Source organism: Paenibacillus pseudetheri, assembly GCF_924513355.1.
Classification (GTDB): Bacteria; Bacillota; Bacilli; order Paenibacillales; family Paenibacillaceae; genus Paenibacillus_AQ; species Paenibacillus_AQ pseudetheri.
Window position 1 is genome coordinate 1 of record NZ_CAKMAB010000045.1, and the last position, 50,945, is coordinate 50,945.

General features: G+C 44.3%; 44 protein-coding genes, 16 tRNA genes, 1 rRNA gene and 2 pseudogenes. 14 read left to right on the top strand and 49 right to left on the bottom strand.

Going from position 1 to position 50,945, the window contains the following annotated elements; all coding sequences use genetic code 11:
* The 5 genes from L1028_RS26485 to L1028_RS26505 form a co-directional block, all read right to left on the bottom strand.
* The coding region (locus L1028_RS26485) for a transposase (protein WP_480248029.1) at positions 1-196 on the bottom strand (196 nt) is incomplete at its 3' end.
* Between the two features lie 142 nt (positions 197-338).
* Positions 339-2,411 (bottom strand): peptidoglycan D,D-transpeptidase FtsI family protein, encoded by a 2,073-nt coding sequence (locus L1028_RS26490; RefSeq protein WP_423803095.1) that lies wholly within the window; start codon positions 2,409-2,411, stop codon positions 339-341.
* A 540-nt stretch (positions 2,412-2,951) separates the two neighbouring features.
* A complete protein-coding gene (locus L1028_RS26495; protein WP_234540965.1) occupies positions 2,952-5,021 on the bottom strand; it encodes an iron ABC transporter permease in 2,070 nt (689 codons plus the stop codon).
* Positions 5,018-6,040 (bottom strand): ABC transporter substrate-binding protein, encoded by a 1,023-nt coding sequence (locus L1028_RS26500; protein WP_234540966.1) that lies wholly within the window; start codon positions 6,038-6,040, stop codon positions 5,018-5,020. Before L1028_RS26500 ends, L1028_RS26495 begins: the two co-directional genes overlap by 4 nt.
* 316 nt (positions 6,041-6,356) lie before the next feature.
* Entirely contained in the window at positions 6,357-7,769 is a 1,413-nt protein-coding gene (locus L1028_RS26505; protein WP_234540967.1) for a glycoside hydrolase family 1 protein, read from the bottom strand.
* A gap of 113 nt (positions 7,770-7,882) precedes the next feature.
* Between L1028_RS26505 and L1028_RS26510 the strand changes: the two are divergent.
* From L1028_RS26510 to L1028_RS26520, 3 genes and pseudogenes are all read left to right on the top strand, one after another.
* A pseudogene (locus L1028_RS26510) lies at positions 7,883-8,607 on the top strand (substrate-binding domain-containing protein).
* Between the two features lie 187 nt (positions 8,608-8,794).
* A pseudogene (locus L1028_RS26515) lies at positions 8,795-9,465 on the top strand (response regulator transcription factor).
* Positions 9,462-10,649 carry a HAMP domain-containing sensor histidine kinase gene (locus tag L1028_RS26520; RefSeq protein ID WP_234540968.1) on the top strand — a complete coding sequence of 396 codons (1,188 nt, stop codon included), beginning with the start codon at positions 9,462-9,464 and terminating at the stop codon, positions 10,647-10,649. The pseudogene L1028_RS26515 and the gene L1028_RS26520 overlap by 4 nt, the downstream one beginning before the upstream one ends.
* A gap of 143 nt (positions 10,650-10,792) precedes the next feature.
* Here L1028_RS26520 and L1028_RS26525 read toward each other — a convergent pair whose 3' ends face one another.
* Entirely contained in the window at positions 10,793-11,830 is a 1,038-nt protein-coding gene (locus tag L1028_RS26525; RefSeq protein WP_234540969.1) for a LacI family DNA-binding transcriptional regulator, read from the bottom strand.
* A gap of 109 nt (positions 11,831-11,939) precedes the next feature.
* On the opposite strand from L1028_RS26525, the gene L1028_RS26530 reads away from it, so the two are divergent.
* Entirely contained in the window at positions 11,940-12,857 is a 918-nt protein-coding gene (locus L1028_RS26530) for an ROK family protein (RefSeq protein WP_234540971.1), read from the top strand.
* Positions 12,858-12,874: 17 nt separating this feature from the next.
* The gene (gene manA / locus L1028_RS26535) at positions 12,875-13,819 is read left to right on the top strand and encodes a mannose-6-phosphate isomerase, class I (RefSeq protein ID WP_234540973.1); all 945 of its coding nucleotides are present in this window, start codon (positions 12,875-12,877) and stop codon (positions 13,817-13,819) included.
* A 273-nt stretch (positions 13,820-14,092) separates the two neighbouring features.
* On the opposite strand, the gene L1028_RS26540 is transcribed toward manA, so the two are convergent.
* The 6 genes from L1028_RS26540 to L1028_RS26565 form a co-directional block, all read right to left on the bottom strand.
* Positions 14,093-14,266, bottom strand: a complete 174-nt coding sequence (locus tag L1028_RS26540) for a hypothetical protein (protein ID WP_234540974.1) — start codon at positions 14,264-14,266, stop codon at positions 14,093-14,095.
* A complete protein-coding gene (locus L1028_RS26545) occupies positions 14,250-14,465 on the bottom strand; it encodes a helix-turn-helix domain-containing protein (protein ID WP_234540975.1) in 216 nt (71 codons plus the stop codon). The genes L1028_RS26540 and L1028_RS26545 overlap by 17 nt, the downstream gene beginning before the upstream one ends.
* A gap of 10 nt (positions 14,466-14,475) precedes the next feature.
* Positions 14,476-14,958, bottom strand: coding sequence for a DUF2975 domain-containing protein (locus L1028_RS26550; RefSeq protein WP_234540976.1), 483 nt, complete (start codon positions 14,956-14,958; stop codon positions 14,476-14,478).
* Between the two features lie 250 nt (positions 14,959-15,208).
* Positions 15,209-15,970 (bottom strand): SagB/ThcOx family dehydrogenase, encoded by a 762-nt coding sequence (locus L1028_RS26555; RefSeq protein WP_234540977.1) that lies wholly within the window; start codon positions 15,968-15,970, stop codon positions 15,209-15,211.
* A 501-nt stretch (positions 15,971-16,471) separates the two neighbouring features.
* The gene (locus L1028_RS26560; protein WP_234540978.1) at positions 16,472-17,257 is read right to left on the bottom strand and encodes a TrmH family RNA methyltransferase; all 786 of its coding nucleotides are present in this window, start codon (positions 17,255-17,257) and stop codon (positions 16,472-16,474) included.
* Between the two features lie 128 nt (positions 17,258-17,385).
* Positions 17,386-18,045 carry a potassium channel family protein gene (locus tag L1028_RS26565; protein WP_234540979.1) on the bottom strand — a complete coding sequence of 220 codons (660 nt, stop codon included), beginning with the start codon at positions 18,043-18,045 and terminating at the stop codon, positions 17,386-17,388.
* A gap of 234 nt (positions 18,046-18,279) precedes the next feature.
* Between L1028_RS26565 and L1028_RS26570 the strand changes: the two genes are divergently transcribed.
* A complete protein-coding gene (locus L1028_RS26570) occupies positions 18,280-18,516 on the top strand; it encodes a small acid-soluble spore protein SspI (protein WP_042130985.1) in 237 nt (78 codons plus the stop codon).
* A 98-nt stretch (positions 18,517-18,614) separates the two neighbouring features.
* On the opposite strand, the gene L1028_RS26575 is transcribed toward L1028_RS26570, so the two are convergent.
* Both L1028_RS26575 and zwf read right to left on the bottom strand, forming a co-directional pair.
* Positions 18,615-20,213 (bottom strand): peptide chain release factor 3, encoded by a 1,599-nt coding sequence (locus tag L1028_RS26575; protein WP_234540980.1) that lies wholly within the window; start codon positions 20,211-20,213, stop codon positions 18,615-18,617.
* A 1,205-nt stretch (positions 20,214-21,418) separates the two neighbouring features.
* Positions 21,419-22,969 (bottom strand): glucose-6-phosphate dehydrogenase, encoded by a 1,551-nt coding sequence (gene zwf / locus L1028_RS26580; protein WP_234540981.1) that lies wholly within the window; start codon positions 22,967-22,969, stop codon positions 21,419-21,421.
* A 302-nt stretch (positions 22,970-23,271) separates the two neighbouring features.
* Here zwf and L1028_RS26585 point away from each other — a divergent pair, with 302 nt between their 5' ends.
* The 3 genes from L1028_RS26585 to L1028_RS26595 are packed head-to-tail and all read left to right on the top strand — an operon-like array spanning position 23,272 to position 26,947.
* Positions 23,272-24,696 carry a spore germination protein gene (locus tag L1028_RS26585; protein WP_234540983.1) on the top strand — a complete coding sequence of 475 codons (1,425 nt, stop codon included), beginning with the start codon at positions 23,272-23,274 and terminating at the stop codon, positions 24,694-24,696.
* 32 nt (positions 24,697-24,728) lie between these two features.
* On the top strand, positions 24,729-25,823 hold the full coding sequence (locus tag L1028_RS26590; RefSeq protein WP_234540984.1) for a GerAB/ArcD/ProY family transporter: 1,095 nt from the start codon (positions 24,729-24,731) through the stop codon (positions 25,821-25,823).
* On the top strand, positions 25,820-26,947 hold the full coding sequence (locus L1028_RS26595; protein WP_234540985.1) for a Ger(x)C family spore germination protein: 1,128 nt from the start codon (positions 25,820-25,822) through the stop codon (positions 26,945-26,947). Before L1028_RS26590 ends, L1028_RS26595 begins: the two co-directional genes overlap by 4 nt.
* A 51-nt stretch (positions 26,948-26,998) precedes the next feature.
* Here the strand turns inward: L1028_RS26595 and L1028_RS26600 are convergent, their stop codons facing one another.
* From L1028_RS26600 to L1028_RS26635, 9 genes are all read right to left on the bottom strand, one after another.
* On the bottom strand, positions 26,999-27,808 hold the full coding sequence (locus tag L1028_RS26600; protein WP_234540986.1) for a YwmB family TATA-box binding protein: 810 nt from the start codon (positions 27,806-27,808) through the stop codon (positions 26,999-27,001).
* Between the two features lie 162 nt (positions 27,809-27,970).
* A complete protein-coding gene (locus L1028_RS26605) occupies positions 27,971-28,624 on the bottom strand; it encodes a response regulator (RefSeq protein ID WP_036685532.1) in 654 nt (217 codons plus the stop codon).
* An 18-nt stretch (positions 28,625-28,642) separates the two neighbouring features.
* The gene (locus tag L1028_RS26610) at positions 28,643-29,677 is read right to left on the bottom strand and encodes a sensor histidine kinase (RefSeq protein WP_234540987.1); all 1,035 of its coding nucleotides are present in this window, start codon (positions 29,675-29,677) and stop codon (positions 28,643-28,645) included.
* Positions 29,678-29,707: 30 nt separating this feature from the next.
* Positions 29,708-30,355: a cell wall-active antibiotics response protein LiaF gene (gene liaF / locus L1028_RS26615; RefSeq protein WP_234540988.1), complete on the bottom strand. Its 648-nt coding sequence runs from the start codon at positions 30,353-30,355 to the stop codon at positions 29,708-29,710.
* 56 nt (positions 30,356-30,411) lie between these two features.
* Entirely contained in the window at positions 30,412-30,537 is a 126-nt protein-coding gene (locus tag L1028_RS31390; RefSeq protein WP_279306922.1) for a hypothetical protein, read from the bottom strand.
* A gap of 31 nt (positions 30,538-30,568) precedes the next feature.
* The gene (locus L1028_RS26620) at positions 30,569-31,273 is read right to left on the bottom strand and encodes a PspA/IM30 family protein (RefSeq protein ID WP_042191765.1); all 705 of its coding nucleotides are present in this window, start codon (positions 31,271-31,273) and stop codon (positions 30,569-30,571) included.
* Between the two features lie 3 nt (positions 31,274-31,276).
* On the bottom strand, positions 31,277-31,741 hold the full coding sequence (locus tag L1028_RS26625) for a PspC domain-containing protein (RefSeq protein ID WP_234540989.1): 465 nt from the start codon (positions 31,739-31,741) through the stop codon (positions 31,277-31,279).
* Between the two features lie 4 nt (positions 31,742-31,745).
* On the bottom strand, positions 31,746-32,423 hold the full coding sequence (locus tag L1028_RS26630) for a PspA/IM30 family protein (protein WP_234540990.1): 678 nt from the start codon (positions 32,421-32,423) through the stop codon (positions 31,746-31,748).
* Between the two features lie 44 nt (positions 32,424-32,467).
* Positions 32,468-32,770, bottom strand: a complete 303-nt coding sequence (locus L1028_RS26635) for a LiaF transmembrane domain-containing protein (RefSeq protein ID WP_234540992.1) — start codon at positions 32,768-32,770, stop codon at positions 32,468-32,470.
* A 281-nt stretch (positions 32,771-33,051) separates the two neighbouring features.
* Between L1028_RS26635 and L1028_RS26640 the strand changes: the two genes are divergently transcribed.
* The 4 genes from L1028_RS26640 to L1028_RS26655 all read left to right on the top strand — a co-directional run bounded on the left by L1028_RS26640 (position 33,052) and on the right by L1028_RS26655 (position 38,101).
* Positions 33,052-33,735, top strand: coding sequence for a response regulator transcription factor (locus L1028_RS26640; protein ID WP_234540993.1), 684 nt, complete (start codon positions 33,052-33,054; stop codon positions 33,733-33,735).
* Positions 33,732-34,769: a sensor histidine kinase gene (locus L1028_RS26645; RefSeq protein WP_234540994.1), complete on the top strand. Its 1,038-nt coding sequence runs from the start codon at positions 33,732-33,734 to the stop codon at positions 34,767-34,769. Before L1028_RS26640 ends, L1028_RS26645 begins: the two co-directional genes overlap by 4 nt.
* Positions 34,770-34,871: 102 nt before the next feature.
* Positions 34,872-35,570: an ABC transporter ATP-binding protein gene (locus tag L1028_RS26650; protein ID WP_234540995.1), complete on the top strand. Its 699-nt coding sequence runs from the start codon at positions 34,872-34,874 to the stop codon at positions 35,568-35,570.
* Entirely contained in the window at positions 35,567-38,101 is a 2,535-nt protein-coding gene (locus L1028_RS26655) for an ABC transporter permease (protein WP_234540996.1), read from the top strand. Before L1028_RS26650 ends, L1028_RS26655 begins: the two co-directional genes overlap by 4 nt.
* Positions 38,102-38,189: 88 nt before the next feature.
* On the opposite strand, the gene L1028_RS26660 is transcribed toward L1028_RS26655, so the two are convergent.
* The 9 genes from L1028_RS26660 to L1028_RS26700 form a co-directional block, all read right to left on the bottom strand.
* A complete protein-coding gene (locus L1028_RS26660; RefSeq protein WP_234540997.1) occupies positions 38,190-39,017 on the bottom strand; it encodes a MetQ/NlpA family ABC transporter substrate-binding protein in 828 nt (275 codons plus the stop codon).
* A gap of 71 nt (positions 39,018-39,088) precedes the next feature.
* Positions 39,089-39,751 (bottom strand): methionine ABC transporter permease, encoded by a 663-nt coding sequence (locus tag L1028_RS26665; protein WP_234540998.1) that lies wholly within the window; start codon positions 39,749-39,751, stop codon positions 39,089-39,091.
* Positions 39,744-40,505 (bottom strand): methionine ABC transporter ATP-binding protein, encoded by a 762-nt coding sequence (locus L1028_RS26670; protein ID WP_234541005.1) that lies wholly within the window; start codon positions 40,503-40,505, stop codon positions 39,744-39,746. The genes L1028_RS26665 and L1028_RS26670 overlap by 8 nt, the downstream gene beginning before the upstream one ends.
* Before the next feature lie 372 nt (positions 40,506-40,877).
* Positions 40,878-42,275, bottom strand: a complete 1,398-nt coding sequence (locus L1028_RS26675) for an ADP-ribosylglycohydrolase family protein (RefSeq protein WP_234540999.1) — start codon at positions 42,273-42,275, stop codon at positions 40,878-40,880.
* Positions 42,276-42,278: 3 nt separating this feature from the next.
* The gene (locus tag L1028_RS26680) at positions 42,279-43,232 is read right to left on the bottom strand and encodes a nucleoside hydrolase (RefSeq protein ID WP_234541000.1); all 954 of its coding nucleotides are present in this window, start codon (positions 43,230-43,232) and stop codon (positions 42,279-42,281) included.
* A gap of 44 nt (positions 43,233-43,276) precedes the next feature.
* Complete coding sequence (locus L1028_RS26685; RefSeq protein ID WP_234541001.1) at positions 43,277-44,215, bottom strand: ABC transporter permease; 939 nt, start codon at positions 44,213-44,215, stop codon at positions 43,277-43,279.
* Positions 44,212-45,258 carry an ABC transporter permease gene (locus L1028_RS26690; protein ID WP_042131006.1) on the bottom strand — a complete coding sequence of 349 codons (1,047 nt, stop codon included), beginning with the start codon at positions 45,256-45,258 and terminating at the stop codon, positions 44,212-44,214. The genes L1028_RS26685 and L1028_RS26690 overlap by 4 nt, the downstream gene beginning before the upstream one ends.
* Complete coding sequence (locus L1028_RS26695) at positions 45,251-46,813, bottom strand: ABC transporter ATP-binding protein (protein WP_234541002.1); 1,563 nt, start codon at positions 46,811-46,813, stop codon at positions 45,251-45,253. The genes L1028_RS26690 and L1028_RS26695 overlap by 8 nt, the downstream gene beginning before the upstream one ends.
* Before the next feature lie 102 nt (positions 46,814-46,915).
* On the bottom strand, positions 46,916-48,055 hold the full coding sequence (locus tag L1028_RS26700) for a BMP family ABC transporter substrate-binding protein (RefSeq protein WP_234541003.1): 1,140 nt from the start codon (positions 48,053-48,055) through the stop codon (positions 46,916-46,918).
* 326 nt (positions 48,056-48,381) lie between these two features.
* Here L1028_RS26700 and L1028_RS26705 point away from each other — a divergent pair, with 326 nt between their 5' ends.
* Positions 48,382-49,131 carry an AraC family transcriptional regulator gene (locus L1028_RS26705; RefSeq protein WP_234541004.1) on the top strand — a complete coding sequence of 250 codons (750 nt, stop codon included), beginning with the start codon at positions 48,382-48,384 and terminating at the stop codon, positions 49,129-49,131.
* A gap of 133 nt (positions 49,132-49,264) precedes the next feature.
* On the opposite strand, the gene L1028_RS26710 is transcribed toward L1028_RS26705, so the two are convergent.
* The 17 genes from L1028_RS26710 to L1028_RS26790 all read right to left on the bottom strand — a co-directional run.
* Positions 49,265-49,343, bottom strand: a tRNA-Leu gene (locus L1028_RS26710).
* A gap of 14 nt (positions 49,344-49,357) precedes the next feature.
* Positions 49,358-49,431 (bottom strand) — tRNA-Cys (locus L1028_RS26715).
* A gap of 10 nt (positions 49,432-49,441) precedes the next feature.
* Positions 49,442-49,516 (bottom strand) — tRNA-Gly (locus L1028_RS26720).
* A gap of 6 nt (positions 49,517-49,522) precedes the next feature.
* Positions 49,523-49,597, bottom strand: a tRNA-Gln gene (locus tag L1028_RS26725).
* A gap of 19 nt (positions 49,598-49,616) precedes the next feature.
* Positions 49,617-49,692: transfer RNA gene (locus tag L1028_RS26730), tRNA-His, on the bottom strand.
* 40 nt (positions 49,693-49,732) lie between these two features.
* A tRNA-His gene (locus tag L1028_RS26735) sits at positions 49,733-49,808 on the bottom strand.
* Between the two features lie 36 nt (positions 49,809-49,844).
* Positions 49,845-49,918 (bottom strand) — tRNA-Trp (locus tag L1028_RS26740).
* 7 nt (positions 49,919-49,925) lie between these two features.
* Positions 49,926-50,011, bottom strand: a tRNA-Tyr gene (locus L1028_RS26745).
* 5 nt (positions 50,012-50,016) lie between these two features.
* Positions 50,017-50,092 (bottom strand) — tRNA-Thr (locus L1028_RS26750).
* Positions 50,093-50,112: 20 nt separating this feature from the next.
* Positions 50,113-50,188: transfer RNA gene (locus L1028_RS26755), tRNA-Phe, on the bottom strand.
* 7 nt (positions 50,189-50,195) lie between these two features.
* Positions 50,196-50,273: transfer RNA gene (locus tag L1028_RS26760), tRNA-Asp, on the bottom strand.
* Between the two features lie 26 nt (positions 50,274-50,299).
* Positions 50,300-50,376: transfer RNA gene (locus L1028_RS26765), tRNA-Met, on the bottom strand.
* A gap of 17 nt (positions 50,377-50,393) precedes the next feature.
* Positions 50,394-50,469, bottom strand: a tRNA-Val gene (locus tag L1028_RS26770).
* Positions 50,470-50,524: 55 nt separating this feature from the next.
* Positions 50,525-50,599: transfer RNA gene (locus tag L1028_RS26775), tRNA-Glu, on the bottom strand.
* Positions 50,600-50,617: 18 nt separating this feature from the next.
* A tRNA-Ser gene (locus L1028_RS26780) sits at positions 50,618-50,710 on the bottom strand.
* 3 nt (positions 50,711-50,713) lie between these two features.
* Positions 50,714-50,789: transfer RNA gene (locus L1028_RS26785), tRNA-Asn, on the bottom strand.
* 60 nt (positions 50,790-50,849) lie between these two features.
* Positions 50,850-50,945: ribosomal RNA gene (locus L1028_RS26790) — 23S ribosomal RNA — on the bottom strand; the annotation flags it as partial.

The following is a 50,945-nucleotide window of genomic DNA, read 5'->3' on the forward strand; positions in this document are numbered from 1 at the left end:
AAATCATTTTAAATAAAATAACTGGATCTATAGCAGGGCGTCCGTTATCGGCGCAGTAAAGCGGTCGAACGATTTCATCGATAAAAGAAAAATCGATATATTTGTCCACCTTACGAAGCAAATGGTCTTCGGGGACCAAATCTTCTATGGAAACAAATTCGTAGGATTGTTGTCTTTCTCGATTGGAACGTAACATTCAACACACCATCCGTTCTATAAATAGTTACCTACATTATACAACATTAACGCGGTGTCGTCTTAAATAATTAGGACATAAAGAAGGCTGTCGAGACTTTCTCGACAGCCTGAGGAAAGAGCGGTGTGCTCTTTCCTTTCGATTATTCGTTCATATTTTTAACAATATTTTTTTTCGGAGTTCCATCCAAACCATATTCCCAATCATAAGCATCAAAAATTTTCCTGGCTACGGGTGCGGCGCTATTGGATCCGAACCCACCTTCAGGAATGACTACAGCCACAGCAAGTTTTGGATTATCACGTGGTGCAAAGGCTATGAACACTCCGTTATCCCGGTTAATTTTTTTACTATCCGTTTGTTGTGAAGTCCCTGTTTTACGAGCAAAATCATAGGGGAAATCACCGAAGGCACCTTTAACGTCACTGTTCATCCCTTTCTTGATTTCTCGCCAATAGGATGGATCGAAATGGGTCACTTCATCAAGCACTTCCCGTTTGAACGCTTTGATAACCTTCCCATTGGAATCAGTGATTTTGCTTACCAGCTGCGGTTTGATTCGTTGCCCTTCATTGGCCAAAGTAGCCGCATATTGGGCTAACTGAAGAACTGTATAACGCCCCTGCTGTCCAAAAGAAGCATACACAAGCGCAGATTGAACTGATCCAGCCTTTGCTTCAGCCTTATAATTCAAATCGCCTAAGTATTCCCTAGGTAAACCTATACCTGTTGAAACACCAAGACCAAATTCCTTCATATAGGTGTCCCATACATCAATACCCTTAGACTTGTACTTGTCGTACAATTTTTTCCCAATCATATCAACCATATATACGTTTGAGGACTTTTCAATTGCCGTGTAAGGATACAAAGAGTTGTATACATGATTCGATGAATTCCTTACAAAGGTCTCATGTCCCTCTCTACCAAATGAGGTGATTCCTTTATCCTGATAAGTAGAAGATGTATTTATAAAGCCCTCTTTTAATCCGATCAGTACACTTAATGGTTTTATGGTCGAGCCGAGCAGCACCGTGGATTCGAAATTATGCCCGGATCTTCCTGATGAAAAGGGGGTGATCGTTCCGTTTTGGTAATGCTTTTCGATTTGTTCATACTTCTCAGGTAATATCGAACCCGTAGCCCAATCGTTCGTATCATAGTCAGGCATACTCGCCATCGTAATAATATTACCTGTATCGACCTCCATGGCTACAGCGTAACCTGTTAGAGCATCAGGATGTGTTTCCCCCTGTACGGTGTGCGAGTGCAACCACTGAATTTGATCTTTAATGGCCTCTTCGGTCTTCAGCTGAATTTTTTTATTTATCGTAGTCCAGATATTGCTCCCTTTAACCGGAGGTTCAACACTGACGATTTTTTCCGTCATGTTCTGCGGATCTACTGAAACTTCCTTATAACCATTCTGTCCCCGAAGCTCCTTCTGGTATTGCAGCTCCAAGCCATCAAAGCCTACTAGCTCATCCTCTTTATAGTTAAGCCCAGGGTCTTGATTATTTTTCATCGCCTGAAGTACATCCTTATAAAGATCTAAACTAGTAGAGGATTTAAAAAATTTCACATAGCCAACAGCTTGTACAGCCACCGTATCGGTATCATAATGCCTAGAGCTTTCCTCTAACACCTCAAGATTTGGATATTCGTTTTTGTGCTCCAAAAAATAAGCAATTTCTTTCTTGGATAAACCTGATTTAATTCTTCGTGCCATATATCCAGATGATTTTTTAGAATATAAGTCCATAGCCTCAAGGATCTCTTCTGTTGTTATTTTTTTCTCATTAGGATCACCATAGGTTTCGAAGGCAGCTGCTAACTTGCTAGCCAGTGCGTTTGATTTATTATTTGCCTCAGCAGTTAATGTAGTTTTTTTGGTCGTTTTATCTGTTTTTGTGGCAGTATATTCTTTTTGCAAAGTGAGATATAAAGATTGAACAGGTGTAGAATAGGCCAATTTCTCACCTTCAACTGCGAGGATATTTCCTCTCATTGCTGATAATGGAACTATTTTCATATCCCTATTAGCCTCGGCTTCAGTAAACTTAGATCCTTCGACAAATTGTAAGACTGCAAGACGAAGGATAATCACACAAAAAATAATAAAAGTGCTAAAGAAAAAAATATTGATTCTTAATTCACTAGAGTTATTTATAGCTTTGCTGTCGTCTTGTATACCTTTTCTGTCGAAGAGTCTCACATAATCCCACTCCCTATTTCCAAAATTGTACAATATAGGTTTTAAGTATAAACTAGCAAACTGAAATATACAAAATTAAGAATAATAGTTAAATAATTGTTCACAAATCGATAATATCCAATTAAAAAAACCAGCAATCCTCAGTATGCGAGAATCGCTGATTTTTTTGTGGACGTTTGGTGGCCTGCACCTACGAATTGTCATCATTTGCTGAGGCATACGGACTCAGATGACGTTATTTGCAAGTTTTTAGCCATTGAAGCTTAGTTTCGGACTCCAGCGACGCTATTCGTTAGTAAAGGGGCAAATGGATTTTATGCCAATAGCGGCTATGCGGTCCGTTTCTACTTCAAATGAGGGATAAAGCTGCATTTAGGTGCAACTGTGTCCGATAACGCTACTGCGTAAGTGTTAAATCTTCATCGAATGAAACGAAGTTTGAGGCGATTTAGGTCGATTAAGCACTAATAAATTAGGGGTGCCCCATCGGCCATTTTTATGGCTTATGGGGCACCCCTGATTGTTTCCTTATAGCAAAACTTATACTTTTCTAACCTGAGACCGGTACATTAAGAACAAGAAATATGGAGCCCCAATCAGCATTATAATAAGACCCGACGGAATTTCTTTCGGCGCCATAATGGTTCTTCCCAGCGTATCCGCAATTACGAGCATCAATCCGCCAAGTAATCCTGACAAAACAATGGATCGTCTTGTGTGATGCCCAATCATCATCCGTACAGCATGCGGCGCCATAAGTCCGAGAAACCCAATGGTTCCTACACTTGCAACGGCTCCCGCTGCAAGCATCACACCGATAATCATGGCCCAAAGCCGAGTTCCGCGAACGGGCAGGCCCAGACCTGTTGAACTCTCATCGCCAAATGCTAGTAAATCGAATCTACGTCCCAAATAATAAGCAAAAGGAACGAGTACAATCAGGAAGATAAACAAGCTATTAAATTGATTCCAGCTTCGTCCGTAAGTCGAACCCGTTAACCAAATTAAAGAGCTGCTGCTCCATAAACTGCCCTTGACGATCATGACCTGTATTCCCGCAGAGGCAATTGCTGATACTGCAATTCCAAGCAGAATAAGGACAGATGGATTCAAGGCTCTACGCCATGCCATAACAAACACAAAGGCTGCAGCCAAAGCACCACCCGCAATTGCTGCAATAGGGACTGCTAATACCGTCAATGCCGGAAAAGCGACCATTACGGTTAACGCCCCAAATCCAGCACCCGAGGTCACACCAATAATGGAGGCGTCAGCCAGCGGATTTCGGACAGCGCTTTGAATCAAGACACCGCTAATAGCAAGCGCGATACCGCCTCCAGCCGCAACGAGTGTACGCGGAAGCCGTAAATTCAGCAGGACGGAATAAGATCCATCTCCGCGGTGGATAAGACTGCTCAGCAGCTCGCTAATCGGTATTCTCGTTCCCCCAAGTGATAGACTCACAAGAATAACAACGATTAGCAGTACGCTCATACATATCACCGTTGGAACAAAGCGTATCCGAAGCGCAGTTCCACCTATATTCATAGATGACTGACCAGAACCTGAACCCGATATATTTTTCATCTTGGTGAGCACCAGCCAAATGAGCCAAGGCGCTCCAATAATCGCCATAACCGCCCCAACTGGCATCTCACCTACACTGCTACGAACCATACGCGCAAGCGTATCCGCTGCCGTAATGAGCAGTGCTCCCCACAGCGCACTCGCAGGAATGAGCAAGTGATGCTTTCGAATACCGCTAAGCCGAACCAGATGAGGAGCCACCAGACCTACAAATCCGATCGGACCGACCACGCTGACCACGACCGCAGCCAACAATACAGATAAACCTAGACCTAACCCCCGTGCCAATCCAACACGTTGCCCGAGTGAGCGGGCAGTGGACTCATCCAGCTCCAACGCATCAAACTGCCTACCTGCGAGCATAGCTGCTATTAGCAATGGAATAACAAAAGGCCAGGCATACTTAACACCGTCCCAATCTAGCTGAATCAGTGAGCCTGAGCCCCATAAAAATAGGTTTTGCGTTTCGTTCTTGTTAAAAATATGTAGGGCCGATGTAAACGCTCCGAGAACCATAGACACAATCATACCTGATAAAGCTAATCGGACAGGTGTAGCCTCCTTACCACCACTCAGCAAATAGGCAGCCAGTGCAGCAAGCAGCCCCCCTGCTACTGCAAGCAAAAATGGGAACTCATGCTGCAAAGCTGGAAAAGTAACCATACCTAGGACAACCATAAAATAAGCTCCAGCATTAATCCCTAATGTATCTGAGGAAGCAAGCGGATTCTTCGTTATCGTTTGCAATAATGCTCCAGCCGCAGCTAGAGCGGCCCCAGCCAAAAGTCCAATCACCGTACGCGGCATCCGGATATCCCAGAGCAGATTATGTTCCATCACATCCTGGCGATTTAGCAATCCCTCCAACACCGTAGCTGCAGGGATTTTGGCTTCACCGAAGCCTAGGCTTAGAATGGACAGAACAAAGAGGGCGGCAAGGCCGCCCCCAAATATTCCAATGATTCGCCAAGTCATTCCACTTGAGGCTTCTTTGCTGCTCTTCCCGTTCATAAAAGCACTCATTTCGTTAATGTATTTACTACTTCATCCACGATAACTTTGGAGGAAATCGGACCGCCAAACACCCAAGTAGTACTGCTCAATCCGAAAGTACGATTCTCTTTCACAAAGTGAAGGCCGTTCCAAACGGAGTTATCCTTCAGTTCTTTCGTGAAAATATTATCATCCTTCTGAACGATATACATCAGGTTAGAATCCTGAACAGCCGGCAATGCTTCAACCGTTGATGTAGTGAAGCCGTAAACTTCGAAATTATTAGGCTTCCAGTCATTTTTTAAACCAATTCGATCCAACGTTTGAACAGCCAGTGAGTTGTCTGTAAAGAGACGCAATGTTGCTGCATTCTGATAGCTGTATGCTTGCGTCAGCACGTAATTCAAGCCATCCTTACCTGCTTCAGCCAGCTTTGTCTTCGCTGCTGCATAATGGGCATCCAAGTCAGCGAGGACCTTGTCGCCTTCCGCGGTTTTACCAACAGCCGCTGCAATCGTTTTGAAGGTATCTTCCATAATCGTGTACTGATCACCTTGTCCTTCTTCAGGGTACAGACCGAAAATCAGTGTTGGAGCGATGCCTTTTAATTGATCATAAATTCCTTCATGTCCACCCGTATTAGCAATAATCAAATCCGGCTTTAAAGAAGCAATGGTCTCCAAATCCGGCTCGTCACGTGAACCAACATCCGTCACGCTTGCATCTAGCGGCACTTCAGAAGTTACATATAACTTGTAGTTTTCGTTATCGGCGTTCCCCACCGGCTGCATTCCGAGCGCAATAATATCTTCTGTAAATGTCCACTCCAGAACTACAACCTTTTGCGCAGGCTTATCCAGCTTAATCTCGCCTTTAGAATCTTTTAAAACGATCGGACCGCTTGTAGATTCACTACTTGCGTTTTCAGAAGCTGGTTTGTCATTTGCTCCCGCGTTCGATGTTGAATTATTCTTTTGGTTAGTACCACAGCCTGATACTACCAATATGATAGCAATAACCATAAATAAACTAATTAACCTTTTGTGCATCCTCTTTATCCCCCTGTATGTAACGCTCGAAGTTATATTCTGTGATAATTGTTATCATTCCATTGATAATGATTATCATAGATAACATAATAGTTATCTTATACGTGATTCCCCCGAAAGTCAAAGTTAAAATTTAATATAGAAGGGCATTTCTCTGAAATACCAAGCTGAATTAATCAATCAAAACCAAATGAACAGAAAAAAACCTAAATCCCATCTATGTACGAGAGAGAATCTCCCGTAAACATAAATGAAACTTAGGTTTTACCAGCCAACTATACAGTAGCAATCCTAATATCCGATACCAACCATTAAACTAGAATAGGTTCTGCCCATTGGATTCAATCACTTCTTTGTACCAGTAGAAGGACTTCTTCCGGTATCTATCAAGAGTACCCGAACCATCATCATGACGGTCCACATAAATGAAGCCATAGCGTTTCTTTAGTTCGGCGCTCGTTGCGCTAACCAAGTCGATACAGCCCCAGCTTGTATAGCCCATAACTTCTACACCGTCAGCAATCGCTTCCGCGACCTGAACTAGATGATCTCGTAAATAATTGATCCGATAATCGTCGTTTATTACCTTTTCTCCGTTCCCATCTACTACCAGCTGATCGACAGCACCAAGACCATTTTCCACGATAAACAGCGGCTTCTGATATCGGTCGTAGAACATATTCATAACATAACGCAAGCCCTGCGGATCGATCTGCCAGCCCCATTCGCTCGCTTCCAGAAACGGATTCGCAACCCCACCTAGCAGGTTACCTTCTCCTCTAATTTGCTTCTCCGGGTCGGCCGTTTCATACGTGCTCATATAGTAACTGAACGATATGAAGTCCACGGTATGCTTCAGAATTTCTTCGTCCCCTGGCTCGAAATGAATGTGAATTCCATTCTCTTTGAAGAAACGCTTCATATAACCCGGGTAATACCCTCTCGCATGAACATCCGCAAAGAACATATTTTTGTGATCACTTTGCATGGCCTTAATCACATCGTCCGGATGCGGAGTGAGCGGATAAATCGGCATGCTAAGCACCATACACCCTATTTGGAAGTCTGGATTAATCTCATGACAGATCTTCACAGCCAGAGCACTGGCTACGAACTCATGATGAATAGCTTGATACAGATCCTGCTTGCTCAATTTCTCTAACGGAGTATTGATCCCGCCACTCATAAATGGGAACTCAAGAATGGAGTTGATCTCGTTAAAGGTCAGCCAATATTTAACCTTGTTCTTGTAACGATTATATATCGTTCTCACATAGCGCTCGTAAAAATCCACCATCTTACGGTTAATCCATCCATCATATTCTCTTGCCAGATGCAGTGGAGTCTCATAATGGGAGATAGTCACCAGTGGCTCGATGCCGTATTTATGACACTCATCGAACAGGTCGTCGTAAAACTGCAGACCTTTTTCATTGGGCTTCAGCTCGTCCCCTTTCGGAAAAATCCGGGACCAAGCAATCGACGTCCGGAACACTTTAAAGCCCATTTCCGCGAACAGCTTAATATCTTCTTTATATCGGTGATAGAAATCGATCCCCACCAGCTTCATATTATCGTCAGTAGGAACCTCTGTAGGCGCAGACTTAATTCCCTTCGGCATAACATCTTGGGTGGACCACCCTTTACCATCCTCCTGATACGCCCCTTCAAGCTGATTGGCTGCTACAGCACCGCCCCATAAGAATCCTTTTGGAAATTGCAATTCCATATTTTTTCCCGCCTTTGCTATTGTGATAGTATAGGATTACTGCTCTAATTCGAATCCTAAACCTTGGAACGCGTTACATGTAAAGTACTAATCATGCGAAGAAGAACAAGCCGATGTTCACTCTTGACGAAATTGCTAAATTATCGGGCTTTTCCAAAGCCACGGTGTCCCGCGTCCTGAACCATTCGCCCCATGTTAGCAAGGAGACTCGTGAGAAAATTCTCACCATCCTGACCTCGTCAACGAACAGACTGTTATCTCTTCCTACTGCAAATACGGGCCAATCGTATCCTGGCAGCGCATGGACCATCCTGAAATACCGTCCGTTGCCATGAACCAATATGACGGATATGCTCTCGCTCTAGAGCACTTGATAGAGCGGGGTCATAAGCGCATCGCTAATGCTTTCGGCCGTCCCGGCAGCATTAATACCCATAACAGACGCCTGGCCAATGAGCAAATCATGACCAAATATAATCTTCCCGTTATCGAGAAATGGTATTACTCTAAGATTTACAGCATCCGCGACGGAGAGCAGTTGCTGCGCTCCCTTATGGATGAAACAGACCGGCCGGATGCGATTCTGTGTTCCAATGATTTGGTGGCAGCGTGTATTCTCAACGAAGCACGCAGGCAGAAACTGGACGTACCCGGGGATCTCGCCATCGTTGGTTTTGATAATTCAGAGCTGTCGCAAACCCTTGGAATCACAACCATTCTGAATCCGATTTCGGGCCAAGCGGAGAACGCTTTTCTTCTTCTAGCTCCAGTGCTGCTTGGGCGGGATATGGAGCTGCAGCCACTATCGTTTACATTGGTAGAACGGGAGACAACCTAGTTTGCCCAATTGTTATAGTATTGCCCGGCCAAAAAGGAGCATTCCAAAATTTTGTAGTGTGATTAATCAAAGAAATCATGTCTGTGCAATTGAATCTAAAGAACCTCTAAAGACTTTGTCTTTAGCGTTTTATCAATTAGAATTATGGGAAAAAGCGGTCAAAACCAGAACCTATTGGAGTGAAACCATGATTAAGATCCTCGTTGTGGAGACGATAAGCATGTCAGAAAGCTGATGAACGCTGTCCTGAAACGGGCAGGTTATGAAGTGTTAACCGCTGAGAATGGAATCCAGGCACTGGAAGTTCTTGAAATCCAGCACATTGATCTGATTATCCTCGATATCATGATGCCGGGGATGGATGGTTATGAATTTGCCGAAGAGCTAAGGAATGCGAACAACATGATCCCGATCCTCATGGCCACAGCCAAACAACTTCCAGAAGATAAGAAAAAAGGATTCCGCCTTGGAACCGATGATTATATGACCAAACCCGTGGATACACAAGAAATGCTGTTGAGAATCCAAGCCCTTCTGCGCCGTTCGCAGATTGTAAGCGCCCGTAAACTTATTGTCGGTAAAGTCATTCTTGATTTTGATGCGTTAACAGTAACTCGAGACAATGAAAAACAGACGCTTCCCAAAAAGGAATTCCATCTCCTTTATAAGCTTTTATCCTATCCGGAGCGCATTTTCACTCGAATTCAGCTGATGGACGAAATTTGGGGGATGGACAGCGAAACTACAGACACTACCGTTAATGTGCATATCAACCGCTTACGGAAACGGTTTGAAAGCTATCCGGAGTTCGAACTCATGTCCGTCCGCGGTCTCGGATACAAGGCGGTGAGAACTTGATCAAAAAGCTAAGCAGCAAAATCAGTCTGCCGATCTATTTCTCGATTGCTGTATTCATTATTTTCCTCATTACAGTGCTAATCACCGGAATCCTGACCTATCTGTCCCTGGTTTTCGGCCTGCTCGGTGAGCGGATTCTCCAGGATAAAAAAATTCTCACCTTGATTATATTGATTGCCTGCACGATTATCGGTACTGTCACATCGGTGATTACCAGTCGCAGGATGCTGAAATCAATCCGTACGTTTATTGATGCCATCGACCAATTGGCCGGAGGGAACTTCTCTATGCGGCTGCAGCTCAAGCATCCACCGGAGTTCAAGATTCTCTCCGAGAATATTAATCGGATGGCTGAGAAACTGGGTGGCATTGAAATTCTGCGTACAGATTTTGTAAACAATTTCTCTCATGAATTCCGTACTCCGATTGTATCGATTAAAGGGTTCGCTGAAATCCTGAAGGATGATGAGCTGAGCAAGGAGGAACGGAATGAATATCTGGATATTGTTATCGAGGAATCTACCCGTCTGGCCACACTGGCCTCCAATGTCCTAAACCTCTCCAAAGTGGAGGCACAAGCAATATTAACAGACCGTCAGCCCTTCAATGTCGGAGAACAAATTCGCCAATGTGTCCTGCTACTGCATACTAAACTTACGAAAAAGCATATTTCCTTCAAAGCCAATGTGCAGGACTATATGATACCCGGGAATAAAGAGATGCTGAACCAGGTCTGGCTGAATCTGCTTGACAACGCAATTAAGTTCACTCCCGAGCACGGCGAAATCGAAGTTACCATGAGACAGGTGAAAGATCGGGTCGAAATTAAGTTCCGTGATAATGGAGCAGGCATCAGTCCGAGTGCACTTCCCAGGGTCTTCGATAAGTTCTATCAGCAAGATACCTCTCACTCTACTGCCGGTAATGGCCTGGGGCTTACGATTGTCCGAAAAATCATTGAGCTGCACGGTGGAACCATCACCTGCGACAGTGTTCCAATGCAAGGAGCCACTTTTACCGTGCTGCTCCCCGATTTTAAAAAGGTCAATAAAGAAAGGCTTCTTAATCGTTGCTCTGCAAATCCCTCTCTTATTTCCCTCATAATAAAAACGATAAAAAACTGCAACTCAATTATGAGCTTGCAGTTTTTATCGTTAATATTCCGTTCCCTTTTTAAAAAGTAGCAATAGATTACAAATTAAATCTTAGCGTCTTTAGCTTGTTGATATAATAAAGAGGGCTGCATAATCTACCCAACGTGTTATACCTGATTACCTGCTTTCTCTCTCCGCCAGCGACTGAGTAAACATCTTGCCTTTTGGAGTGTCTAAAGGTTAAAAGAAGCTTTTGTCAAAACGGAATTACGAACAACAAGCGTAGGGCGTATATATAGCCGCAGCATTTCTCTGCATGTGGTTTTCAATGTAAGTAACAGATCGGCTGCTGCCTCGCACATTTTTTCTTTTTCCACACGCATGGTAGTCATCCCCAGTTCACTGTCTTCTTCATAATGAAGATCATCAAAGCCTACAATTGAAACATCCGCTGGAACCTTCAGTCCACGCTTACGAAGCTGCCCAGCCAGTAAATAAGCAATTCGATCGTTCCCACAAAAAAACGCTGTAGGGAATTCGTTAACAGCATTCAGGTATGAATCGATTTCCTGCTCAGTGTCCCGAAATCCGACAGAGTGTGCCATTACCTTGCTCATGTCAAGCGGGAGGCCGAGTTCCTGCATCGCGCTCAAATAGCCGAGCCAACGTTCTTCATGGCTAGTGGTTAAATTAGCAGGCCCGATAAACCCAATCTTCCGATGACCGGAACGAAAAAGCAACGTAACAGCTTCGTATGCCCCTTCCGTATTAGCGGAAGCGACAACCGGACAAGGTAGATTTCGGTGATATGAATCTAACATGACTAGTGGTGTATCTAACTCCCAGACAAGTCTCGCATAGGCTTCATCTACAATTCCGAATAAAATAATGCCTACATACGAAATTTCATTACACTGCTGCGGCAACTGAAGACCTGATTCCATTTCGAGATCAATGGGTGCAATCACTGCACTAAACCCTCTCTTACGGATGCTCTTCTCCAGCCCCCAGATCATATCATGAAAGAACCGAAAATGATCGTTATCCTGATAGCTCATGATTCTCTCGGGCACCAGTACAAGTACATTCTTGTCCGATGATGTTTTCTCTCCGTATTGACCATAACCCATCTCTTTTGCCGTCTGAAGCACACGGTAGCGCATTTGGTCGCTGACACCCTTCTTATCTTGTAAGGCAAGCGATACAGCATTTTTCGAAATATTAAGTTTATCAGCAATATCTTGCATAGATACCTTCTTTTTACTGCCCATTCTTCTTTTCAATCCTTTCAATACATGGTAAACTGAAGCTAATTTTACTTTACACATATTATTCTTGTCAAGTTTGTAAAGTAAAAAGGAATTTAAGGAGGGAATTTTCTTGAATTATGCAATTGGAATCGATATCGGTGGTACAAAAATCGCCCTGGGTCTCGTCTCATCCGACGGACAGGTACTATCCAAAACTTCGCTTTCCACGGATCTATCACTTCATCCTTCTGACATGGTAGACAAAATTGCCGAAGCGGCAAATAGACTTTTGTCCGATGAAGGTTTACAGCAAGCAGATCTTAAAGGCATTGGTATCGGAGCACCCGGTCCTCTTAATACGAAGCTTGGGCAAATAAGCGAGCCCCCTAACCTTCCAAACTGGTGGAATTTCCCCATTATCCATTCTTTCAAGCGTCATTTTCAACTGCCCATTGTTCTGGAGAACGACGCAACTGCTGCAGCATTGGCAGAGAAGTGGACTGGCGCAGCAAAGGCCGTGGATCATTTCATATACATCACGATCAGTACCGGCATAGGCGCGGGAATTTACAGTCATGGGAGCGTGCTTACTGGTGCAACCGGAAATGCCGGCGATATCGGGCATATAGTCATTGATTCAAGCCGCGGCACCTGCAGTTGCGGGCAGCGCGGGTGCTTTGAATACATTGCCTCCGGTACGGCGATTGCAAGAGAAGCAAGCTCGCTACTGGGCCGCTCCGTGACATCCAAGGAAGTCTTCGAGCTTGCCTTATCCGGCCAAGATCCCGCCATGGAAAGTCTCGTCCATCGCGTGTTTGGGTACATAGGCGCCGGATGTGTTACGCTAATCAACACATTTGATCCCGAGCTACTAATTTTCGGAGGCGGGGTTTCCCAGGTTGGAGAACCTTTGTTCGAGGCTATTCGTAATTACATCAAGCTTCATGCATTGAACCCTTCTGGACGGAACACGCCTGTCGTTCCCGCCGCTCTTCAGCAAAATGCTGGCCTGATCGGTGCAGCAGCACTTATTCATACCAATTATTAAAGAGGAGTGTTATTGTAATGAGTCAACCTATCTATTTGCAACCTGTTTTTCAGGAACGTATTTGGGGAGGAACCAAACTCAAGCAGTTATTCGGTTATCCTATCCCTAACGATTCTACGGGCGAATGCTGGGCCATATCGGCACATGCTAATGGTCAGAGCATCGTAAAAGAAGGACCTTATCAAGGGATGCCACTAGGCACGTTATGGAATTCACACCCAGAACTTTTCCGTTCGAGTTCCCCGGTGTTTCCTTTGCTTATTAAGCTTCTGGATGCCTCAGACGACTTATCTGTTCAAGTACATCCAGATGACAATTATGCCGGCAAGCATGAAAACGGCGAGCTTGGCAAGACAGAATGCTGGTATATTGTCGATGCAGAGCCTGATGCAGTGATCATATACGGTCATGAAGCTTCTTCTAAAGAAGACTTAGCGCATAGGATACAAAATGGAGAATGGGAGGAACTGCTCACCAAGGTTCCTGTGAAGCCAGGGGACTTTTTCTACGTGCCAAGTGGAACAATTCATGCACTTGGAAAAGGGATTGTCGTATTAGAAACCCAGCAAAGCTCCGACACGACCTACCGTGTCTATGATTACGATCGTCGTGATAAAGACGGGAATTTGCGTGAGCTCCATCTAGAGAAAGCGATCGAAGTTACCGCAATCCCGCAGGTGTACGAACATCCTTCGTACTTAACTAACGTACATGAAGGCCTAATTATGACAACGTTTGTTTCTAATTCGTTCTTCACTGTTGAAAAATGGGAAGTATCCAGAAGAACCCAATTACCGGCACATAAGAAATATACACTTGTCAGCGTCATTAAAGGTGAGGGTTATCTCCGCATTCAAAACAATGAATACATGCTGAATAAAGGGGACCATCTCATTCTTCCTGCTGAATTCGGGCCTTACGAACTGGATGGAGACCTTATGCTCGTTATTTCACGCGAGTAGCCTGTTTTGTTTTCTCTCCGCATCTCTATTGTTCCTTTTTAAGCTTTGGGTTAAGAAGAAAGGGGGACAAGTGTCCTCCCCTTCAGCCAAGCTAAAGTCTGAGTCAGGCTAAACCAAGGGATTTCTTGCCCTGTTTAAACGTAAATTCAAAGAATTGGCAAGTGAGAAGCATGTTTTAATTGGGTTCTATGAATTTGAAGATCATTAACCTTCTAGATTTAAGGATTAACTCCACAAAAAAAAGCGCCGGACCAAGACTTGAAAAATAAAGTCTTAGACTGCCGCTATTGTCTTTTGAATTAACGTACCCGTTAGCCATACATGCAGCGCAAGCCCTGCACCACAGATAATGAAAATGGTCATCTCTGTTAATACTGCTACTATGGCTGGGAGAGGAAGGTCGATCAAATAAATTTGTTGTCTATTTTTATTAAGTGTCTCCGTCACTTTTGTACTCTAAAATATCACCCGGCTGACAATCCAAAGTCTTACATATTGCTTCTAATGTTGAAAAACGAACCGCTTTTGCTTTCCCATTTTTCAGAATGGAAAGATTCGCCATAGTAATTCCAACCCTCTCCGAAAGCTCCGTTACGCTCATTTTTCGTTTTGCTAACATCACATCAATATTAATAATAATTGCCATATGCTCCACCTCAGACCGTTAAATCATTTTCTGATTTTATATTGATAGCTTCTTGTAAAAGTCTTTGGAGAACAGCAGCAAAAACGGCGATCACCATAGAGGCGAAAATAATGACCAATCCGATTGGTATGAAACTTGGAGGGTCAACTCTCTTCCCAATGAGATAGTAGAGTGGCATACCTAGCAGGTACAAGGTACTGATTGTGATGGCACAGTATTTTATATTCTTTAAAGCCTTTACCGATAATTCCGAGAACGCTTGATTCTTATCAATATAGCTTAAAAGTTTAAAAGCCTGATACAGAGCAAAGTAAAAAGGTATCGCTGCCGCGTACATATCGATTAAAACGAGAGATTTCATATAAGCCATTTCTGGATACAATTTTACAGCAAAATCCCCAATCTTAGGCACTAAAAATATGCACAAAGCGAGAATTGGGATTCCAATAAGAATAACAGCCATCTTCAAAAAGAGTGTTGTTGCTCGTTTCATAAAGTGCACCTCACTTATTTAATGTTAGTTTTGACTTTACTACATAATATATTGTTTTACAATAAACTTATATCGTTTTTAATTATATTATTATATACTTTTAATTTTGACAAAAATAAAAAAGCATTTCTCATTACAAAGAAATGCTCTTACTTTAAAATGTTAAATTTACAACTTGTTCAATAAAATTGCCCGTTCCCTCAACCAATGCCCATCATATCTTCGGACCAATCTTTGATCAATACTTGCATTACTCTCGTTTCTTCCCAACTGCACTCATAAAGATGATGAATTCTTCATCACCGTCTAATTCTAAAATATCATCAATCAACTTTTGATCATAGATTCCAATTGCACAAGCACCTGCACCGATCGATTCACTAGTCAAATAAAGGTTTTGGCTTACATGTCCAACATCGATGAGGATTTTTTTGTGAGCTGAAATATCATACTTCCATTCAGAGCGATAGGGTGTTGTACTCCATGCAAACATTACCGAAGCTTTTTTAACAAAATTAGGGACAAAAGGTTGATCCAAAGTAATCGCATCAATTTTTTGATCAATTTTATCTAATTCAAACATAAACACGAGCTTGTGTTCCACAGGAAGGTATCTGTAAATTCCTTGTTGCAAGCCTTCTACTCGCATAATAAATAAATATGTCTCAAATGTATGTGTTGCCCCACTGCAGGGTACAGTTCGCAGTGTACACCCATTCTTCGTCATACTCGTTATCCCTTGGGTAGCCCATAATAAATATGATAACTCATCAAGACTTAATGATTCATCAGAATAAAACCTTGTACTTCTTCTATCATTTATACATTCATATATGTTTTCTTTACTCACAACGTCTCTGCTGATCATTGGCAAATCAATAATCAGTGATGTCGAATTAAAGGACTTAACAATTGGTGGTTGTGGGAGTCCCTTTAGCTTATCTGTTTTAATATGTTTAAATTCAAGAAAATTGGATTTCAAAAAGTTTCTTTGTTGTTCATATTTAGCCATAATAGACTCTCCTTAGATGACTTAATCGTTTCTTAATAGTTCTAACATAGCATGTATTAAAAATAGTATTGTGATCTGATTCACAATACAGCTTTTTACTTCAAAATTACTGAATACATTCTGGCAGATACCCAAAAAAGTCAAACCGATAAATATCAACCTTTTCGTCTCTTTTATTGACGTTAGCACAAGCCAGTACCAAATAGTTGTACAGAATTCCTACCAGTTCAGCTACGGAAAATCGAATTGGAGAAGACGGAAAGGGGCATCGGCATGATGCACAGCTTGGCTGACTTTTGTACTTTTTCGAAACATCTAATGTATCCCGTCAGTTACAGAAAAACTTATCAAAATAACACACAAATGCAAAAAAGTCCCGGTATATCAAGGATTTCTTGATAATCAGGACCGAATTAATTGTGACATAGTGAGGTTATAGATCAGTGACAAACTGAAAAAAGCTATTCTATCGAGTCGAAAACGTATTTTATTATTTGTTGGTTACCCCCGCTGTCTCATTCCCTCAAACAGCAAAATCGTCGCTGCCATCGCCGCATTTAGTGATTCAGCTCTGCCCGCCATCGGGATGATGATACTCTTATCTACGAGTCGCGCGGTCTCCGGCGAAATGCCCTTACCCTCGCTGCCAATCAGCAGCCACTGACTGCCGTGAAAATCGTGCTCATAACACGATTCTTCTCCCTGTAGCGAAGTGCTCACCAGCAGCGCCCCTTTTTCCCGGGCCTGTGGCAAAATAACACTTAAATCTCCCTCCACCACCGGGAGATGGAACATCGAGCCCATCGTGGAACGAATGGTCTTCGGATTGTAGAGGTCGGCACAGCCTTGGCCGAGGATCACTCCGTCAGCTCCCGCTGCATCCGCGCTACGGATGATGGTGCCGACATTACCGGGGTCCTGGACACCGTCCAGGACCACCACCAGACTATCTTTCTTTGCTAGGATAGCCTCTACCGCCTGCTGTTCCTTCCGCACGATGGCGAACACCGGCTGCGGTGTATTAGTGCTGCTGCATTTCGAGATGATCGCCGCTGATACGCCGATCACATCCATGCCCTGAACGGACTGGAGAAGCTCCTTGAGTTCAGCAGGCATTCCTTTGTCGAGGTCATAGGCAAGGCATTCCACATCTGCTTCAGCCAGCAGCGCTTCCTGTACCAGATGAACGCCTTCTACAATATATTTACGAGCTTTGTCACGGTGCTTTTTCTCCTGCAACCCGGCCCACTCTTTAACCCGCGTATTTTGCGGAGACATGATTTCCATAAAGTTTTCCTTTCTTATGCCTTGCCATTTTTTCTTGCTCTTATATCTTTGTTCTTTATCTTTGTCTTTGTCTTTGTTCTTCTTCTCTTTTACTCCCCTATAAACCTGATGAATACGTTACCCCTCACCTACTGATACTCGATCTCCAGCTTCGTCAGGTTATCTTTATGCCCAACGATTACAAGGATATCCCCATCGATCAAGCGATCCTCTGCGCGTGGGGAGATGTTCATCTCTTCACCTTGACGGATAGCCATTACGTTACAGCCGTATTTTGCACGGATATCGAGCTCTTGTAGATTTTTCCCGAGCATCGATCCGGATACCTTCATGTCCAAAATACTATAATCAGGCGACAGCTCGATATAATCTAATATATTAGGTGAAGCCAAATGATGCGCAACCCGCATTCCCATATCCCGTTCAGGATAAATCACCTTGTCTGCACCAATTTTTCCTAATACTTTGCCGTGCAGCTCACTTTTTGCTTTTGCGATAATTGCTGGTACACCAAGGTCCTTCAGGATTAAAGTTGTAAGAATGCTTGCTTGAATGTCCTCTCCAATAGCCACAACCACCACATCAAAATTGCGAATACCGAGTGCGCGTAGCGCTTCTTCATCCGTTGAATCTGCAGATACGGCGTGTGTTACTATATTTGAAATCTCCTGTGTCCGCTGCTCGTCCGCATCAATCGCAAGTACATCAAACCCCATACCGCTGAGCGCTCTCGCAACACTGGATCCGAAACGTCCCATGCCAATGATGGCATATTGTTTTTTTGCCATGTCTTATGTACCTCCTGTAGCATTTCTATATCTCAAACAGTATAGCATAAGCCAAGAAGAAACGTCATATTCGTCCTTTATGGATGACAACCGTTACTCTTAGAAATATAAGGATGATGTAAAGTGTCAAACTTATATTATCTTATATTTGAACGAAAACTTGAATTTCCAGCACCTATTCAGGGTACATTAAAACGAAGTGAATATCACTATATTTCAAAAAGGAGGTACGTTATGCCGGTTACTATTGACTTACGTCAGGCGATTATTCATAAAGTGCATGGTCAATCTGAAGAAGATTTGCGGCATATGATTGAAGGCTCGGTAGACGGACCAGAAGCAGCACTCCCGGGACTTGGCGCCGTGTTTGAAATGATATGGAAGGATTTAGATACCGCTAAGCAAGATAATTTGGTTTCTATGCTCCATGATCACCTGGAGACGATTACTCCCGGGAATATCACGTCATAACTAGCCGCAACTAGTCAAAAACCTCCGCTATCCCATTGTGCAATTGCACGCTGAAGGCGGAGGTTTTTATTAACAATCAGGAAGTTGTAGCTTCCTTACTATAGCAATGCTTTTGGAGCCATCTCTAGGAACGTAGCTGTCGGGTTCTTATCCATCGCTGTCCGCATAGCATATTCATTCTCGAACAATACGACAAAATTGCCCTTCTTATCTGTAACGAGCGTAGAGTTAATACGGAACTTACTCGCATCTGGTTTAGCATCATCTACGATCCAACGCGCGAACTGGTATGGCATACGCTGCAACTGAACATCCACACCATATTCACCCTTCATGCGGTACTCGAACACCTCAAACTGCAGCTGTCCAACTACGCCGAGCAAAATATCATCAAAGTTAACCGTACGGAATACTTGAATCATACCCTCTTCAGTCAGCTGATCGACACCTTTTTGGAACTGCTTCGATTTCAAAGCATTTTTAATACTCACTTTAGCAAAAATCTCTGGTGAGAATGTTGGCAGCTCATCGAATTCCAAATCTCCGGCCTGACTCAGTGTATCTCCAATTCTAAAAATACCTGGATCAAACAACCCGATAATATCTCCCGGATAAGCTTCCTCTACGATATCACGGTCTTGCGCCAAGAATTGTTGCGGCTGGGCCAGCTTAATGTCCTTACCCGCACGTACATGCTTCACGCTCATACCTCGTTCAAACTTCCCGGACACAATACGCAGGAAAGCAATCCGGTCACGGTGAGCCGGGTTCATATTGGCTTGGATTTTGAACACATAGCCAGTAAACTTCTCGTCCATTGGCTCTACCAAACCTGTAGTACTCCGGCGTGGTTCAGGCTTCGGTGCCAGATCCAAGAAATTATCGAGGAAAGTTTGTACGCCAAAATTGTTGATCGCACTACCAAAGAACACAGGTGTGAGTTCACCACTTAGTACTTTTTCATAGTCAAAAGCATCGCCTGCTACATCCAGCAGCTCCAGATCCTGACACAGTTGATCATGCAGATATTCTCCAGCCATTTCACGAATGATTGGATCACGATATCCGTCAACCTTTTGTACCTTGATTACGGAGTGATCGTCACCTTGGAACAGCTCCACCTGATTCTTCATCCGGTCATATACGCCGCATAGCTCACGTCCACTACCGATCGGCCAGTTCATAGGCACAGAGCGAATACCCAGTACCTGCTCCAGCTCTTCCATTAGATCAAACGGACTGCGTCCTTCACGGTCCAGCTTATTGATAAAAGTAAAGATCGGAATCCCACGTTTAGCACATACCTGAAACAGCTTTGTCGTTTGAGTTTCCACACCTTTTGCCACGTCGATAAGCATGACCGCACTATCCGCTGCTGTTAGGGTACGGTAGGTGTCCTCACTAAAGTCTTGGTGACCCGGTGTATCCAAAATATTCACGCGGTGATTCAAATAATCAAACTGCATCACAGAGGAAGTAACAGAAATCCCCCGCTGCTTCTCAATTTCCATCCAGTCACTCGTTGCATGCTTGTTCGCCTTACGGGCCTTAACCGTTCCCGCCAGACGGATAGCACCACCGAATAACAGTAGTTTTTCCGTTAAAGTTGTTTTACCCGCATCCGGGTGGGAAATGATCGCAAAGGTTCTGCGTCTGTCCACTTCCTTTTGCAGCTTCTGATCTATTGCTTTGTTCATTACACATATCCCTTCATATATAAAATTCCTGCTTCTGCTTCAATTACACTGGGGTTATCTTCAAATCGGTGCTCTGCTCATCGTTCATACCCCTTCATTTCTGAATGAATAGCTATCTTAGGTCTAGCTCCAGTCCGCTTCAAGTGAAAGCATCCTCTAAAGTATATCAAAATCCGGCAGACATTATCTACTAAAAAGCTTTTGCAGCAAAATATCTCCCAAATCAGGTCTATATCCTGTTCACCAGTTCCCATAGCTCAACAAGAAAAACGCCTGACGGCGTCCTTGGAGGTAGAGTTACAAGCTGAGTACATCCGTTCCAAACTCGTATCCATATGCACCTTCGTAGTGAGGTTCCGCTTACGGACCGTATGGATCTTTATTTCGATGAAATGAGCACATATATTAGGGACGGACCGTATTGTACTTATTCCCTAATAACAAACCCATTCCCGGGTGATTCAAGGCAGATAACAGCGCTAGCTCGTTTACGTTACCGGAGGCACACTGTATTCGATTTTTCGCATACATTTGGCTCGATTACGTTACTGGCGGCACATTGTATTCGGTTTTTCGCATACAATCGGCTCGTTTACATTACCGGCGACACATTGTATTCGGTTTTTCGCATACAATCGGTTCGTTTACGTTACCGGCGGCACATTGTATTCGGTTTTTCGCATACATTTGTCCGTAAGCTCGACTAAAACATGCATTTCGGAGGATAAGGTCCGTTCGGTCGTCCCAAAGAGGTGTGTATTAATTGAAAACAGGGCTCCCCATGGCCCCCCTTTGAATATAGGCCCCTCCCTTGATTTCGTTTCACATTTCTCCGCAGTCTCTTATAGTAAAATAGTTGTATTTCCTACACTTATAAGAAGTATTAGCATTTCCAATCGCCTTTAGTTGTATTTGATGCAATTAAAAATTCAATGTGCTAGCTATTCGGCCTTATGCGGAGAAAATAGTTGCAGAGAATACACTTAAAAGACTAATTTCCGCCCAATATGTGATTTTAATTGTACAAAGTGCAGTTATTTGAAAAATGCTCCTGTCGCCCGAGCGGCATTTGGAGCCAGAGTGGCCTTGGGAGGCTGAGTGACCTTGTTGGCCCAAGCGACCTGGGGAGGCTGAGTGTTCTCTAATCTCAGCATTACAAAAAATCTCCCTGCATCCTCTGCAGGGAGATAGCATTAACGCAAAGTTTAGTTATTCTTCAGCCATACTACATTATCTTCTTCCTGACCGTTTACCGGCCACCAATGGAAGCCATCCTGAGCAAGCAATTGATCCGCTTCAACCGGACCCCAAGTGCCAGCAGGATAAGAAGATAGATCACTCGACTCTTCCTTCCAAGCCTTCGCAATACGATCCACGAACGACCATGCCGACGATACCTCATCCCAACGAGTGAAATAAGTGGAATCTCCGCGTGCCGCGTCATGAAGCAAGCGCTCGTAAGCTTCCGGGGAATTAATTCCAACCAAGCAACTCTGACAGAAGTCCATAGCTAGTGGTTGAATTTCAGACTCGGAACCCGGCTTCTTGGCATTAATCTTTACATAAATGCCTTCCATAGGGTTCACACGGATAACAAGCAGGTTAGGCTCCAGCGTATGCTTTTGTCCCAAATAAACATTGGTTGGCATTCCCTTGAACTCAACTACCACTTCCGTTGTCTTCACCGGCAGACGTTTACCTGTACGAATATAGAAAGGAACTCCAGCCCAGCGGAAGTTATCAACAAACACACGGGCAGCAAAGTACGTCTCAGTACTCGATTCAGGATCAACCTTATCTTCCTGACGATAAGCAGGTAGGGTCTTTCCACCATGCAAGCCTTGAATATACTGTGCTCTCACGACATTCTCACGAACCTCGTCAGATGTACCATAAGGACGAAGGGAACGAAGCACCTTCACCTTCTCGTCACGAATATCTTCTGCAAGCAGACGGCTTGGTGGCTCCATTGCGATCATAGTCAGCAGTTGCAATATATGATTTTGGCCCATATCCCGTAACGCTCCAGCATGGTCATAATAACCACCACGCTCTTCAACACCTACGGTTTCGCCAAGTGTAATTTGAATATTGGCAATATGCTTATTATTCCAAAGCGGCTCGAAAAAAGCATTGGCAAAACGAATGACTTCAATATTTTGAACCATTTCTTTACCAAGATAATGATCGATCCGGTAGATCTCCTCTTCCTTGAATACCTCACGGATCTGCTCGTTCAGCTGCTCAGCTGACTCTAGATTATATCCAAAAGGCTTCTCGATGACGAGGCGATTCCAACCTGTGCTATCTAGCATGCCGCCAGCCTTAAGGTTGAACGAGACGCTGCCGAACAATTCAGGTGCCAGCGCAAGATAGAACATCCGATTGCCCGGAATTCTAAACTTCTCTTCAAGAGCTTCTGTTTGAGCTCTTAATTCACGGAAGCCATCAATATCGTTGATGTCCAGAGATTTGTATTCAAAATGCTGTACAAACTCATTCCATTCGCTCTCTTCTCCCGCTTTATAACGGCAGAATTCAAGGATGGATTGCTTCACATCACTTCTAAATTCTTCCTGAGTACGCGGGCGCCGCGCCACGCCAATTACCGCAAAATCATGTGCCAGCTTACCTTCACGGTACAAGCTGTAAATCGCCGGGAAAAGCTTACGCCGGGCTAAATCTCCGGTTGCCCCAAAGATAAAAAAGACAGCACCGGGTGTGTGCAGTGCATCAAGGGTTTGATTTTCAGCCATGGCTCCTCATCTTTCTGTATGTAATATAGTTTATTGACATTCTCAGCGTCGAGAAAACGACGTTATGTCATTTTAGCATATTCCTAAAAAGGATGCTATCACATTCCTGACAGATACTCTCGGGATTTCGCAAATTTCAATTAAAATTTCTTATTACTAATTATACTTCACCTTATAAAACTATCTGTATTGACTAAAACGATATAGAACCACCTTTACCAATTAGTTACTTTCAATCAGGAATATTCTGCAAATCATTCGGGAACGTTAAGGAAAATAACTCGAAAGTCGGGCGCCCTTTAATGACTAACCAAACTCAGACCTCATTCACTACTGTAGATCAAAATGCCGATTACATCGAAGCAGCCTTATTCCATACAAATGATCTCAAAAAAAGAAGGATATCCTTTAACGGAACGGAAGGAATCCTCTTCTATCTAGAGTCCGCCGCAGACACGGAACTGGTTGAGCGGAATGTGATTGCTCCTTTTGGCCATAACCAAGACAAAGATCTTTCCAAGCTATTTACATCACTCAGCTTCGGTATGGAAAAAGAATTAAACAAAGGCATTCAAGGGCTTATTCACGGAGGCTGCCTCTACTTTTTAGAAGGAATGTCTGAATTTTATATCCTCTCCACCCCTGCCAAGCACGAACGAAGTATTAGCGAGCCTGAGAACGAAGCGGTTATTCGGGGTTCGCATAACGGTTTTATTGAAGATATAACGGTTAACTTATACCTGATTCGTAAACAAATCGCTACCCCAAACCTTACTGTTCGCTACACCACCCTTGGGAAAATTGCTCCCAAAAAGGTAGCCTTAGTCTATATGGAGAACCTTGCCAATCCTGAATTGGTAAAAAAAGTAGAATCAAGAATAAAAAAAATTTCTCTTGATGCGGTTCTGTCCACCGGCTTTATACAGGAATTAACGGAGGACAATTCGTACTCTATATTTCCACAACATATCAATACAGAGCGTCCAGACCATACTTCCTTCTACTTACTGAAAGGATACGTTGCTATACTGCTGGATGGAGATCCCACAGCTCTGATTGTACCTGCCAGCTTCTTCACCTTTTATCAGACACCAGATGACTATAGCAATCGTTGGGTGATTGCTTCCTTTGTCCGTTTTGTCCGTCTGATTGGCTTTGTAACTGCATTTCAACTGCCCGCGCTTTATATTGCTACCGTTTCTTTTCACTCCAGCATCCTTCCCTTGCAATTGTTTTTTACGATTCAAGGTTCACTGACCCGAATCCCATTTCCTCCGTTGGTTGAAGCAATGCTGCTTGAACTCATATTCGAATTGCTGCGAGAGGCGGGGCTCCGTCTGCCCAGCCGTGTAGGTCAAACCATTGGGATTGTAGGCGGTTTGGTCATCGGGGATGCCATTGTTAAAGCTGGATTGGTCTCTTACACAATGATCATCGTTGTTGCGTTGACTGCCATATCATCCTTTCTCATCCCTTCCAACGAGATGAGCTCCGCGATCCGTTTTATGCGGTTTCCACTTATGGTTGCGGCCTCTTTGTTCGGGTATATTGGGATATCTTTTGGGTTGACACTCATTTTCATACATTTGTGTAAGCTTGAATCTTTTGGACAACCTTACTTTACACCGCTAAGCCCGATAAATATTCAAGGCTTGAAAGACACCATCTTGCGCCTTCCGATATGGTCCATCCGCAAGAATGCAAGCAAACCAGAGACCGAAGAATAATCATTTAATCTAAACTGACAGGAGTTATAACAATGACTCAAAAAGAAAAAATGATATCGAGGGGGCAGCTTTTCTGCTTTATTATTCAAGCCCAAATCGGGGTTGGCATTCTGTCTCTTCCCTTCAAGCTTAACGAAACTGCCAAGGGCGGCGGAGCACTCTCTGTTTTGATTGCAGGCGCTATTACCCAACTTATCATCATTCTTCTATGGGTTCTACTGAAAAACTTCCCTGGCCATAACTTGTTTTCTATATGTTTACAGATCGGAGGCCCCATTATCGGCAGGATATTGATCATCGCTTACATCGGTTACTTTGTTCTGCTTGGCTCCAATGTTATGTTCAGTGCGGTAGAGGTACTGCAGAGGTGGATGCTGCAAACTACACCAAGATGGGCTATATTAGCTCTTTTCTCGATCATGACTCTCTATTTGGCAAGGGAAAAGCTTACAGTATTGGCCAGATTCTTTACACTGGCAGCAGTTCTCTTTGTCCCGCTTATCCTATTTGTCAGCTACGGTTTAACTCAAGCCCATCTGGAATTTATGCTCCCCCTTTTGGAGAACGGGTACTGGAATATCATAAAGGGAGTACAGGATTCAGCTATATCTATGTATGGTTTCGAAATGATGCTGATCGTCTATCCGCTTTCCGAAGGTACAAATAAACAAAGATTAATGACCATTAGTTTAGCAAGTTGGTTCGTAACCCTGCTCTATGTCTTCGTGGTCTTTACCTGTCTGACGGTATTTAACTCCGAGCAAATCAAATTGATACCCGAACCCGTCATCTACTTAGTTAAATCTCTTAACTTTTATATCGTAGACCGTGCAGATATCTTATTTTTACCGATCTGGTCCATCACGCTTGTTTGTTCTATCGTTAGCTACTGCTATGCAGCGTCCATCGGACTTAGTGTTTTATTAAGTCGAAAAAGCCATAAAAATTTTACTCCGTTTGTAAAAATCAGTACATATATGATCGCACTTGCACCTGTAACTCCTGCTGGTATTCATCTTTTTGATATAGCCGCTACCTATGCGTCCTATGTATTTATTGCAGGATTATCGATGGTGTTGCTGATGATTTCCCTATTTATGAAGAGAAAAGCAGGTGGTCTTGCATGAAGTTTGACATAAAATTCAAGTCGAATGTACTTTTAATCACCCTCGTTTCCTTCTGTCTTACTGGATGTTGGGATCGGGAATATTTGAAAGACCTGCATCTGGCTTACTGTTCAGCAATTGATTATACAGAGAACGGAGAGATCAAAGAAACCATCGAATTAATCATTCCACCCGAAATTGAGCAGACAGCTACCAAGAACGAAATCCACTCGAGCATAGGACCGACCGTGCGGAATGCGAGCAATCAATTGCGAAATAGAGTTAGGGGAAACATTAGATTTATTAAATATGGTTTTGAACTTATGGGAAGGACTATGGCTGAGCATGGCCTGTACCCTATTCTGGATGTAAATTACAGGGATCCAAGCAATCCGACATCTAACGTTCGGCTAATTATTACGGAAGGAGAAGCTTCCCAAATTCTTGAACAAAAAAAGGTTGGGGAATTAAAGATCGGTGAATTCCTTAAGCAAAAGATCGATAGTCTGGAAGAAATGAGTGTTTTTCCAAAAGAAACGGCAGATACCGTGTTCCGTTCCCTAAAGGATCCAGGGCATGACTTTGCCCTCCCATATATAGACAGAGAAGAGGGCGAAATAATCGCGAAAGGGGTGGCCCTCTTTCATGACCAGAGTTACAGCGGGATGTTGAACCCCGATCAGTCAATCATGATGGTCCTGCTGATGGGACAACAGGGTAAAAATGCCCGCTTCACCAAGAAACTTGATCTAGGCCATTCCGATAATATTCGGAATTTCATTAGCATTAACGTGGGTTCAAAAAAAATAAAGCGGAAATTCAAGGTATCCGTTTCTGCTGATGAAAACATTGATGTGAATTTGGGCTTGGAGCTGCAAGCCGTCGTAGAAGAGTTTACAGAAACACTCGACGAGAAAGAACTTAAAAAAGTCAATCAAGAACTTTCGAAAATACTTACAGAGGAAGCCGAGACAGTTGTTAATGAAATCCAAAAGGCAAACAGTGATATCTTTGGTGTAGGAAGAAAACTTATTGCTTATCATCAAAATGTCTGGAGGAACAAAAATTGGTCTGAGGATTACCGGAAAGTAAAATTCCATACCAAGGTTGATGTTAAAATTGTAAGTAGGGGCATTCTACAATAGATCAAGTTAACAAGCCATTTCGAAATCAACCTTAGCGAGTGGCCCTTTTTTTCAATATTCTATTGTTATTAATGGAAATCCAATCGTAACGCGGCTGCTACCCTCTCTTGCATCCTGATGAATAGCTGTCTGTAGGGCTACCTTGTGGTTCCCGCTGATTACGGAATGAAGCAATGCCGATGTACTATAAGAATGACTGGCTGTCGTTTCGTCTTCGTAGCTTTCCAGTACTTTAAGCTCGGGCAGCTGTGCGGACATATTCCGCTCCGTTAACAGTAGCGCCTTCTGAGGGTCCTCCTGCTCCTTCGCAGCACCCTGAAGTGAGGTGTTCCATTCCGCTGTGATACCGATCTTCCGTAGTTTCGCGCCAGCTTCTTCTGCTTCAGCTTGCAGATCCGGAGCATTTAACAAATCAGGTGTCTCCAGGGTCACAATCACATAACTACGTCCGTCTCCAAGCTCACTCCAGAACATGGTGGTTTGAAACCCGGCTCTGTCGGCAGCCGAACGGTAAGTAAGATGTTCCCCCCCGTCTTCCCGGCTTGTCTCTCCCAACCCAAGATCATCGGATAGGTTAGTTGCAGTGACACCAGCCTCTGGACCATCAACATCGTATTCTCCCTGCCATTTTAAAACTAAACGAAGAGGGGAGCCGGGTGCTGTAACACTTTTACCAAGGGAAGTCAGGAGAGGGAGCGACTTTTTCAATTGGGCGATCTGGCTCTCTTTTTCACCTTCGCCCCGAAAACCTGCCAAAAGTAACGCAGTACAGCATAGAATCAATACCAGCAACGTTCCTTTAATACCGCTTTTTCGGCCTGCACCGTGTCTCTTTCCCTTACTTTCTTCCAAATACCCCACAATCCAACACCCTCTCAATCCGGTCTATTAATCTACTAAACAGGATGTCCGCTTTACAAGATTTTATACGGGGACAAGTATTTTCATATACTCCTGCACACAAAAAAACCGGCCCTTCTTACTCTGGCCAGTTCTTATACTCATACCAATTGGGATATCCAACTATTCAGCTAGTCCATTTTTATATGCATAAATTGCTGCTTGGGTCCGATCTTCCACACCCAGCTTTGCGAGAATATTCGTCACATGAAATTTCACAGTCTTGATCCCAATAATTAGTTGGTCCGCGATATCCTGATTCGATTTACCTTGCGCCAGCAGACGTAATACTTCCATCTCGCGCTCCGTAAGCTCTTTATAAGCAGGGGATTCACCCTTGGCATTGTTTCGAAAACGATTCATCATTTTAGAGGCGACCTGTGACTCCAGTACAGACTGGCCTCTTGCCGCAGCGCGTATGGCATCTGCCACTTCACTAGCTCGTGAGGTCTTTAGTAGATAACTGAACGCACCTGCTTCAATCACCGGATACATTTTTTCATCATCCAGATAGCTTGTCAACACAATAACTTTGATCTCGGGATACTGCTTCATTAACTGTTTTGTCGTTTCAATCCCATCCATCCCATCCATCACGAGATCCATCAGGACTACATCCGGATTGTACTCTTGTGCCAGGCGGATCCCTTCTTCTCCACTTCCAGCTTCACCTACGACTTCAATTCCATCCTCAGTCCCCAGAACAGCAGCTAGTCCGATCCGTACCATTTCATGATCATCTACAAGTAATACCTTAATGGCTTCCTCCATCTCCATGGTCACTCTTTCCTCCTATTATTCATTGACTAACGGAACGGTAATTTCAATCCGCATTCCTTTACCCGGAGCGGTAATAAACTGAATGGAACCTCCGATTTCATTCATCCGCTCCTGCATATTCGACAAACCGTAGGAAGTTTGTTTACTATCATCCAATTCAAAGCCGATCCCATCATCACGGAGTGTCAAACGAACCGTATCTCCTCGCCGATGTAGCCTGATTTCCATCTTCTCTGCTTTCGCATGACGAAGCGTATTGGAGATTGCCTCCTGCACAATGCGGAATAAGTGATTCTCTACCCCTTTTAGCAATTGTACATCAGGGTCCATCTCGAACACGATTTCAATCGGAACCTTAACCTTAAGTTCCTTGATCAACTCCTGCAACCCCTGCGCCAATCCCTTACCTTCCAAATAAACAGGTCTCAAATGTAGCAATAGTGCTCTCATCTCTGATTGAGCTACAGCAGACATTTCTTCAATAAGTGCAATTTGCCGTTGCGCCTTATCAAAATCCTTCTCCAGCGTCCGGCCTACAGCTGTGGCGGTCATAGAGATCGCGAACAGCTGCTGTGAGACAGCATCATGCAATTCACGCGCAAGCCGCTGACGCTCTTCCATAATAGCAGATACTCGTGCTTGCTCCGCGAGCTTGGCGTTGTTTGTAGACAAACGCTGTAGAGTTGTCACCTGGTTTTCCCATTTTCCGCTGATTCGGCCCAATTGTACTCCGAGCCTTCCCAATTCATCGTCACCCAAGTCAGGCATAGATAGCGTTAAGTTTCCCTTCTCCCACAATACGAGGGTTTCTCTCAGGCGTTCCAACTTTCGCTTTACTCGAAAGCTCTGATAGAAACCAAAGCCAACCCCGAACCCCATGGGCAGCAGAATTAGAGTAAATGCCGTGCGTAATCCAATCATCCAGCTTTCAAAAGGCTTCAAATAGCCATATGTATACATGGTGTACAATATCACAAGCAGCATGACAAAAGAGAACAGAGCCCCCTCACCCATACTGCGTGACATCATATTTTTGTTCTTTTTTTCCATATGGGGACCCTCCCTTCTGTATCAAACTAATCAGGATAATCGCACATCCAAATCTCCCATCAAATAAGACACACTAAACTTCACCTTATATTCACTGCTCTCATAGTTAGGGGACTTCCAATTTAGACGGTTTAGCATACCTGTATCACGTTGGTTTCCGAATTCAATCGATCCAAAAAGCACAAAGGCTTCGATTTCTATACCATAATCATCTGACAATTGAATGTCCATATCACCAAAGATCCCTTGAAACAGCATAACCGTTTCCTTTTGCTCCGCCATAGCCAGTGAAAGATCAAGATCGGCCTCTCCAAGGATATGCCATGAGCTGAGGCTATGCATCACCCAAGGTGAGCGATCCCAGTCAAATCTAGATGAAAAGTTCTGCTTCTGCATAAACCCTTCCTTACGCTGAACTCTTTTGGATTTAGTAAAAAACATCCCCAGTGAGATCAAGCAAATCCCCAGCACGAGCACCAAATGATCCAGCAAAAGCAACACAGCGCCAATTCCAAGCAGCTTATAACCCTGCTTCACTTTGCCTGACGTCGTACGGTAGACCCCTAGGAGCAGGAATAGAAGCGCGACAATGGAGAAAAAGCCGAGCCATCTACCAAAAATCATCATGCAGCCAACACCGATCAGTCCGATGGCAATCAAACGGTTTCGTTTATCCATTTCGCACCTCCTAAAAGTTTTGCGAAGCAAAACTATCTTCGTAAGCATTCATCCACTTAAGTTTTGCGTAGCAAAACTAACTTCGTAAGCAAAACTACACTCATCAATATATTATAGCCAGCCGCTACAAAAGCCATATCGGTATGGAGATCCATACCGTATGGCTTCTTCTTGTCCAGCATATCATATCTACTTAAGTTTTAGGAACAGGATTTATTCTTCTTTTTTGTTTAAAGAAGGAGCAGCCGGTGTGTCATTCAGCTTGCTTCTCAGTGCAGCCAGTTGCTCATCCACTTTCAGTTGCTTCTCAACATCGACTGGTTTAGTGTAGGCAGCGGATGGGCTGTAAGGTGCACGCATTACATCTGCTTCTGCTTCAAGCTGCATAATCTTCTCTTCCATCCGGTGGAATCCGAGTGACGCACTGCCACTTTCGATGGAGTGTACGCTGCTGATTTGCGTCATTTGTTTCTTCGCTTTAGCCATTTGAGCACGGGATACGAGCTCGTTACGCTTATTGCGCAGTTTGTAGAATTCATCCTTCATATCATGCAGCTGCCCAACCAATTCCTTCGCTTGCACTTCAGCTTGAGCATGAAGATCGCTGTATTCCGCTTGTTTTTGATCGAAGTAGATTTTTTCTTCCAACAGCTTGCGAGTCACTTCTTCTTGGCCGTTTTTCAGTGCCAATTCAGCTTGTGCTCCACGTTGTGCAGACATTTTTGCTGCTTCTTCCACGCGTTGTTTCATGCGACGTTCGTTCGCCATTTGCTTGGCAACTGTAACTTCTGCTTCGTGGATTTCAGCCTCCATATCGCGCAGATATTGGTTAAGCATTACGATTGGGTCCTCTACCTTATCCAACAAGTCATTTACCGACGCTTTAGTCATATCTTTAATTCTTTGAAATACTCCCATGATTTACAATTCCCCTTTCTCATATTTAGACAGTTTTTGTTTGAGTTCTTCTACTTCTTTTTGCAGAGCCTTCTTCTCGATATCCTTCATCATCGCATCCAAACCGGAATCCGGAGCTGAATATGATGCGCTGTTCTTCTCAAAATTAGGATTGTAGTTAGGTTGGCGTCCATAAGGTCCGCCATTAGCATGCGGTCCGTGTCCATGTTCCGGTCTACCTGAGTAAGGACCATCGAATGGGCCACCCGGTGCACCAGGGCCTGGTCCGAAAGGATTATAATGCGTAGGCTCCTTCGGAATAACCAGCGCTGCAATGAAGTACACTGGAATCACGGCACCTCCTGTAAACGGAATGCTAACCAGTAACAGAATCCGGAATAGCGTGGAATCAATACCGAGTGTCTCAGATAATCCACCTGCAAGACCCGTCATCACTTTATCTCTAGTTGAACGATATAATCGACTCATAGCGCTACTCCTTTCCACCATTGTTCAGTTTCTCCTTTAAGCGAGCCATTTCTCTTTCGAGTACGGTTGCTACAGTCTCACCTGCTTGCACCGTATATTCCTGTCCCATGCGACGTACATCGCGCAAGCTCTTCGCTTCTAATTCCCAATCTGACATCCGATCTTCCAGACGTCCGAACATTTTGGGAACATCACCGCCGTTACCATAAGCACTTGCTCTTTGGTTCATACGTTGCTGCAGTCTTAGCGACTCCATCCGTGCTGCGTAATACTGACGTTTGCTGTACACTGTCTGATACTCTATTTTCAGCTCATTCAGCTGTCCTTCAAGTTCAAACAAGGATTGCTTGCTTTGTTCAAGTAGCCCGCTGTACTGCTCCAACTTTTCCTCATGAATGATCTTTTCCTGCAAAGCCAGCTTTGCAAGATGATCTTCTCCTGCTTTTAATGCGAGTAACGCCTGTTCCTCACGTTTATTTCTCATGGCAGTCGCTTGGTTCACTTGCTGCTGTAATTGCTTCGTATGGGAAGCGTATTGCTGATACAGCCTTTCAGCTTCACTGATTTCCTCGCGAGTTGAATGTAGAAATTGATCAATTAGCTTCACAGGATCTTGGCTTTGCTCTAGACGTTCATTTAGATTAGCTACTGTAATATCCCTCATGCGACGAAAAACACTCATAATCTCTTGCTCCCTCCCTGCTTCTTGTTTAAGTACAATCCTTCTTAATAAGTACCATTTCTTCTACCCTTTAAGGCATACACGCCCCATACGATCAACGCCACACCCAGAAGGGGGCCAATGATCCAGGAAAGCTTCGCGATCAGGGACATCACTCCAATGAACATCAATACCCAACCGATAATCTTGCGTCCACTCTTAATCCCATAGTACCCGAGAACAACCAGCAATACTGGGAACAGTAGTCTGAAAATACCGTGAATCAGAGGAAGCGCTAAACCGAGCAACATTACCGCACCAATCACAATCAGTACAACCGCCAATCCGTTTCCTTGTCTTCTTTGCATTATTTTCTCACCGCCTTTCGTTGTCCTTAACCTTATAGCCTTATTCTAGAGCAATTCGCAGACTTTCAAAACAGACCAACGACGGTTTTTGGTACTGGACCTTAGTCGAGGTAGTTGTGCGACTGCAGACCACTGTTGGGCTAGCTGTAGGAGATAACCAACCTACACACCTATAAATGGGATACAAGCAAGATATATTATTGTCTTATATAGAACCATTCTTTTAAACTGTAATGAAGCTGTCCTAATATTTTCAATCCCAGAAACAAAGGAGAATTACCGTGAACATACTAATCGTTGAAGACGACCGCAGCTTAAATAAAGGAATTGCCCTCACTCTTTCTCAAAACGATGTGGTGATCCACCAAGCTTACGATCTTGCTGCGGCTGAGCATATTGTTGAAGTTTACCCTATCGATCTCATCATTCTGGACATCAATCTGCCGGACGGCAGTGGGCTGGATTATTGCGAGCAACTTCGCAAGACCTCACGGGTACCCATAATATTCCTCACCGCTAACGATATGGAATCCGACATTATCACCGGCTTTGGACTGGGAGGCGATGATTATATCACCAAACCGTTCAGTCTGATGGTTCTTCGCGCTAGAGTAATGGCGGTGCTTAGGAGGACCGATTCACAATCCACTGGCAAAATATCACTGGGCCCGTTAGAACTCAATTTTGAGAAAATGGAGTACAGCAAACATAAGCAACCGCTCCAGCTGAGTAAAACTGAGCAAAAACTGCTGCGGCTGCTGGTGACGAATATGGGTAATATTCTGACCAGAGAACAACTAATAGACAAGATCTGGAGCAAAGATGCCGAATTCGTCGATGAAAACGCGCTGACAGTAGCCATCAAACGATTACGAGCTAAACTTGAGGACGACCCGGCATCGCCCAAATATATCAAGACCGTCTACGGACTGGGGTACATGTGGGCTGAAGGACAAAAGTCATGAATACAAAAGAACTCCCTCCTCATTTCAAGCAAATACATAGACTCTTCTTGCTGATCACTATTGTTCTCGTAGCCTGTTTTATCGGTAGAATTATGTTTTTATACGGGTTCGACCCCAATCTACTCCAACTCACTACTCTATTCATCATCTGCCTATTAGCAACAGGAGCCGCATGGGTATGGTTATGGAACCGACGGATCGCAAACTATTTGCAGACCTTGGATGCAGCAATTGAGCGGGCTATGCATGATCTGCCCCCACTCACTAACTATGAAGAAACAGCACTGTCTTCGATGGAACATAAACTAAAGCGATACATAGGGATTGCTAAGACGAATGAACGAATTATTCAGACCGAGAAAAACAAAATAAAAGAGCTGATCTCGGATATCTCCCATCAAACCAAGACCCCTCTCTCTAATATCATGGTATTCAGTCAGTTAATGGAGGAGATGCCTGGACTAGAAGAGAATGTCCGGCACTACGTGCAGCTTATTCAAGCGCAGTCATATAAATTGGATTGGCTAATCCAGTCTCTTATCAAATTATCTCGGCTGGAAACAGGGATGATCTCCCTGCAGCAGATGGAAGCTAAACCGCTCATTCAGACTTTGACGAAGGCGTTATCCCAGGTGTATGCGCAAGCGGAAAACAAACAAATTACCATCAATATTGACTGCGGGACACACATCTTAGCCTGCCACGATGTCAAATGGACAAGTGAAGCTCTATTCAACCTGTTAGAGAATGCTGTGAAATATACGCCGCATAATGGACAAATTTCCATCCTAGCTGTAACCAATGAGATGTTTACCTGTATTCAGCTTACCGATACTGGTCTTGGAATCCCCAGTGAAGAAATTCCTCACATCTTTAAGCGGTTCTACCGAGGAAAGCAGGCGCGTGACTTCGAAGGGGTCGGCATTGGATTGTTTTTATCCAGAGAGATTATCACGGCGCAAGGCGGTCATATCAAAGTCAGTTCTGAAGCCGGGAAAGGTACAACCTTCTCCGTTTTCCTACCCAAGAGATGAAATAGAATGTGTCATTATGGTCAGAATTCAGACACTCTCCTGTCAGATTGATTTGCTACTCTTGGAACATAGTAAAAAAGATCTCATAGGAGGGAAAGAGTTATGCCTATTTTACAGACAGAAAATTTAAAAAAACACTATGGAAAAATCGGCTCTAGCGTTAAGGCACTGGACGGCGTATCGCTGACGGTGGAAAAAGGAGAGTTTGTCGCCATCGTCGGTACCAGCGGCAGCGGTAAAAGTACCCTTCTTCATATGCTTGGCGGACTGGACCGAGCAACAGAAGGCAAGGTTTACGTGGACGGGAATGATATTTTTGCCATGGGTGATGAGAAGCTGACCATTTTCCGGCGTAGATCAGTGGGGTTTGTATTTCAGAACTATAATCTAGTACCCATACTAAATGTGCGGGAGAATATTGTACTTCCCATTGAGCTGGACGGTGGCAAAATAGACGAAGCTTATCTTGATCTGATCATCCGCACTCTGGGTTTGCAGGAGAAGGTGAATACTCTGCCATCTAATCTGTCTGGTGGGCAGCAGCAACGGGTGGCAATTGCCAGAGCTTTGGCAACCAAACCGTCAATCATCCTCGCGGATGAACCCACAGGTAATCTGGACAGTAAGACAAGCCAGGAAGTACTGATTTTGCTGAAGCAAATGAGCGAGAAATTCAACCAGACCATCGTGATGATCACGCACAATGAACAGATTGCCCAAACTGCTGACCGAATTATCCGTATTGAAGATGGTATCATTTTCACTGGTCAATCCCGCAGCTCTGGAGTGAGTCAGCCATGATCCGCACGAATAACCGGAAGACCATTGCTGCTTTAGCCAAAAAAATCCTCAAAGCCAACCGTGCTCGCAATTTCACTATCATCTGTGCCATCGTTCTGACTACGCTTTTGATCACCGCCGTATTTACCTTGGCACTCAGTATTAACCAATCGATGCAACGCGCACAAATGCAGACTACCGGTAGTGATTATCATGGAAGCTTCAAATATCTGAATCCTGCCGAGTTGGAGAAGCTGAAGAATCACCCATCCATCAAAGAGTATGGTGTCTTCCTTAAGGTTGGCGATATAAGCACTAGTCTGTTCAAGAATAACCGGGTAGAGGTCCTTCGAATTGACGAGAATTATGCCAAACACGGATTTATCAACTTTATAGCTGGTGGACTGCCCTCCAAAGAGAATGAAATCGTCATAAATACTTGGGTGCTTGACTTGCTTGGAGCAAGACATGAGTTAGGCCAGACTGTGAAGCTGGATATAGACACGGGTGAAAAAGTCATAAGTCAAGACTTTAAGATCTCCGGATATTACGAAGCAGATCAAAATTTGGCGATGTCAGGATTGGCTTTTGTATCAGAAGCATTTACAGAGAAGAACATTTCCCATATTGACCCGGATATCTCTGAAGCAACGGGTTCTTATGTGAACACTGCAGGCCTGGGGGTGATGTTTAACAATTCTTATACTATTGAAAAGAAGGTACAAAAGATTTTGACGGACACTGGCCTAGATGTTCCCTATGGTGTCAATCCGGCTTATGCAAGTGTCTCTCTCTCCGAAAATCTAATGAATATCGTTCCTTATGCAGTTGTCATTCTTATCACAATGCTGAGCGGCTATTTACTGATCTACAATATCTTTTTTATTTCCGTCGTGCGGGATGTCAAATTTTATGGGCTGCTAAAGACCATCGGTACCACACCCCGACAACTGAAAACGATCATCTTCATTCAGGCCCGCTCACTTTATCTCGTCGGATTGCCTTTTGGATTAGGGTTGGGATATCTGCTCGGTCTACTGCTTCTCCCCATGGCGACCTCAATTTCAAGCAGTTCTACCGATAATGTCTATTCTGTTAGCCCGTGGATATTTATTGGTGCAGCAGCATTCTCGTATATGACAGTATGGATCGCCGCAAGCAAACCAGGCCGGATGGCCTCGCGAACCTCGCCGGTAGAGGCAGTGAAATTTGCCGGCGTCAGTAGCGGTGGAAAACGGAAAGCCAAAAAATCAAAACATGGCGCAAAACTTCACAACATGGCATTCTCCAACCTGTTCAGAAGCAAAAAAAAGCTGATCCTGATGCTCTCTTCACTCTCCTTGAGTATCATCTTGTTCAGTACCATTTTCACAGTAATTTCCTCACTGGATGTGAATAAATATCTGGGCGCCTATATCTCCGGTGATTTTGTGGTTCAGAATGAAGTGCTAGTCAGTATTACAGGGCCTCGAGACGGTGATCCATATAAGCTTTCAGAGGAATTCGCCAACAATCTAAGTAAAATTGACGGTGTAGAAAGTGTTGATAAGGTTTACCACAGATATGTTCCAGCTCCTGTCGATGATGCTGTCCGGGCTATTTTGGAGCCAATGGTAGCTGCTGATCCACATCCTTATCTTCTCTCCACTTTAGATAAGGGGGGGAAGATAAATAATAATTTATATGGATTAGATCCGGGCTGGTATGATCTTGTGGACAAGGATATTATTGAAGGGGAGTTTAACAGGCAGAAGTTTGCTTCAGGAAAATATGCGGTCATAGCTGAGGCCATGTTTATAGAAGAAGATAGCTACAGTGCCTATTATCATCCTGGAGATACAGTCACTTTCGAGAAGTCGGGTAAATCTTATGAAGTGATGGCAGTAGTAAAAAATGATGCAGTATATGCTGCGACAACAAAATCTTTCTCTATGCTAGGTTACAACGCCTTTCTCCCTGCTTCAGAGCTGCAGAAGGAAATGCCACAAGGCACAGATCCAGCCAATATCGTTTCAGCCACACTACATGTCAATCCGGCTAAAATGGATCTAGTAGAAAAAGCAGCGAAAGCTCTAACAGATTCGACAAATGAATTAACGTTGAAATCCAGGGAGGATTACAAGGAGGAGCTCGGCGGATTCATTCGGATTTTTCAAACCGTCGGGTACGGGCTTAGCCTAGTAATTGCTCTTATCGGGGTGCTGAATTATATCAATACTGTACTCACCGGGGTAGTCTCCCGCCGCAATGAATTTGCCATGCTGGAGAGTATTGGCATGACCAAAAAGCAGCTAAAACGTATGTTGATCCTTGAAGGACTCTACACTGTGCTGCTAACCGTCCTCATAACCTCAACATTAGGTGTATTGCTGACCTATAACCTTTCCAAAAGCATCACGGAAAATATGGCCTTTATGGTATTTCAGATGAGTTGGCTGCCTTTTATCCTCACTGTTCCTGTTTTGTTGACCATCGCTTACTCAGTAACACTAAAAGCTTATAAAACCTTATGCCAAGCATCGATTGTGGAACGGCTGAGAGAAACCGAGTAACAGGGAGCACATCGTTCCTTATATTAAAAAGAGGCAGGCCTGCGAATATCGCTGGGCCTGCCTTCTTTTTTATAGATCTCTATTGTTCTTATTTAAAAGCAGGCAACGCGATATCCGCATAATTATCTTCAAGGAATTTCTTCACTTCTGGTCCGCTAATCCGTTTAGCCAGCTTCTGGATCGCATCAGAGTTCTTGTTGTCTTCACGCGCAACCAAGGTGATCGTGAATTCAGAATCCGCGCCTTCAGTAATCAGTGCATCTTTCTTCGGTGTTAATCCAAGCGGGCTAGCATAAGCCGGAGTCATTGCCACTAGATCACCATCATCCAGCATACGGGCCAGCATCAATAGATCTACTTCATCAAACTTAAAGTTTTTTGGATTCTCAGTAATGTCTGCTTGTGTAGCCTTAATGCCTACGCCTTCTTTTAGCTTAATCAAATCGGCTGCAGCGAACATTTGTAAAGAACGGCCGATATTTGAAGGGTCATTAGCCATTACTAGTGTTGCACCTTCCGGCAGATCCGCAACATTCTTGTAACGCTTGGAGTATCCACCGTAAATAGCGTCATAGACAGGCTGTACCTCTACTAGATTGGAGCCTTTGCTTTCATTAAACTGCTTCATATAAGGAACGTGTTGGAAAAAGTTAGCGTCTACCTCTTTATTCGCCAAAGCCTCATTAGGCTGCACATTGTCAGACAGCACAACGATTTCAAGATCAATGCCATCTTCCTTCAGAAGTGGCTTCACAATATCCAGAATTTCCGTCATTGGTGGAATCAAAGTAGCAATCTTTAATTTGGTTAGCTCATCGCTACCTTTTGTAGAATTGTTCTCGGCTGCTTTATTAGAGCCACAACCCGCTACGACCAATACCATTAACATAAGCACAACTATCATTGATTTTTTCATTACTACAACTAACCCCCAGTTTATATGTTTAACCATTTTGTATTACACAATTTGATGTACAGGTTGAACGATTAACGCTTATCTAACAGCCGTGAGATCGTACCTCCTGTGAATTGAACCAACTGAACCAATACAATCATCACAACAATCGCATAGATCATCACTTCAGTCTCAAAACGCTGATATCCATAACGGATCGCAAAATCTCCAACCCCGCCCCCTCCAACGATCCCCATTACGGTCGAGTAAGAGATAAAACTAATGGTGGAGGTAGTAAGTCCGAGCACTAGACCCGAACGAGCCTCTACATACAGAAACTTAAAGATCAACCCCAGCTTCGAGGCCCCCATAGACAACGCCGCTTCTATGACTCCTTTAGGAACCTCCAGCAAAGACTGCTCCACCAGACGAGAGTAATAAGCAATGGCAACAATGGATAACGGAACCGTGGCAGCCATTGTTCCAATCGCAGTTCCGACGAGGAAACGAGTGACCGGAATGAGTGCAACGACAAGCAGCAGGAATGGAAATGAACGGATAATATTTACGATGCTGTTGAGTACCAGTGACAATGTTTTATTCTCATAGAGCTGCCCTTTTCGGCAAAAAAACAACAATGTCCCGAGCGGAAGCCCCAGCAGCAGTGCGGCACCAACAGAAATACCGACCATTATAAAAGTTTCTCCGATCGATTCCCACATCTGTGCCTGATATTGAAGTACACTATCAAACATGAGTTTCCCCCGCTTTACCCAGAATTTGATCCCGGTAAGAGCCAGTACGGACTGCAGCAGGCCGGAAATCACCATCTTGGCGTGAGAATGAATCTACGATTCGACCATTTTCCATCACCGATACGTGAGTGCATATACTTTTGACAACATCCATCTCATGCGTAACAATCACTACCGTAACCCCAAGGCCCCCATTAATATGTTTCAGGACGTCTAGAATATCCGCAGTTGTTCCTGGATCTAGTGAGGATGTTGGTTCGTCACATAGCAATAGTCCTGGACTGTTCGAAAGCGCCCGGGCGATCGCCACACGTTGTCGCTGTCCTCCACTTAGCTGTGCGGGATATTGCTCTGCCTTATCAGCCAATCCGACAAAATCGAGACATTCCTTCACCCGCTTCATCCGTTCACGCTTCGGCACCCCTGCCAGTTCCAGAGGGATAGAAATGTTGCGGCTTACCGTGACGTTATTGACCAGATTAAATTGCTGAAAAATCATCCCAATCTTTTCCCTAGCTTTCCGTAGCTGTTTACTCGGCATTTCGGTTAAATTATGCCCTTCTACGGTAACTGTCCCTTGATCCGGCTTTTCCAGCAGATTAATCAATCGTAGCAGCGTGGATTTCCCTGCCCCGCTTTCACCAATAATCCCGTGAATCGATCCCTTCTTCACATCAAGCGATACATCATCCACTGCCTGATACATGCCGTCCTTCAGCTTGAATCCTTTACTCACCCGACTCAGCGATAGGATTGCAAACTCCCCCTTCCTTTCCGTTTATTCTGAAACCTTCTAGGCCAAGGTTTGTACTATAATTATTTAAAAACTGTTTTACTAAAAATCTCTTTAAATAATAAGGCATTTTATGTTCTGTGTCATCATTTTTATTTTAGTAATATATCAGAAAAAAAGGATTAAAGAATAAAAGCCCTTTATATCGGACTATTTTGGCGTGCTTATCTCCCAATAAATGACTGAACTTAATCCTCTTCAAATCAGGATTCTCCTGTTACCTAACTCCTAAACCCGCTGTTACATCTATTCAAGAACTAGATCGCCACGAAAAAAAGGATGTCTAAGCTCAATAGCTTATGACATCCCTTAATTCCTTTCATATTCCATGATTTAAGACTTTCCGTCAAGCTCCTTGCGAATCTTCAAGAACACCTGATAGCTGCGCTCCGCGCATTCCGAAATCGCTATCGGATGAAACCCGGGTAGATCCGCATATAGCGTATCATGAAGCGGTTCAACCCACGAAGCCGGCAACACACTTGCTCCAAGCTTCGCTCCCATAATAGAACCCACTGTAGCACCATTACAGTCTGTATCCATTCCTCCGTAAACGGATGTAACGACCGCTTTTTCAAAATCATTCCCGCCATAGACCAGCGAAGCAGCTACAAGAGCAGCATTATTATTGGTGTGCACCGCATCATAGTGGCTGAATGTATCCCAAATCTTACTTACCAGCTCCCGCTCACTTTTGGCATTCTGTGCAATATCTATACCCCGTAGAACGTCTCTTGCCAGACGACTAGTACTAGGGATCTCACTAAGACCAATCTCAAGAATACGCTCGTTATCTTTTTCAGCAAAAGCTGCCGAAATCATCGCCGCATTAAACATCTCGCCATAGATCCCGTTCTTCACATGTGAAAAAGAAGCATCGCGCCAGCCTAGCTCCGCCGCAAGCTCAGGATCACCTGCTGCGCCATACGCCAGTCCGTCTGCGCGTATAGCCGCACCGATCCACTCCCGGTATGGATTTAAGTGCATCCGCACTCTTTCCTGCCGCGCCAGCCAATCCACAGGCTTCTCACCATGCAGATGAGACGTTTCCTGCGCAAAATTCATATACGACTGTGTCTCTGCCGTACATACCTGAGCATATGTCAGATGTTTATGCCAGAGCTTCCCGATATCCCAAGAATCCCAGTCCAGCCCCTTCTGCTCCAGTAGCATAAGCCCCAATACCGTGTAACGAATATCGTCATCGCTTTCCATAAACGTAATCTTCTCGCTGGTACTCGCATACGTCCAATCACTTAAACCAAGACCATATTCTGCTTCTGCCCGTGAATGCCCAGGGGTATAACCAGTAATTGGCCATGCATCCGCACCCCGGAACCACAGCTCAATATTCTCCCAGCCCGGACGTCCATCTTTACCGTAGAGGTAGTCCCAATACTCCAGTGGTTTTCCAAGTGCGCAACCCACACTTCTACCTAGCCATGCTCCATAAAATTTGTCTTTCCACTCCGCTTCGCTCCATGCTGGATGCAGCTTACGTGGACCTTCTGGACGAAGACGACGAATCGCCTCCAGTGAAGACGGCTCTTCATAAGCAAAGTCCTCAGCAACCGTGAGCTCCATCAACTCCTTGTATACTTGCATCAGCTTAATCTCATCGGCACCTGCAGCAGCTAGTTTATCCGCGAAGCCGTCAATCTTGCAGCCTTCTTCTCCACGCTGAACCAATTCAAACTGAACCGTCTCCTGAAGTCTCTCCCATCCTGCCATAGGTTAGTTCCCTTCAGCCGCAAGCAGCTCTTGATCAAGCTTTTCTAGTGAATCAAAAATCAACTTCATAAATGCTTCCCGGTCTACTCCCACCAGGACTTCTACATTCGCTGGACGATCCGTCTTCTTTCGTTTGTCTGCAACCGTCATTCCCCGCGTCAGCTTACCTTCTGTCTCCACCGTTACATATAAATGCTCGGATTCAAACAGTTCTGGGCGCAAGAGCCAAGCTACGGCGCATGGATCATGCAGTGCACTGCCGACATAGCCCATTTTCTTTCCGTAGATCGAATAGAAATCTAACAGTTCTCCGACCATAGTGGACACTGGCCCACGCTCTTTCAATGCTACGATTTCATCTTCGAAAATGGCTGCCTTATCGGTCACATCCAGACCACTCATCGTAATCGGAATACCCGATTCAAACACGATACGAGCAGCTTCAGGATCTACAAAGATGTTAAACTCCGCAGTAGAGGTTACATTTCCATAAGAAATCCCTCCGCCCATCAGTGAAATCTTTTCAATTCTTTCCTTAATCTCTGGATAAGCAGTAATTAGCAGGGCGATATTTGTTAAAGGAGCCATCGGTACGAGCGTAATCTTCTCCTCCGAAGAACGGATAATATTCAGCATAAATTCCACAGCGCCTTCTTCTAATGGCCGGAATTTACTTGGTGGAAGCAGCGGACCGTCCATGCCAGATTCACCATGCGCTTCCTCACCTGTAACAAGCTTGCCGAACAATGGACCCGCAGCCCCTTTAGCTACAGGAATATCAGCATTCACGAAGCTGATCACTTTAAGTGCGTTTTCTGTGATTTTATCGAGGATCTGGTTTCCTCCAACCGTTGTAATCCCGCGCAAATCCAGCTTCTCCGCATTTGCTATTGCTAGCAGGATAGCGATTGCGTCATCATGCCCTGGATCACAGTCAATAATAATAGGTGTTCGCATAGTCATTCACTCCTTAGTTGTATAAATCCTCGTTACTCCTATCGCTATTTCACTAGCGGGCTCTTTAGTTTTTTGTTCTTCTTCCGCGTCTCAGATACGGCATAGATCACTAGTCCAATTACCGTTGCTACATAAGGAAGCGTCGCGATCAGTTCTGCAGGAATCTTCAGGACCTGTAGCGCATTCGACAAGGCATCTGCCGTACCAAATAATAGAGAGGTCAGCGCCGTACCCACTGTCGTACTTCTACCCATAGACTCTGCGGCAATCGCAATCCAGCCCCGGCCAGCGATCATATCGCGAGTGAACAGTGACAGGTACCCCATCGACATGTAAGCACCACCTAAGCCGGCAAAAAATCCACTAAGCAGCAAAGCCATATACTGTATTGTCACAACACTTACACCCACAGATTGAGCCGCATGTGGATTTTCACCCACTGAACGAATGCGCAGACCAAGCGGTGTACGGTTTAAGAGATAGTAGACAACAAACACTGCAATGATAGATACATACGTCAAAATGTGATGTCCTGATAGAATAGGCCCCAGCACAGGAATATCCTTCAGCAAAGGAATCTCTACGCTAGGTAACACTTTACTCGCCAGAGAAGTAGAAGATCCTTTGTCTCCACTAAGCAGATAAAGAATAAACACGGTTCCCCCCGAAGCGAACATATTTATAGCTACGCCGCCGAGAATGATATGTGTTTTAAATTTCAGTGTGAAAAAAGCTAATATACCAGCGATCAATGTTCCGGACATCACAGCTCCAAGTAAACCTACCCACGCGCTATGCGTGTAGCTGCTTACAATGACACCGGCTAACGCCGCGACAAGCATGATGCCTTCCATACCAATGTTGATGATACCAGCCCTATTAGAGATTAACGCTCCCAATGCGGCGAATAGAATCGGTGTCGTCACCCGAAGGACAGAAAACGCAAAGTCAGTCGTAAAAATTACATCAAACAAGCTGTTCACGCTTCCTTCGCCTCCTTCAAGAGCATCCGATTTTTCCAGAACTTCAGGAATTGCTCAGCCGAAATCAGAAGAATGATAATCGCCTGTATAATAGATATCATCTCTGAAGGTACATCCGATAGACGTGCCATCATATCGGCTCCGATCCGGATATATGCAAGGAACAATGCAGCGCCGATTACGGATAGCGGATTATTCTTGGCTAACATCGCTACAAGCGCACCATCTAAGCCATAACCTGGTAACGATGTCCATTGGAATCGGTTGTACATCCCTAACACTTCTACAGAACCACCCATCCCCGCGATAAAACCAGCAATCAAGTGAACCAGTATAATAACCTTCGCGGTCTTCATGCCTGAATAACGTGCAAAGTTCCGATTGATGCCTGTCATTCGTAGCTCATATCCCCATTTAGTCTTGTATAGGAATAAATGCGCTGCAATAATAAGCACGATAACGATAATAAGTCCGGTATGAATACGGGTGCCAGGTACCATTTTACTCAGCAGTGCCGTTTTCTCGAATTTGTAGGATACATTAGCAAATGCTTTTGCATCACGTAAGTGATAGTTCAGTAGATATAAACCTACTCCAAACAAAATATTATTGAACATCAAGGATGTAACCAGCTCATTAGCATTCCATTTGGCTTTGAGGATCCCGGGTATTGCCGAGAGCAACGCCCCTACAATTGAACCCGCAGCAATAGCTACGATCGGATGAAGCCACCCGTCCAGCGTTAAATGAATAGCCAACACGGAAGTTACAACACCGGAGAAGTAGAAAATCCCTTCAGCTCCCAAGTTGAACATATTTGCCCGGAACAACAAAGAAACTGCTAGCCCAGTGAACATGAGCGGAATGGCCATCTCAATCACATTACCGATATGCCCTTTACTGGATAGCGGCTCAAATAGGAATATCCCAATCGTCTTCACCGGCTGGTTGCTGACCAATGAGATGATCAGAAAAGCAATAGCGAGTGCAATTACGATTACTGCCGATGTTCGAATGTATTCAAAATATTTTACTTTAAACATGATTTACGGCCCTCCTGATTTGCTCCTCGTCCTGTCGATGAATCCCTAGCATATAAAGCCCTAATTCTTCTTCACTAACCTTGGAAGGCTCCTCGAAAAAGGCAACAATCTTTCCTTCATACATCACTAGTAGACTATCGCTGATCTCCAAGATCTCATTTAAGTCTGCTGACACTAGCAAAATAGCGCAATCGTCGGAGCGTAGCTCCAACAGCTTTTGATGTATGAACTGCGCCGCGCCTATATCCACGCCCCGTGTCGGCTGCTCTGCAATAAGCAGTTGCGGTTCAGTAGAACACTCTCTTGCCACTACTACCTTCTGCATGTTACCACCTGATAACATTCCTATTGGCTGAGAAGGCCCCGAACAGCGGACTTTAAATTCTTCTACAAGTGATGCTGCAAGCTTGGCAATACGTGATCCATTTAAAAAGGGACCTTTATTCATAGCTTTTGTACGATACTGAGTGGACAGCAGATTATCCGCTATACTCGCATCACTGGCTATCCCTTGATGCATCCGATCCTCTGGGATATAGGAAACGCCTAGCTTACGAATATCCAAAATATCCGATTCACGAATATCCTTTCCCTTCACTAGCACAGAGCCTTGGCTTGAGACCCCTCTTAGGCTACCCGTTAGAGCCTCAATGAGCTGTGTCTGCCCATTCCCTTCTACGCCAGCAATCCCGATAATTTGCCCCCCGCGTACTGCAAAGTTGATATCTGTTAGCAACGCTTTGCCGTGTGCATCATTTACACTTAAGCCCTGCACAGTAATTACCGGCTCCCCAATAGACAGAATCTCCTTGTCATATTTCAACACGACGTCTCTGCCCACCATAAGGCGTGAGATTTCTTGCTCCGTGACATCCTTCGTTTGGAAGACACCTTCACTACGTCCACTACGCATGATCGTAATTCTGTCACAGATCGCTTTAACTTCTTTCAACTTGTGTGAAATAAAAACAATCGTATGACCCTGCTCTCTTAACTGCTTAAGCTCCCGGAACAATTCCTCTGTTTCCTGTGGGGTCAACACTGCGGTCGGCTCATCCAGAACGAGGATTTTTGCACCACGCAGTAGCGCCTTCAGAATTTCAACCTTTTGCTTCATACCAACCGTGAGATCCTCCACTTTTGCTTTTGGATCCACTGCCAGATTGTATTTCTTCGCAGTCTCTTCGGTCATGCGTACAGCTTCTGCATAATTGATGCCGACGCCCTTACGAGGTTCCATGCCCAGCACCATGTTCTCTGCTACTGTAAAAGAAGGGACCAGCATAAAATGCTGGTGAACCATACCAATCCCTCTATCAATGGCATCCTGAGCAGATTGCAGCTTCACCTTTTCACCCTTGATAAAGATTTCACCTTCACTAGGCTCTTCCATGCCGAACATGATCTTCATTAAAGTTGATTTACCAGCGCCGTTCTCGCCCGCAATCGCATGAATTTCTCCCTCACGTAAAGAAAAATGCACGTCTTTATTTGCAACGACACCATTGGGATACACCTTGGTAATTCCCCGCATTTCCAGCAGAGCTTTGTTCATAGGTCTCAACGCCTTTCGACTTGGAGGTCTGCAAAAATATACAGCTGGAATTCTTCTAAAAGAAGAATCTCCAACTGTAGGTTTATCACTTTATAGCTATACTTAAGGCTTAACTGCGTTACGAATGGCTTCTACTTCAGAGGTTTCCATTCCCATCGCGTTATCTACTGTAATTTCTTTATTGATCAGCTTTTGCTTCACTTCTTCAACTTTAGCCTGAAGATCGGCAGGAAAGATATTTTTATAGATTTCATTCTCTGCAATGCCTACACCATCATCTACAAAGCTCAACACATCACGTTTACCCATCTCAAGTGTACCGTCTTGTAATCTCTTCACGGCACCCAGAATAGCACTATCAATCTTTTTAATAGAAGAAGTAACGATCAAGTTTGCTTTTTCGCTATCTGTATCGTTAAGCAACATCGCCTGATCGGAGTCTACACCGATAGCATATTTCTTCTTCTCCTTAGCTGCATCAAAGATCCCAAGACCTGTACCCCCAGCCACGTTAAAAATAACGTCCACACCGGAGTTATATTGAATCAGCGAAAGCTCCTTGCCTTTAGCCGGGTTAACGAAATCGCCAGCATATGATACAGCGACCTTCACATCAGGATCAACATATTGAGCGCCCTGAATGTAGCCTACCAAGAAAGCGTTAATTCCTGGAATGTCCATGCCGCCTACAAAACCGATCACATTCTCAGGATTAGCATTTTCCATATCCGATTGTGTAACTAGCGCCGCTACAGCACCTGCTAGAAAAGATACTTCATTTGTTGCATAAGACATGTTGTACATATTCTCTGGTGCTTCATCTATATCGGTATCATAGTTAATGAACTTTTTGTCAGGATATAATTCAGCCGTTGCATTAAACATCTCTGTAATTTCCGATCCGCCAGAAATAATAACATCCCAGTCCTCAGCTGCGATATCGTTAAACGTAGGCTCCCATTTCGTTTTATCGACACCCATTTCTACAACTTTTGTTTCTGCACCCAGCTCATCCTTAACCTTTTGCAAACCGCTATTCGCAGAGTCAAAGAAAGATTTATCTCCAAGCGTTCCTGGAATCAGAAGTACAACTTTGAGTTTATCCCCTGAACCCGTTGCTCCACCTTCAGCTGCATTAGATCCTGCATTCGCGGAAGATCCATTACTCGACGTATTATTTCCACAGGCTGTGACCATTACCATTACTACTAGTAACAACAAAGAAAGAACTTTCTTTTTCATTTTTCTATTCCCCCTATTTATAGTTGGTTAGTAATTTGAGAGGTTCTCCTTCTTATTCCGTTGTATATTTCACGATTTAGATGGAAACTCTCATGTTGCAGGTTACATTGTCAATAATTTAATGGTTTTAACGAATAAACTCGAAAACAGAGAGAAAATTATAATTTTTACGAATAATCCGACTAATTCCCGAACGAGATGGCCAGTCAGGTTGCTAATTTTCGGATTTATTGATACGATCATATCAAATATTAATGAAAATAATTATATGATTTCGGTCATATTTTTGTACGATTCGGCTAAAACGTAATTATTGGAGGGTCATCATGGATCGTGTTCTATATATTGTAAATGCAGCACATGAGGTTAATACCTATATTCCACCGCACCAGCATGAATGCTATGAACTAGTCTATTATTTAAACGGATTAGGAACTACCAATGTAGGTTCACGAAGTTATCATTTTCGATCTTCTTCATTCGCGCTAATACCACCCAATCATAAACATGACGAGAACCATCGCGAGGATGCTACTATACTATTTGTTGGCTTCCATTCAAATCACCCAAATATGGAGAATTTGAAAGGCGTATATGAAGATGATAAAGACCTTACTGTTCTACAGATCTTGCTTCGAATGAAAGCAGAGTTTACGCGCAAGCAAGATGGATTCTCTGAACTATTGAACCTGCAAATGAGTGAAATCACTGTTCATTTGATACGGCTTCTTAGCGCCTCTGGGTTTCAATCGCCAACGGAAGACAGAGTCCAATATGTTCTAAACTATATGAACGAGCACTACCGCCATAAGCTATCGGTCGCAACACTCTCTGAGATGTCTGGATACAGCTATGATCGTTTCCGCCATTTATTTAAAGAGCGATTCGGTTCTTCACCTCTGCGCTATCTACTATTGAAACGTCTGGATTATGCGAAGTCTCTCTTACTACATACCCAAATGCATATATCTGAAGTATCCGCTGCTGCTGGGTTTGTGAATGACGCCCAATTCTGCAATATGTTTAAACGTGAAGTTGGTCTCACACCGCGGGCATTCCGACTAAGCAGTCCATAAAACAACACTCCACACAAAAAGGCCGTTGATTAGAGACGCCTCTAATTCAACGGCTTAAGAATAAAAACTCAAAGACAAAGAAAAAAGGTTTGTAAAGTTGCTTATACAAGCGACTTTACAAACCTTTTTGATATACCGGCGAGAGGACTCGAACCTCCACGGTTTCCCTCTCGATTTTGAGTCGAGCGCGTCTGCCATTCCGCCACGCCGGCACATATGAAACTAATGGAGGCGCCACCCAGATTTGAACTGGGGATAAAGCTTTTGCAGAGCTTTGCCTTACCACTTGGCTATGGCGCCATGTAAAATATGGAGCGGACGACGGGAATCGAACCCGCGACCCTCGCCTTGGCAAGGCGATGCTCTACCGCTGAGCCACGTCCGCATAAAATGGCTGGGGATATAGGATTTGAACCTATGCATGACGGAGTCAAAGTCCGTTGCCTTACCGCTTGGCTAATCCCCAATAACATTTTAAAGTAAAATGGGGCGACTGATGGGTCTCGAACCCACGAATGCCGGAACCACAATCCGGTGCGTTAACCCCTTCGCCACAGTCGCCATATTAAACTGAATTTGTTGCTGTTCTTCTTAAAGTAAATGGGGCGACCGATGGGACTTGAACCCACGAATGCCGGATCCACAAACCGGTGCGTTAACCCCTTCGCCACGACCGCCATATTAAACTTTAGAGAAAGACTCTAGATAAAGATTGGCAGGGGCAGCAGGAATTGAACCCACACCAACGGTTTTGGAGACCGTTGTTCTACCTTTAAACTATGCCCCTAAAAAAATGGTGGGGGATGATGGATTCGAACCACCGAACACGTACGTGAGCAGATTTACAGTCTGATGCGTTTGGCCACTTCGCTAATCCCCCAAAGATGGTGCCGGCGAGAGGACTTGAACCCCCAACCTACTGATTACAAGTCAGTTGCTCTACCAATTGAGCTACACCGGCATATTAAGTTGTATACTATATGGTGGCTCGAGACGGATTCGAACCGCCGACACGAGGATTTTCAGTCCTCTGCTCTACCGACTGAGCTATCGAGCCAAGAAAATGGCGGAACCGACGAGATTCGAACTCGCGATCTCCTGCGTGACAGGCAGGCATGTTAGGCCAACTACACCACGGTTCCAAAAGATATAATTACTTGATGAAAATTGGTTGCGGGGGCAGGATTTGAACCTGCGGCCTTCGGGTTATGAGCCCGACGAGCTACCGGGCTGCTCCACCCCGCGTCGTTCTTAAATGAATATGGTGGAGGCTGAGGGGATCGAACCCCCGACCCTCTGCTTGTAAGGCAGATGCTCTCCCAGCTGAGCTAAGCCTCCGTAAACAACAATTGTTATTGTACCAAACTACACTATGTAAAATCAAGTGAAAATTTGGTGACCCGTATGGGATTCGAACCCATGTTACCTCCGTGAAAGGGAGGTGTCTTAACCCCTTGACCAACGGGCCATACTAATTAAAAATTTATGGCGGAGAGAGAGGGATTCGAACCCTCGAGACGCTTGTGGCGCCTACACGATTTCCAATCGTGCTCCTTCGGCCAAACTCGGACACCTCTCCATATGGCTCCCCGAACAGGACTCGAACCTGTGACAACTCGATTAACAGTCGAGTGCTCTACCAACTGAGCTATCAGGGAATATTCATACCAGGCTTGATGCCTGAAAACTGAATCCGAATCGAATTTGCGTATTAAGTATAGGATAAGCCCTCGACCGATTAGTATTGGTCAGCTCCATGCATTACTGCACTTCCACCTCCAACCTATCTACCTCGTCGTCTTCAAGGGGTCTTA

What these genes read in the sequence shown, in the direction of transcription:
- L1028_RS26590 (WP_234540984.1), top strand. Translation starts at nt 24,729, where the DNA reads ATGACTCAAAAAGAAAAAATGATATCGAGGGGGCAGCTTTTCTGCTTT.
- L1028_RS31390 (WP_279306922.1), bottom strand. Translation starts at nt 30,537, where the DNA reads ATGCTGGACAAGAAGAAGCCATACGGTATGGATCTCCATACCGATATG.
- L1028_RS26505 (WP_234540967.1), bottom strand. Translation starts at nt 7,769, where the DNA reads ATGGAATTGCAATTTCCAAAAGGATTCTTATGGGGCGGTGCTGTAGCA.
- L1028_RS26570 (WP_042130985.1), top strand. Translation starts at nt 18,280, where the DNA reads ATGCCGGTTACTATTGACTTACGTCAGGCGATTATTCATAAAGTGCAT.
- L1028_RS26565 (WP_234540979.1), bottom strand. Translation starts at nt 18,045, where the DNA reads ATGGCAAAAAAACAATATGCCATCATTGGCATGGGACGTTTCGGATCC.
- L1028_RS26660 (WP_234540997.1), bottom strand. Translation starts at nt 39,017, where the DNA reads ATGAAAAAATCAATGATAGTTGTGCTTATGTTAATGGTATTGGTCGTA.
- L1028_RS26585 (WP_234540983.1), top strand. Translation starts at nt 23,272, where the DNA reads ATGACTAACCAAACTCAGACCTCATTCACTACTGTAGATCAAAATGCC.
- L1028_RS26610 (WP_234540987.1), bottom strand. Translation starts at nt 29,677, where the DNA reads ATGGAAAAAAAGAACAAAAATATGATGTCACGCAGTATGGGTGAGGGG.
- L1028_RS26500 (WP_234540966.1), bottom strand. Translation starts at nt 6,040, where the DNA reads ATGCACAAAAGGTTAATTAGTTTATTTATGGTTATTGCTATCATATTG.
- L1028_RS26645 (WP_234540994.1), top strand. Translation starts at nt 33,732, where the DNA reads ATGAATACAAAAGAACTCCCTCCTCATTTCAAGCAAATACATAGACTC.
- L1028_RS26675 (WP_234540999.1), bottom strand. Translation starts at nt 42,275, where the DNA reads ATGGCAGGATGGGAGAGACTTCAGGAGACGGTTCAGTTTGAATTGGTT.
- L1028_RS26555 (WP_234540977.1), bottom strand. Translation starts at nt 15,970, where the DNA reads ATGGCTAAATATGAACAACAAAGAAACTTTTTGAAATCCAATTTTCTT.
- L1028_RS26625 (WP_234540989.1), bottom strand. Translation starts at nt 31,741, where the DNA reads ATGAGTCGATTATATCGTTCAACTAGAGATAAAGTGATGACGGGTCTT.
- L1028_RS26665 (WP_234540998.1), bottom strand. Translation starts at nt 39,751, where the DNA reads ATGTTTGATAGTGTACTTCAATATCAGGCACAGATGTGGGAATCGATC.
- L1028_RS26705 (WP_234541004.1), top strand. Translation starts at nt 48,382, where the DNA reads ATGGATCGTGTTCTATATATTGTAAATGCAGCACATGAGGTTAATACC.
- L1028_RS26680 (WP_234541000.1), bottom strand. Translation starts at nt 43,232, where the DNA reads ATGCGAACACCTATTATTATTGACTGTGATCCAGGGCATGATGACGCA.
- manA (WP_234540973.1), top strand. Translation starts at nt 12,875, where the DNA reads ATGAGTCAACCTATCTATTTGCAACCTGTTTTTCAGGAACGTATTTGG.
- liaF (WP_234540988.1), bottom strand. Translation starts at nt 30,355, where the DNA reads ATGGATAAACGAAACCGTTTGATTGCCATCGGACTGATCGGTGTTGGC.
- L1028_RS26575 (WP_234540980.1), bottom strand. Translation starts at nt 20,213, where the DNA reads ATGAACAAAGCAATAGATCAGAAGCTGCAAAAGGAAGTGGACAGACGC.
- L1028_RS26690 (WP_042131006.1), bottom strand. Translation starts at nt 45,258, where the DNA reads ATGTTTAAAGTAAAATATTTTGAATACATTCGAACATCGGCAGTAATC.
- L1028_RS26550 (WP_234540976.1), bottom strand. Translation starts at nt 14,958, where the DNA reads ATGAAACGAGCAACAACACTCTTTTTGAAGATGGCTGTTATTCTTATT.
- L1028_RS26605 (WP_036685532.1), bottom strand. Translation starts at nt 28,624, where the DNA reads ATGGAGATGGAGGAAGCCATTAAGGTATTACTTGTAGATGATCATGAA.
- L1028_RS26655 (WP_234540996.1), top strand. Translation starts at nt 35,567, where the DNA reads ATGATCCGCACGAATAACCGGAAGACCATTGCTGCTTTAGCCAAAAAA.
- L1028_RS26595 (WP_234540985.1), top strand. Translation starts at nt 25,820, where the DNA reads ATGAAGTTTGACATAAAATTCAAGTCGAATGTACTTTTAATCACCCTC.
- L1028_RS26620 (WP_042191765.1), bottom strand. Translation starts at nt 31,273, where the DNA reads ATGGGAGTATTTCAAAGAATTAAAGATATGACTAAAGCGTCGGTAAAT.
- L1028_RS26545 (WP_234540975.1), bottom strand. Translation starts at nt 14,465, where the DNA reads ATGGCAATTATTATTAATATTGATGTGATGTTAGCAAAACGAAAAATG.
- L1028_RS26560 (WP_234540978.1), bottom strand. Translation starts at nt 17,257, where the DNA reads ATGGAAATCATGTCTCCGCAAAATACGCGGGTTAAAGAGTGGGCCGGG.
- L1028_RS26695 (WP_234541002.1), bottom strand. Translation starts at nt 46,813, where the DNA reads ATGAACAAAGCTCTGCTGGAAATGCGGGGAATTACCAAGGTGTATCCC.
- L1028_RS26525 (WP_234540969.1), bottom strand. Translation starts at nt 11,830, where the DNA reads ATGGGCAGTAAAAAGAAGGTATCTATGCAAGATATTGCTGATAAACTT.
- L1028_RS26630 (WP_234540990.1), bottom strand. Translation starts at nt 32,423, where the DNA reads ATGAGTGTTTTTCGTCGCATGAGGGATATTACAGTAGCTAATCTAAAT.
- L1028_RS26700 (WP_234541003.1), bottom strand. Translation starts at nt 48,055, where the DNA reads ATGAAAAAGAAAGTTCTTTCTTTGTTGTTACTAGTAGTAATGGTAATG.
- L1028_RS26495 (WP_234540965.1), bottom strand. Translation starts at nt 5,021, where the DNA reads ATGAGTGCTTTTATGAACGGGAAGAGCAGCAAAGAAGCCTCAAGTGGA.
- L1028_RS26650 (WP_234540995.1), top strand. Translation starts at nt 34,872, where the DNA reads ATGCCTATTTTACAGACAGAAAATTTAAAAAAACACTATGGAAAAATC.
- zwf (WP_234540981.1), bottom strand. Translation starts at nt 22,969, where the DNA reads ATGGCTGAAAATCAAACCCTTGATGCACTGCACACACCCGGTGCTGTC.
- L1028_RS26635 (WP_234540992.1), bottom strand. Translation starts at nt 32,770, where the DNA reads ATGCAAAGAAGACAAGGAAACGGATTGGCGGTTGTACTGATTGTGATT.